Raw genomic sequence first — 57,671 nt, 5'->3', positions numbered from 1 at the left:
CTTGCCGCGCGTGGCTACGGCGATCGCCGGGGCGCAAACGAACGCCACGCCGAACGCGAGAAACAGCGACATCGCCTCGCCAAGCTCGCCGAATACGCCCGTGCGTGCCGTCAGCGCCACAACGACGCCAAGCGCCATGGCGCCAATGCCCACGGGATTGACGTCGTAAAGATGCGCGCGCTTGAATTCGATATGGCGCGGGCTATAGCCGAGCGGCTTGTTGATCACGAGATCCGCACACAAGGCGCCGACCCACGCGACGGCAACGTTCGCGTACAGCGAAAGCACCTTGCCGATGACTTCGAAGACACCGATCTCGACGAGCAGCAACGCGATCATCACATTGAAGACGAGCCACACCACGCGTCCCGGATGGCTGTGCGTAAGTCGCGCGAAGAAGTTCGACCACGCGAGCGAACCCGCGTACGCGTTCGTCACATTGATCTTGAGCTGCGAGACGATGACGAACAACGTCATGGCCGGCAACGCCCAACTCGCCAGTCCGATCGGATCGAGCAGGATGTGATACGCGACGAGGTACATCTGCGTGGGTTGCGCAGCCTGTGCAACATCGACTTCGTTCTGAATGGCGACGAACGCGAGCAATGCGCCGCCGAGCATCTTCAGCGCGCCGGGCACGATCCAGCCGGGCCCCGCAGATAACAGCGCCAGCCACCATCGCTTCCGGTTTTTTGCGGTGAGCGGCGGCAGAAACCGGAGATAGTCCACTTGTTCTCCGATCTGCACGATCAACGCGAAGACGACCGTGGACGCCTGCCCGAACGCAATCAGGCTGAACGCCCGCCCCTCGGGGGCGAATCCCGCGAAAGTCGTCCACTCGCGCACCACGCCGGGGTGATGCCACAGCACGGCGACGTAGGGCAGCACGAAGAGCACGATCCACAACGGCTGCGTCCAGCTTTGCAGACGATTGATGAGCGTGATGCCGAACATCACCAGCGGAATCACGACGAGCGAACTGATGACGTACGCGATCGCCAGCGACATGTGGAAATAGAGCTGTAGCGCGAGCGCCATGATGGCCGCTTCTAGCGCAAAGAACAGGAACGTGAAGATCGCGTAAAGGAACGACGTTACCGTCGAGCCGATGTAACCGAATCCTGCGCCGCGTGTGAGCAGGTCCATGTCCACACCGTAGCGCGCGGCGTAATAGCTGATCGGCAGGCTCGTGAGAAATATCAGGATCGAGACGACGGCGATGGCCCACACCGCGTTGGTGAAGCCATAGTTGATGACGAGGCTGCCGCCGATGGCCTCCAGCACGAGAAACGACACCCCACCGATGGCCGTGGTGGCGACGCGCCATTCCGACCACCGCCGAAACGAGCGCGGTGTGAAGCGCAGCGCATAGTCCTCGAGCGTTTCGTCGCCGACCCAGGCGTTGTAGTCGCGCCGCACCTTCACGATGCGCTGCGTGCTGTGCGCGCGGACTGAATTTTGGTGCATCTCGGCCATGACGACGGGGGGGCGATCCGGATTGGTGCAAGAAACGTCGGGTTCCAAGGCCTAAGCAAATTACATTCCACCGCCTGTACCGGGGAATACGTCAATCGACGTATTTCGAGCGCCAAATTGGCTCCCTACATTGCGTCCAACCCCTTGAAACCAGCCCGTCGCGATTTCGCAAAGGGCCTACGACCAGGAGAACGTGATGTCCGCAGACGATCGATTCGATGATGAACGCATGGCTTCCCCGTTGCGCAGACGACTGCTCGGTGGCCTTGCCGCCGCGCCGCTCATGGCCCTCGGCCTGCCGCGCACCTCGTTCGCGCAGGTGCCGCCCACGGCCAAGGTGAATACGACCGGGCTGGCCGTCACGGACACCACCGTCACGGTCGGTCAGCTGCACTCGGCAACCGGCACGATGGCCATTTCGGAGACGGGCTCGATTCAGGCGGAGCGCCTGGCGATCGAACAGATCAACGCGATGGGAGGCGTGCTCGGACGCAAGATCAACATCATTCAGGAAGACGGCGCCTCCGACTGGCCGACGTACGCCGAAAAGTCGAAGAAGCTGCTGGAGAACGATCACGTCGCGGCCGTCTTCGGCTGCTGGACGTCCGCCTCTCGCAAAGCCGTGCTGCCCGTCTTCGAGAAGGACAACGGCCTGCTGTACTACCCGACGTTCTATGAAGGTCTGGAGCAGTCCAAGAACGTCTTCTACACCGGTCAGGAAGCCACGCAGCAGATTCTCTGGGCGCTCGACTGGGCATCGAACACGAAGAAGGCCAAGACGTTCTTCCTGATCGGCTCCGACTACATCTGGCCGCGCACGTCGAACAAGATCGCACGACGTCACATCGAGCAGCATCTGAATGCGAAGGTGGTGGGCGAAGAGTATTACCCGCTCGGCACCACCGAATTCAATTCGCTGATGAACAAGATCAAGCTTGCGCGCCCCGACTGCATTTTCGCGACGGTGGTGGGCGGCTCGAATGTGGCGTTCTACAAGCAACTCAAGGCTGCCGGCATTACACCGCAGAAGCAGTTCCTGCTCACGCTCTCCGTTACGGAAGACGAAGTGCTCGGCATCGGCGGCGACAATTTCGCCGGCTTCTATTCGTCGATGAAGTATTTCCAGTCACTCGAGAACGACAACAACAAGAAGTTCGTCTCGGCCTTCAAGGCGCGTTACGGCGCGAAATCGGTGATCGGCGACGTGACGCAGGCCGCCTACCTCGGCCCCTGGATCTGGAAGGCGGCGTGCGAGCGTGCCGGCAGTTTCGACGTGAACAAGGTCGTGGCGGCGTCCAAGGACATCGAACTGGCCAATGCGCCGCAGGGCTACGCGAAGGTCGACACCAACCATCACCTGTGGAGCCGTTCGCTCATCGGTCAGGGACAGGCGGACGGTCAGTTCAAGGTCGTGGCGAGTTCGCCGGAACCGATCCATCCGGATCCGTTCCCGAAGGGCTACATGTAATCCGCCGCCCTCTCACCCCCTTCAACCCCATCAACTCGCACAGGCGCGACGCCCGCCAGGTCGTCGCGCGAGGAGCGTCAGATGTCCGCCAACGACATTTTCAATATCACGCTGATGCAGGGCTTCGCCGGACTCCGGCTGTTCAGCGTTCTGCTGCTCATGGGGCTCGGACTCGCCGTGATCTTCGGTCAGATGGGCGTCATCAACATGGCGCACGGCGAGTTCATGACGATCGGCGCGTACACCGTCTACATGTTCTCGTGGGTGACGCAGAACGTCTGGCCGGTGTTCACGCCGGTGTACTTCTTCTTTGCCATCGTGGCCGCCTTCGTGCTCGCCTTTGCGGCGGGATGGCTCGCCGAGTGGGCGTTGATCCGTCACCTGTACCGACGCCCGCTCGACACGCTGCTCGCGACCTGGGGGCTCAGTCTGGGCATGCAGCAGGTGTTTCGCTCGACGTTCGGCCCCAAGGAGGTCAGCCCTGCGCTGCCCGACTGGCTGATGGGATCGTGGGAGCCGACACCCGGGCTCGACATTCCTATCAGCGGCATGTTCGTGATGTTGCTCGCACTCGTCATGACGGGCGGCTTGTTGCTGGCGCTGTACCGCTCGCGCTGGGGATTGCGTGTGCGGGCAACGGTGGCAAACCGGCCGATGGCCAATGCGGCGGGGATCAACACGCGCCGTACCGACCGCATGACCTTCGCCATCGGGTGCGGCATCGCCGGCGTTGCGGGCGCCGCCTTCACGGCGATCGGATCGACGGGGCCGACCAGCGGTTCGCTCTACATCGTCGATTCGTTCCTCGTGGTGACGTTCGGCGGCGCGGCCAGCCTGCTCGGCACCGTGGCCTCGGCGTTCGGCATTGCGCAGATGCAGTCGATCAGCGAGTTCTTCCTGTCCGGCTCCATCGCTCGCGTGCTCACGTTGCTGACTGTCGTGGTCATTCTGATGTTGCGCCCGCAAGGCCTGTTCGCCTCCAAGGTTCGACGCGTCTGACACCGCTAACACCCCCTGACAACCCCTAACGCTCACCGCCAACGCTCGGTCCGCCGAAACCTCGACCCCAGCCGATGACCGGCCATGGCGTTGCCGGTCGTCTACCGAATTCTCTGCAAGGAGAGATGTACATGGAACCCATCCAAACCGCGGCGGGCGGCGTCCCCCTCCGGACTGACGCGGGCGAGGCGCAGGAAGCGCGCGTCCCGCCCCGTGGCTGGCGCGCGCTCGCGGCACGCTTCGACGCGTCCGGCTATGCAGGCATCGTGATCCTGGCGGTGCTGATCGTCGTCGTGTTTCCGATCGCACTCGACGCCTTTCGCCTGAACCTCATGGGCAAGTACCTCACGTACGCGTTCGTCGCCATCGGGCTGGTGATCGCCTGGGGTTATGGCGGTGTGCTGAGTCTCGGGCAGGGGGTCTTCTTCGGCCTCGGCGGTTACGCCATGGCGATGTTCCTCAAACTCGAAGCCTCGAGTGCGGCGGCCACGAGCACACAGACCACGCCCGGCATACCGGACTTCATGGACTGGAACCAGCTCACGGCGCTGCCCGACTGGTGGAAGCCGTTTCACTCTCTGCCCGTATCGATTCTCGCCGTGATCGTCGTGCCGACGGCGCTCGCCTTCGTGATCGGGTACGCGATGTTCAAGCGGCGTGTCGGCGGGGTGTACTTCGCGATCATCACGCAAGCCGTCGCGCTGATTCTGTCGGTGCTGATCATCGGTCAGCAGGGCTATACCGGCGGCGTGAACGGCATCACCGACCTGCGCACGCTGCTCGGCTGGGACATTCGAACCGACCACGCGAAGCTCATTCTCTACTTCGTGAACGCCGCGCTGCTCATCGTCGCACTGCTCGTATGCCGCTGGGTGCAGCGCGGCAAGCTCGGCACGCTGCTGCTGGCCATGCGCGACAAGGAAGACCGCGTGCGCTTCTCGGGCTACGACGTATCGATGTTCAAGGTGTTCTCATTTTGCATCGCGGCGGCGCTTGCCGCCGTGGGGGGCGCGATGTTCACGCTCCAGGTCGGCTTCATGTCGCCGTCGTTCGTCGGCATCGTGCCCTCCATCGAGATGGTGATTTACGCCGCGGTCGGCGGGCGGATGTCGCTGGTCGGGGCGGTGTACGGCGCAATCCTCGTCAATCTCGGCAAAAGCTGGTTTTCCGAGAGTTTCCCGAATCTGTGGCTGTACCTGATGGCGGCGATGTTCATCGGCGTGGTGATGGCTTTCCCCAACGGTCTGGCAGGACTTTACGAGGCGCACGTGCGCCCGCGTATTCGCCGGTTCCTCGGCGTCGAGAACAAGGGAGCGTGACGCATGAGCAACACCGACTTTCTTCTGGCCATTGAAGACCTTAGCGTGTCGTTCGACGGGTTCAAGGCCATCGATTCGCTCAATCTGTATCTGGAGCGTGGCGAGTTGCGCGTTGTCATCGGCCCGAATGGTGCGGGCAAGACGACCCGCGCGTCATCGATGTTTATCTCGGTCACTGATCGGAGGACACATCATGTTGGAAGTCGATGATCTTGTCGTCAGCTATGGTCAGAGCGAGGTGCTGCACGGCATCGGCTTTTCCGTGGCCAGCGGCGAAAGCGTTGCGGTGATGGGCCGCAACGGTATGGGTAAGACGACGCTGTTCAAATCGCTGATCGGCATGCTGCCCGCCAATCGCGGCACGGTGCGTGTGGGCGGTGTCGATGTCTCCAGGGCGGAGAGTTACCGACGTGTGGCCAGCGGCATCGGTTATGTGCCTCAGGGTCGTCAGGTCTTCGCCTCGCTCACTGTCGAAGAGAACATTCAGACGGGTCTCGAAAACGCGAAAAGCCAGTCCGTTCCCGACGATCTCTACGCGCTGTTCCCCGTGCTTTTCGATATGCGCCGTCGCAAGGGCGGCAATCTCTCTGGCGGACAGCAACAACAACTCGCCATTGCGCGCGCGCTCGCGACCGACCCCAAGGTGCTGCTGCTCGACGAGCCGACCGAGGGCATTCAGCCGTCGGTCATCAAGGACATCGCCCGCGCGCTCAACCAGATTCGCGCTTCGCGCAACATCGCCATCGTGGTGTCGGAACAGGTGCTGAGCTTCGCGATGGATGTTGCGGATCGGTTGTTCGTGATCGAGGGCGGTCGCTTCGTGCATCAGAGCACGCGCGACGCCGGCGACGGCGACCGCATCCGCGAATACCTCTCTGTGTAATCCGGCGCCAGGTGGCGTCATTTCGATCGCCGGTGTGTGTCGCATCGGCACTTCAAACGAGGAGCGAGTGCAATGGCCGAAACTCTCATCAAGGTCGACCTGAACCAATCCGCCTACGAAAACGAGCAGGTGCATAACCGCTGGCACCCTGACATTCCGATGGCGTGCTGGGTCAATCCCGGTGACGACTTCATTCTCGAGACGTACGACTGGACCGGCGGTTTCATCAAGAACGATGACAGTGCCGACGACGTGCGCGACATCGATCTGTCCATCGTTCACTTTTTGTCGGGCCCGGTTGGCGTGCACGGCGCCGAGCCGGGTGACCTGCTGGTCGTCGACCTGCTCGACATCGGCGCGAAGGCGGACAGTCAGTGGGGCTTTAACGGCTTCTTCTCGAAGACGAATGGCGGCGGGTTCCTGACCGATCACTTTCCGCACGCACAGAAGTCGATCTGGGATTTCCACGGCCTCTACACGAGTTCCCGGCACATCCCGGGGGTCAATTTTGCGGGGCTGATTCACCCGGGGCTGATCGGTTGCCTGCCCGATCCGAAGTTGTTGCAGACGTGGAACGAGCGCGAAGTCGGTCTCATCGCGACGGCGCCGGATCGTGTGCCGCCGCTGGCCAATCCGCCGTTCGCCGCGACGGCGCACATGGGCAAGCTCACGGGCGACGCGCGCAACAAGGCGGCGGCAGAGGGCGCACGGACGGTGCCGCCGCGCGAGCATGGCGGCAACTGCGACATCAAGGATCTGTCGCGTGGCTCGAAGGTGTTTTTTCCGGTGTATGTCGACGGCGCGGGCCTTTCCGTGGGCGATCTGCACTTCAGTCAGGGCGACGGCGAGATCACGTTCTGCGGCGCGATCGAAATGGCGGGCTGGGTGCACATGCGCGTGAATGTCATCAAGGGCGGCATGGCGAAGTACGGCATTCGCAACCCTGTCTTCCAGCCGAGCCCGATCACGCCGGCGTACAACGACTACCTCATTTTCGAAGGCATCTCGGTCGACGAACAGGGCGGCCAGCACTATCTGGATGTGACGGTGGCTTACCGTCAGGCCTGCCTGAACGCCATCGAGTACCTGAAGAAGTTCGGCTATTCGGGCGCGCAGGCCTATTCGTTGCTCGGGTGTGCGCCGGTGCAGGGGCATATCAGCGGCGTCGTCGACATTCCGAATGCCTGTGCAACGTTGTGGCTGCCGACACAGATCTTCGACTTCGACATTCGTCCGAATGCCGACGGGCCGATTCGTCATGTGACGGGTGGCGTTGACATGCCGTGTTCGCCCGATCTGGTGAAGGGCTGATGTGTCGCGCGTAGCAAGCGTGGCAGGGCATTACCGCAGACGACTATCGCAAACAAGATAAGACATAAGGAGGCAGACATGCCGATTTACGACTTCGAATGTGCGACGTGTGGACCGTTCGCTGTCATGCGACGCATGGCCGAGCGCGACACGCCGTGCCATTGCCCGGATTGCGGTCGTGAGGGCTCGCGCCTGATCACGGCGCCGTCGCTGGCGCTGATGGGGAGTGCGAGTCGCACGGCACACGCGACGAACGAGCGGGCTGCGCACGCGCCGCGCCATTCCGGCGACGGCCCATCGGGGCGTCACCGTCCGGGATGCAGTTGCTGCTCGGGCGGCAAGGTGTCGCTGGCGGGAGGGTCAGGAATGTCGGGGATGTCGGGCGGGATGGGCGCGGCAAGTGGCGCGAGTGGTGCAGGTGGTGCAGGTGGTGCAAGCGGGCTGAAACGTCCGGCGGGACGGCCGTGGATGATCAGTCATTGATGCGTTGATGCGATTCGCTGCGGCCCGGGGGGCCGGGCCGCGCGAATGGAACGACGAGACTTGAGGGAGAAGGGATCCATGCGACATGGGGATATTTCGAGCAGCCGCGATGGCGTAGGCGTTGCGGTCGTCAACTACAAGATGCCGCGACTTCATACGAAGGCCGAGGTATTGGAGAACGCGCGCAAGATTGCCGACATGGTGGTCGGCATGAAGCAGGGCTTGCCCGGCATGGATCTCGTGATTTTTCCCGAGTACTCCACGCACGGCATCATGTACGACCGGCAGGAGATGTTCGATACGGCGGCGACGGTGCCGGGTGAGGAGACTGACATCTTTTCTGCGGCGTGTCGCAAGGCGAATGTCTGGGGTGTTTTTTCGCTCACGGGCGAGCGACACGAGGACCATCCGAACAAGGTGCCGTACAACACGTTGGTGCTGATCGACAATCGCGGGGAGATCGTGCAGAAGTACCGCAAGATCATGCCGTGGACGCCGATCGAAGGGTGGTACCCCGGCGACCGGACGTATGTGACGGAAGGGCCGAAGGGGCTGAAGATCAGTCTGATCATTTGCGACGACGGCAACTATCCCGAGATCTGGCGCGACTGCACGATGAACGGCGCCGAGCTGGTGGTGCGATGTCAGGGGTATATGTATCCGGCGAAGGATCAGCAGGTGCTGGTCGCGAAGGCGATGGCGTGGATGAACAACACGTATGTGGCCGTGGCGAACGCCACCGGGTGGGACGGCGTGTATTCCTACTTCGGCCATTCGGCCATCGTAGGCTTCGACGGCCGGACACTGGGCGAGTGTGGCGAAGAGGAGATGGGCGTGCAATACGCGGAGTTGTCCGTGAGCGCGATCCGCGATGCGCGCAAGAACATGCAGTCGCAGAACCATCTGTACAAGCTGCTCCACCGTGGCTACACGGGGACGATCAACTCGGGCGAAAGCGTGAACGGCGTGGCGGACTGTCCGTTCGGGTTTTATCGCGATTGGGTGACGGACCCCGAAGGCACGCAACGCAAGGTCGAAGCCATCACCCGCTCGACACCCGGCACGGAGGAATGCCCGATTGACGGGATTCCTTTTGAGGGGAGGTAGTGGGGGATGCGTGGGGTGGTGGGTAACGCTTCACTGACTTGCCCCCTGCAAGCCATGGCGCTCTCTTCAGGGCAGCGTCCTGGGCTGATTGCACGTCGGCAAGTGGAGGGCGTGCGCCGTCGGCCGGATAGCGCATCCGTAATGCCTCTCACAAAAGAGTACGCAGTTGCTCGAACCCCAAGGCCTCCTGGGGAATCCAGTTCCCAGCGTGCCACAGCCGAGCAACCTTCTTGCCCAAGGTCTCTCCGAGCCAATCGACGGCAGGTTGCGGGGGGGCGCTGGTGCACACGACCTTCTCGCGCCGTAGTCCGTGCGACAAGAGCCATTCATACCACTCCGTAGCCGGTCCAACCTTGGGCTCATAACTCGCGGATGATCGGTTGAAATCAAGTGGGATACCGATACCTTTGGGGTCCAGATCTCCTAGGTATAGTACGTTGGAGCCCCTCACTTCAAGCAGCACCTGCCCCAAGGCAGCGCCGGTGCTGCGAAACGCCTCGCCTGCGCCATAGACCACCGCCGAATATCTGCGCGCGAGTTGATTCCACTCGCCGAAGCTCCAGTAGCTGTTGTGGTTCTCGACGACAAGCAGCGGCTTACCAGGCGCAGACGCGGGTCGGTATGGGAGGGGTAGAGGCACAGCGAACGCGCCCAGCGTATCGAGCGATAGGCGCCCCGAGAACAGCGTATTCCCGAGCCTCATGGCGTCGAGCCGCTTCTCATCCCCAAAGATTTCGAGGGACCGTTCTTTAATGGGGACGCGCAGGAGACCCCCGCGGCGCCGAAGCAAGAACTCGTTGATGGTTTTTGCCGCGATCAACTGAGCGGGCTTCAGCTCGGTCCAGAAACCAAGCTCTGGCACCCAAGGAACCTTGGAAAAATCATCCGTCGGAGTCTCATATTGCTCGCGTACGAGCTTGATCCACTTCGGCAACGCTGGCTGTCCGATCTTCTCCCAACTTGCACGAGCCGGTAGCACTATGGCGCCACCGTCGGCTAGCGCTTGAAGGGCCTGCAGTAGCAGGGAACCACGCTCTGGGTGGTTTTGAACCTCTGGATACAGCTCGAAGTACATCTGCTTGATCTGCTCGAGCTCCACCCTCTTGCGCGGGGAGGCCGCCAGCCGAACCAAAAATGGCGCTAGCATCAAGCCACCTCGATCGTGCTGGGTGCCGCGAGCCTGGCGGTGGCCGCTTCATCGTTGAGGCGATAGCGCACCGACTCCAGGTGCCAGCGCCCGGTTTTGCTGTTCTGGCCGGCGCGGCGCAGCCGCACGAAGGCGGAGAACTCCGCTAGGGCGTTGTAGTCCTGAATGGCGGTGGCAAACACCAACTGCACCCCCATGGATTGAGCGAGAAGGCGCTGCGCCTTCCACATGGTCGGCGAGGTGGCCTTGGCGAAAGGGTTGTCCAGGATCAGCGGGCCGCCGGCGAGCTTGTGCAGCTTAGCCTGCGTTTCTGCGCGCAGCTGCGTGATGATCACGTAAAGGAACAACGCCATCACCACACCTTCGCCGCCGGAGTTGGAAATCTTTTCCACCGGCACGTACTGCTGGCTTTCGTCGATGACCATGCGTAGCACCTGCAGGCCCAACGGGCGACCACCGTACATCCGAAGCACAGCTTCGGCCACTAGGTCCGAGCCCTTTGCCGGAGGCACGTTGGCCTGAATCAGGCTGTCCAGGTAATATGTGAGCGCCTGGCGACGTGTCTCAATATTGATGGCGGTGAAATTCGCGCGCATTTTCAGGACTGACTTTCCTGCTACGTACGGTGCGCTCGCAGGCACGCGCTTGTCGATGGCTGAATTCAGCAGCCCCAGGGCCATGCGAGATAGCGCGAGCATCTCCTCGACGCAGGCGTCGAAGTCCGCCTGCATGTTGTCCAGGTTGTCCTGAGTGGCGTGGATGCGATCCTCCAGTCCTTCGAACAGCCGTGCGGCGTCGCTGCACGCGGCCGTGAACTCGTTGGCAAGCATTGCAATGGCCAGCTCCGGTTCGACTTTCTTGAGCTCAGGTTCTGCAGCGGCGCTCTTGACCACATCGAACGCTGTGCGCGCACTGTTCTGGGCTTGTTCGCATAGGTCCGACTTGGCGCGGTAGTTCCTGACCGCTCGTGTGACCTGGTCGCTCGCGTTCTCTTCGAGCACGAGCTCGGGCATCTCCGTCAGGAGCGCCGGTTGTTGGCCGGTGAGACTGGCCATCTCCAATGCGAGCAGCTCTGGGTTCGGCTTGTCCTCCAGCTTCATCGTGCTCTTGACCACTTCTGCAAGGCGGTCGTCCTGGTCGGCGGCCGCACTAAGGTGCTTGGCGTTGTCGCGTGCCCGGTCAGCTTCGTCGGAAGCGCTCTTCTGGCGCGCGCCGGCTTCTTCGCTCAGGCGTTGCGCCTCGTCCTTCTGAGATTCGAGAGCAGCAGCATCCAGCGCTTCCATGTCCGGAGTGGCGGGTGGCACTTCGCGGTTCTTCTTGTGCCAGTCTTCTGATGCACGCTCTGCCGCGCCTTTGGCCGAAACAGAATCCAAGTGCTCCTTGTCCACCAGGGAGCGCTTGGTTTCCAGCTCCGACAACATGGCGCTGTGATCCTTGCCCTCGAAGGGAGCTACGTGGGTACGCGTGACGCCGGGATAGTCGCGCGTATATTCCTGCTTCTTCTCGTCGCGCCGCGTGCGCGCCGCCTGCATCTGTACTTCGAGAACGCCCAATTGGTCCTGTGCCTTTGCCTTGTAGACCGTTAGTGCATCGGAGTATGTGCCGCGCAACACCCCCAGCTCTCGGGGATTGCTCTTCAGATGCTCTTCCGCGCGCAGTGTCTTGTCATAGAACTCAATTTGGGAGCGCTCGTTGGCCAGGTTGTCTGCGATGCCCTCTGTCTTGATGGCGGCCTTGCTCTGTTCGCGCGTTATCTCTTCAAGTCGCAGGATTTCAGCCTCTGTCGCCAGGCGCCGCGCCTCGAAGTCCTCAAGCAAGGCTTCGAGTTCGGCCAGGCGGGCCAAGCGCATCTCGCGGTTAACCTCATACTCTGCGATGAAGTGTTGCAGCGCCTGTTGGTGAGAGTGTGCTTCGCGCGCCAAGCGATCCCGGTCGACTGCGGCTTCACGGCTGTTCTTGGCCGCTGTCGCTGCCGCTGTGGCCTTTTCGCGGGCCTCCTCCTTGTGCTCCAATGTGAGACGTAGCTGGCCCTGGAGCTCGCTTCGCCGGATGTTCGCCGTTGCCAGCTTGCCATCTCCGAAGCGCTGGATGTATGCCTTAAGTGACTGCAGCGCGGCGAGCGCGTCGGTCTGGCGCTGATAGTAGTCCGCTCGCCGTTTTTCCTCGAGGCGAATGGTTTCGGTCAGAGTGCTGGCCAACGCCTCGGCCGCAGCCCGGTTGTAGGCGGCGTCGCTACCGGCAGGCACTACCAGGCGATTGGTGTCGGCAGCTGCAACTTCTAGCGCGAGCGGCGAAACTACCACGGGACGAACCGGCTTCTGACCATGCCAGTCGATGGCGCGCGCTTTGTCCATCTCGCTCTGTGCAACGGACACACCCTGGAAACGAGCCGGGTCGCTAAGTACCAATGAACGTGCGCGTTCCGCGTCCGGTAGTGCGTCAGCCAGGTATTCGTTAAAAGGGCGGGCCGATCGCACTCCGGCTTCGCGAAGCCGCGTCACCACCCGCACCACATCCGGGCTGTTGCCAGCCACACCGGTTTCATGAATGGCTTGCATTGTTGCACGCAGTTCGGCGAGGCGCACATCGCCCAGCGAAACCTCTAGCGCCGAGGCGGCTACCACGCGCTCAAGCACGGGCGGCAGAGCAGGAGAATCGGGGGCTGCGGTGTCAGATTCGACGGCCTGCAGAATTGCCGGCAGTTGCGATAGCCGCTCGCGCTCAGCGTCGCCCTCGCCGATGAAATTTGTAGCGGACTGGATATCGCTTTCGAATCGCCCCACATCGCTACCCAGGCGCACTTCTTCGCTGCGCCAGTGCTGCTCTTGGTGCTCATGCTGGCCCTGGTCGACCTTGTAGGCTGCTTCCTCTCGGCGCATCTGCTGTTCGGTCGCGCTCCAGCGTGCCAGGGCTGCCTGGGACACTTCGCTTGCATCTGCCAGGCGTCCCGAGGAGATCATTCGGTCGCGCTCGCGTCCCCATGCATTCTCCTGTTGCTCAAGCTGGGCCTGTTCGTTGACTGCTGTACGTCGGCGCTTCTCGTCTTCGGCCAGCGCCGTGCGGTGCCCCGCCACCGTCTCGTTGCGATCTCCGGATTCCTTCTCAAGCTTGCGCTGAGTCTCGCGCAGTGCTCGTTCGTGCTGGAACAGGGCTGTACGAAGCAGTGCGCCTTCGGCCTCCAGTTGATCGCGGAAGGGCTGCAAACCTACCTTGGCGAGGTCGGCCTGGGCTTCGAGTGCCTGCAAGCGCTGCTCTTCGGCGACCACCTCAGCCAGCACCCGCGCGGCCTTCACATGCTTGATGCCATCTTGTACTGTTGCGAGGCTCGACGCGGCTTCCTTGGCACGCTCCTGCGCAGCGCGCACGGCGCGCACGTGCATCAGGGAGGTCAGGCTGGCCGCATTGCGGCCATAGCTCAGCACCTCGGACGCGGCCGTTTCCGCCACCGAGCGCTGGACGCGCTCATAAGACAACTCGCGCTGCTGTCTGTCGCGGCGCGTGGCCGCGCGTTCGTGCAGTGCCAGGGTCAAGCGTGCGCCGTTGACCAGCACATCGATCTGGTCTGCCATGGCCAGTCGGTAGCTGTGTGCCGCATCTTCGAAGGAGCGAAGCACCACTCGGAACTTGGTTAGCTCGACGAGCTTGCGCTGATAGTCGGGCTTGCGACGCAGTTTATCGCAAGCTGCAGCCACCGCGTCCCGCACCGCTGCTGCCCTTTGCGCATCCAGTGTCAGATGGAAGAACTTCTGCAGAAAGGCGGCTTCGCTGGAGAAGTTCAGAAAACCGCTGTCGAAACCTCCTTCCTGCACCGAGAAATTAACCTGCATCTGCAACATCTCAAGGTCGATGAGACGTTCCTCGCGCAGGTGACGTTGCCAGTCGGCTTGCTTGCGAGTGACGTAGACGTCGGGGTGTCTCTTCTGTTCGTCGTGCACCCAACGGGAGAACTCCGCCAATGAAGTCACCGGGGCAGTGCCAAGCTTCGGCGCAGGAATGCTCTCAAGCATCAGGCCATTCGCGGCCTCGAAGGCAAAGAACATTCGGTCGCTCTCGGGTACATCATTGCCCGCCTTTATGGACACCACCTGACCGACAATTAGTCGGTAGGGTTCACCCCCAGCCGTGCGCGAGGGCATCTCCCACTCGACCAGGATGAAACCTGGCAGGCCATCTTGTGAGAAGTACTGCGAAAAATGATTGTTCTTGCTTTGCAGATGCTTCAGAAAACGGTCCTGGCTCGTGTCGAAGCACGAGAAGATAAGGCTGAGCAGCGATGTCTTCCCACCACCGTTTTCCAGGTTGATAATGGTGTCGGTCGGCAGGTGTGTTTCTGGGTCAGTCAGGTCGAGCAGTAACCCGTCATACCAGGCCATCGAGTAGCCGCAGTTGCCTAAGTAGATGCGTGAAATCTTCTGCATATTAAGCCTTCGCGGACGTCGCCGAGACGCGAGCCGCTTCCTGGGCGATGTCGAAGAGGCGACGCAGCGCGAGCTCGCGGAGCTGCACGCGCAGGCGATACGTGGCCGTGTAGGTAACCGACGCATCGTCTTCAGCGTCCCGATCCAAGCGCACTAGGCCATTGGCCTGCATGTGGCCCAGTGCCAGCTTGACGATGCCCACCAGCGAATTGGCTGAGGCACGCTGGCCTGCCGGTAGCACCAGCGGCATGGCCGATACCGATTCCCAACCCGGAGCAAGCTCAGGTGGAACGTCTACCGGCAGATTGGACGACTCCCTGAGACGGCGAGCTAGGGCATGCAGCGTGTCGCGGCAGGTGGACACAAACGCCGGCGGTGGGGTGTAGTTGTCGTCATCCAGACCGTCGGTAGTTGGAAAAAAGACAGCGGCGATGGCCACGTGCGCCAGAAGCAGGCTGGCTTTCTGGGTGACATCCAGTCCAGTTCGAATGTCAGTCATCCGGATGGCGAATCGGCTCTCGCGTGAGGATGGCACAACGATGAGCCCGCGTTCGCTGACGTCCAAAATGATGAGCTCCATGCCCGTAGCCACGTCTTGCACCTGGGTGGCAAAGGCGGGGTTGGCCCGGTACTGTGCAAGAAGCTCCCGGTACTCTTGGTCGTTGACCGGGGATAGCGTGGTGTGCAGGGCCTTGTAGACGAGGCGTGCGGCCTGACGTATGCCGAGTTGGATGTCGCTCATGAACGCCTCTCTTTGGGGGTAAAACGCAGGTTGGTTCCGCGCGCCACGTCGGAGATAAATTCATCCAGTGCGTCCGCCCGCATGTTCTTGAACTCCGTCTCCGAGTGGGAGTAGGCCCGAAACAGCATCAGCACCAGGCAGCGGCGCATGGTCCAGTCGAACCCTGCTTCCTCAGCTTGGTCCAATAGTTCGTCCAGTCGCCAGGTTTGCCCCAGCGAGAATTTCCTAGCCAACCAGTCTGTCACTTGGCGGACGATCATTTCGTCGAACTGAAGGGGCGGTGGCACGAACGGGGTGATTTCACCGTCGTCTTCCTCAGGCTCGCTGTCTTCGGCACGCTGCTCAAGCAGTAGCGAAAACACCGAATTGAGGTCGTACACGCGTGGTAGTGTCGGCGGATACAGCGCGCTAAGCGCGTTTTCCGCCTGTTTGGCCAGGACATTTGCAGGCAACTCCACGAGCTGCGGCAGCAGTCGCGACTCCAGGTCAGGTAACCCCGTGGCACGTCGCGCCCGGAACATCGCGCGCTGCGATTCCAGGAAGCGATCGTTTGCGCCGCTGATGTCACCCACAAGTTGTGAACGCAGCATGCTGGCACCTTGCAGCGTCTTGAGCAGGAGCGCTAGGTTAGCTCGCGCCTTGGGCTCCTCGGCTTGGCGCAGGGCATGCAGAACAGACTCCTCCATCCGCTGATCCTCTGCCTGACGCAGTCGCACGTGATCACGTGCCCGGTCCAGCCCGGCGCTGATGTCGCGCTTCCAGTTGACCGTGCCTGGCGCGCGGTAGGCCTGGTATAGCCTGTCGCGGATGAGCTGGCGATACTCAATGGACAACGTGCGAGCGCGTCGGGCGATCTCCAACGCAGCGTCGAAACGGCCACGCTGCACCAGTAAGTCCAGCATCTTCTCCATCAACTCCTGGGCGTCCTCCGGAGAGAGGTCAAGCATGCCCAGGTAGACCAGGTATCCCTCTGTGGTGGGCTTGTAGCGGTAGACGTCCTCGATATCGGGCTCGTAGGCCACTAACCGAAAGCGAATAGTGCGCGTCGACTTGCGGATTGCATCGAAGTGGTCGAAGGAGAACTCTTTGTAGCTGTTTGCCTTGTTGTCCAGCGCGGCGAGTACAGTGTCAGCGATCTTGGCCAACTGCATGTTGGATAGCGAGGGTTTTATGGCTGCGGCCGTGTCCGCTATGTGAGTGAGGATCTCATCGCTCGTGCAGCCCGTCGAAACCGTGGTTCCTTCCATCATGAGGTCGAGCGCGCTCAACAGCAGGTAGTGCGTGTCTATGCCATCGAAGAGGGTGCCGTCCTCACCGATACGCTGCTTATTTAGCTCAAGCTGGAAGAGGGGTCGCAGCAGCAGCAGGTTGCGCTGTTGGCGGGAAAGGTCAAGCAGCCCCGATGAAGGAGCAAGCGCGCCCGCTTCAAGCGTATCGGGTGCTGCCGATTCGTCCAGTTCGCTTATGGGTCCCAGTGCGCCGTCTTCCGTCGAGACCACTTGGCGGGAGACGGTACCTGCGCTGCGATACGTAGCCAGAGTGTCGTCTGGTGGAGTCACACTTGCCGTTCCTCATCGTGGGCTGCCGCCGGTTACGCGGACAGCAAGTTAAGCTTTTTGGACTTCTGCCGGAATTAAGACACATTCCGACGTCTCCCCATTTTCAGTAGCACCAGGCTTTAGAGTCCTAGGGTTAATGTAACTGCTTTTCTGCCAGTTTTCGGGCGTAGGTTGCTGGCGTTAGTCCGCCCAGCGATTTCTTCGGTCGCTCCTCGTTGTATTCCCGTCGCCACGCCTCGATCACCACCTCGGCATGATGCAGGCTCGTGAACCAATGTTCGTTCAGGCATTCATCACGAAAGCGCCCGTTGAACGTTCGCTCCGGCACAATAGCCACGGCTTCATGCGTGGCGCCGTCGACCACCGTCAGGTTTTTGATGACCCGGCCTTCCACTGTTCGGTCAAACACGAAATCCATCGACCAGACTTGATTCGCCGTCGCCGGTCGCCCCAGCGGCTGACGGTCCGATACCGGCACCTTCTTGCGCTTGCGGCGGCGCACCTGCAACTTCTCTTCGGCATACAGCCGCTCAACCCGCTTGTGGTTGACTGTCATGCCTGACTGGCGCAGCTTCAGGTAGATCATGCCCGAGCCGTAGCGACGATTTCGCTGCGCCAAGGCTACGATCTGCGCTCGTAAGGCTTGATTGCGATCCGGTGCCGGTTGATAACGATAGGCGCTGGCGCTCATGCCGCCGTAGGGCTCTGCGTTCGCTCAAGCCACTATCGGTCATATGGCGCGCCAGTTCTCGGCGGGATGGTGCGCTCACCACTTTTTTCGCAACGCCTCGCGCGTCACCTCATTTTCCAGCAGCGATTCCGCCAGCAGTTTCTTCAACCGGGCGTTTTCGGCCTCCAGATCCTTCAGCCGCTTCACGTCGGATACATTCATACCACCGAACTTACTGCGCCATAGGTAGTAACTGGCCTCCGAGAAGCCGTGCTGGCGGCATAGTTCCTTGACCGGCATACCCGTCTCAGCTTCCCGCAGGAAGCCGATGATTTGCTCGTCGGTGAATCTCTTCTTCATGTCCAATCTCGTGACTACGTGATTGGACTCTAAATCGCCGCGCTACTCAAATCGGGGGAGACGTCGCATGAACCCCGGGCCGATAAGCTTCTGGACTAGCGATTGCGTCGCCATGCTCACCGCATCCAAAGCACCGCCAGGTATTCTTCGCCTTGTTGACGGTGAAACTTGGACTCGCTGCATCGTGTCCGTTGAAGCACATTGCCTTGTTGCCGCGCAGGCTGATCCCTACGGCCGATGCAACCTCAGCTATTGGCAATTCACGCAGCCGTGCAAGCGTCTGATCGCTCAATAGCTTCGATTTAGCTGTGTGAGCGGGCTTGCCGCAAGATTGTCCCCCTTTGCGCCAGTTTCTGCATTCTTACGAGAATTATCCCATGGAGACGGGGGAGATTGGGCTGCAAACCTGCTGGCATCTGAGCAGTACTAAGTGCGCCGAGGCAAGCGGCGACGGATCGCAAATACTAGACAGGTGATGTGTTCAGGTTAACGCCCGTGTCTCAAACAAAAAGAGGGCCTTGAAATTCAAGGCCCTCTACGCATGTCTTGTGACGGTCGACGTGCCGTTATCTCGGCTCAAACCCGGCAGTGCAAATGCCACCACAATTCGAGTCCAGATAATCTCAGCAAGTGCGTTATTTCAGTCTCACAATCTAGTGTCTAATCTCACGAATTCGGTTTCCCTACACTGCCAACTCTGTAGGATCCGATTTCAACTTAAATATACAACTTTCAAAATCAATGCAGTAGAAACCTAAAATCAGACAGCTTTGGTCATTTTGTCCCATTTTTTTGGATTTTCCTACTGTGACAAAACGACTCCGTATCTTTCCTGAGGGTCATGCCTCAGGCCAACTCGATCACATACGCCGCTGCGTCAGCAACGGACTGAGCAGTGTGCAAGTCAACATCGTACTTCTCAGCTTCGCGAGTAAGATCACCGATGTTGGTAACAAAACGAGCACGAACACGATCACTCAGCGTCACACTGTCAAGTGGTGGCATCCCCACCACCATCGACGCGGAAAGATTGGCATCCCTATCGCGAGCGAGCGACAACTTCCACATCTTGGCGCGTGCATCTTCCATCCCCTGGCTTTGTGAGTTCTCTTTCAAAAGACCAAACTGAGCGACCAATCGTGGTGTGAGAATCGGAAACTTCACCGGAGCGCTACCATCCACAAGAACGAGCTCCCGGTTGAAGCACACCTGGAGATCTGGACGCTGCACCTGAATGGCCTCTTTGATCTTCGTGGTCCACTGCTGATTAACCTCGCGCTCGGGAGTAGGTGAGTCGTCAGCAGACGCCCCAGGCTCTTCTGCGATCACACTAAGGCTGAAATGCATAAGCACGATCTGTCTTAGCAGATCATGCTCATTGTCTGCCCGTGTCTCACGAGCCTCTGTGAATTTGAACGAAGCGAGCGGCACAGACTCACGAGCCGCCGCAAAACCGAATTGCTTCGCCACCCCCTCAACAGCTTTAAGCGTAGTGAGAATCATCTGGAATGCGCCCTCACCAGCTGATCCGTACATACAGCGTAGTACTTCCTCACGGATCAGCGGCCGGGCCAACACAGCTCCATCGTATTGGACGAGAGCTCCTACATTCAATCGCTCACCAGATCCCCCTACTGGTTCCCACGCCAAGACGGAATAGCACGCATTTGCCTGACAAGCCGAAACAACTAGCGTGTTCATGGATGGGCTCCTTGCAGCAGAGGAGACATAGCGTTGGCCGCATGGCTCGGTAAAGAAGTTATGAGCCGCTTTGCAAGCGACTCACACGCGCCATGATGTTGCCCGATGACATGAGGTATCGCATGGAATTCGCTGCGAATCATGTCCCACACGGCTTGGTCAGCAGCGAGGAAAGCCTGTTGAGCCATCGCAGACCCTGTCGCGGCGCTGCATATGCTAGCAACCAGCGGCGGATGGAAATTGGCGGTGGCAAACAGTGCCAACCGGTTAGATGACTTTGGTTTATTGCCTAGAGAGCGCTCGTGATCAATGATGGTGAATGCAGCACCATTCCACAACACGTTACCTGGATTTCTATCGCCATTGGCGACAAGTTCATCGAACGAAATAACATGACCAACCTGCGCCCAAGTCGCCAGTATCTGGGCGAGCACAGCCAGCTGATATTGGTTCACTTCTGCACCAATCCCCAACCTAGCCGATAGGCTCGGGTAAGCTGCATCTCGTGAGCCAAACCACAAGCTGTTATCGTCAGGGTGCGTGATGATGACGGGTGACAAAGTGGGCAAGGACAGCGCATCGCCCAACAACGCGCAAAAACACTCTGCTGCGATTTCTCGGTCGCCTACCATTTTCACCACACACCGCTGAGACAATCCCCCAATGTTCACAACCGCGTATTGTGCAGAGTTGATCCCCGTACCTACAGGGCTAAGTGTGAACGGATTCAGGACCCCTTGCTCAATCTTCATCTCACTCCCTCACGCCGACATGCTTTATTTTTATCTGGATTACAAATCTGGCTGATTGCATTCAATCCAAGACCGCCCCCCAGCTTCATTCTTATGTTGACAGCTCCCCGACAGAACAGTCCCCAAGCATAAGAGCGAAAGACTGGTCGACAGTCACTGGGAGACGGGATCAATTACAGGGAATGTCTGCACTTGGCAGAAAGACATTTAAAGTTGTCAAAAAGGTCATTAATGTTTTGCTACGGGCATAGAAGATTTTCCCACACTTCTCCAGTCCCTGGCCAGATGCTGGAACAATTCCCTGCTCTGACAACAACGAGCTAACTTTCCTGGAAGTGGTCTTGAGTGCTTCCGCTATTTCCGAGGCAAACACGTACGACTCCTTGAATCGTTCAAACTCCACGCGACTGACTCGGGCCCCGCAGCCCCGAAGGGTACGAAGCTTTTCTGCTGGAATAAACTCATTCCTGACGAGCCAGTATGCCACCTCCTGTTTTAGGCCCAGCAACTTGGCTACCTGCGGCACGCTCAGCCAGTTCGACAGCTCAGGATTGCGGCGTTGTCGCCAAATCTTGAGCGACTGGCTGTCAAAGATCCATCGTGCCAGCCCGATAGCACCATCGAGCAGGCCTTCAAGCACGATCTCTCCATCTCGTACAGCCTCGATCAGGTCAATGATTTCGTTCTCGTTCCAAGCCCAATACTTCAAGACATGAAACAGCGGCACCTGGGACTCTTCGGGAATCGACAAGATAGGTAGGCCTTCACCAATTGCCAGGTAGCGCTCGACATCCTGTCGACTGATTCGCCATGGCGGAAAGCCATGCTCGCTTAAAGGTCGATACGCGGAAGGGAACAACAGCCGCAGTAATTCCCTCATGCGGACCTTGCCCAGTCCGAGGTATTCCATCGCGGTGGTCAAATCGACTTCAGATAGATTGGCATGCGTAAGTTCATCAACTTGTTCTTTACGGATCAGCAGAAAGCGCCGGCCTGTGGAGCTGTAGGATTCATGACCATCGATCACACCCTCTGCGACAAGCCGTCGAATACGCTCCATCCGTACGCCTAGCCGCTCGGCTGCAACGTTAGCCGGAATCCAGTGAACACGATGCAGTAACTGCCCTGCCAGTCTTCGGTTCCGAAGCGCCAAACCTCCACGCCAGTTTTCCACTAACCACTGCTCGAAAGCATACCGCACCGCATCGAACGCGGGCTCTTTTAATCCCTTGTACAGATAGCTGTAGGCTCTCTGGAACAGCTTTGGGAGCCCAATTTTTTTGCCGCCTGACCGCTCCTGGATTTCTGAAAACCGCACATGAAAAGCCGCCGGCCAGCCAGACAAGATCGCTGCCGCAACCGACGTCACGGGCCACGAGACTTCCATGCGCCCCACGTTGCTCAATTTCAAAGACTTGGACACCCCAGCAGGATCCAGATGCATACCAAGATATCGAATCAACCGCTGGGTCTGGTCCACATTGAGATCACGCAGTGGCTCCGGCATGTCGGCCGCACCGCGCCCTGTCAGTTTCCGCGACAAGACCTGGGACAACTGCGTGACTTCATCTGGTGCCGGGTGGGATGGCTCCGCACGTAGATCTGCACCACAGCCACATCGAACGACCTGTGACCGGCGCCAGGACACTGGCTCATGGCATGACGAACAGCGATCAACCATCCACACCCCATGCTGGGCACATGCATCGTAAAAACACAACTCCCACTCTGCACGCCAGGAGGACTCTTCCGTAAGACATAGAGGACAGAAGCGCGAGTAGCGCATATTCCATACTCGCGATGTCTTCTGCCTCAATGTGGCAATGTTCTGCACCCAGGCCAGCAACGCTGGATCCAGGCCACGCTCTGGCAGCAAGTGACTGCGCAGCAGTGCATCGGCATCGTACGTCACACCAAGATCCGGCAGATCGAAATACTCCAGCTTGTTCGCCTCTGCCAAGCGCAATAAGTATCCGTTGGGCCCTTCGGTGCGATAGGGCGCCAGCTTGATCAACAACCCGCCTGTCATTTTGCCACGTTGACGGCGTTCAGGCTGATCCGCCTGGCTAGAGCCGAGCCCACCGGATCATGACGGGTGTGCAAGTAAAACACCTCGCCGCTGCGGTCCAACGACCTGAGATAGGATTCCGGATGAAAAGGATTGAGCCTGTCCGGAACTTCACGCCATACACGGTCGCGGAACCCTGCGGCCAATACATCAAGGTCAACTTCTTTGAGCCCAAGGTTGGCCGCAACACTGATGGCACCTTCCAGTATCTTGCGAACGTAATCCATCAGGCCATGGCTGGCTATGAGCATTCTCCGCGCCATATTGGCCTCGTAAATCGGCGTTTCGAACGGTACCGGAAGATATTCCTGAAGCAACTTCAGAATGCCGCGAAACTCGGTGAAATCCTCAGTAGTCGCGCCATCGAACGGAGACAGCGCAAACCTGGCGGAAAAGCGCCTGGCCAACTGCTCGTTCGCATCCACTACGGACTGCGCTTCCGGCAAGCCGCAGGCCACTACCGCGATGTTCGTCAGGCTGATCAAGTTCTTGAGCCAATCAGTGACATCCCGAAAATGTGTAATGGTGGGGGCATAAAACAAGTGATGAAATTCGTCCAGGATCAGGAGCTCCACACCACAGCGCTCGAAGAGCTCGTGAATCAAAACGGTCTTTTGCGGGCCGCTTCCCCGATAGGCTTTCGGATAGCCGAGTGCGATTAGAATCGCTTCCCCTAAACTTTTGGCGGTAGGCGATGAAGGAACCGTCACGACCAGCACTGGAATTTTGGTGCTCCCCAGCGTTGATTCGCGTTGAAAGCGGCTGGCGTACGAAGAGACGAGCACCGTCTTGCCAGCGCCTGCTGGCCCCGTAATCAAAACGCCACCTCCGCTGCCCTTGACCTGCCGGGCATGGTGAAGCTCAGCCATCTTGTACAAGCCGGTATTGAAACGTCGGTGCTGAATCGGGTCGGAAATCAGCCGAAACCCATGTAATACCTCGTGTTCGCTACCGGCCCGAGGAGCGATCATATGGATCAGATCAATGGGCTTCATGCTGCGCTCCTCTTGTGAACACGCTCAATGTCGGCAGCACGTCATCGAGACCCGCCGGAAGATTCTCGGGTAGCTCAGGCGCCAGTTCTTTGACGGGTTTGCGTGCCTTAGCCAACGGATCCTCGTTGTTCAGCACAGCCTCGCTGTCATGCATGAGCAAGCCGCCGGCATTTTTGCGCACAGCCATTTTCTTATTCTTGATCGCTTGCTCGATGATTTCTTCCAGTTCCGCACGGACCTCGAGCATTTGAGCGGAAGAAGCGTTGTCGCCAAATTGCTGTTTTGCCCGCTCCCTTATCAGGCGATGTATCTCCCTGGGAAGATTGTTTGCGTAGGCCGGATCAACACAAGGAACCTCCAGATATTCCTTGGCCATTGGATCGAAGACATGGATGAAGTTGATCGAATGCTCATAGAACTTCAGATCAACCACCATGTTCTGGCCAGATTGGCGTCGCAGCTCCTGCAATTGACGGCTGTTGTAATGCTGCCCTTCAAGCTCAATACCGTAATGAAAAAGTGTGCGTTTGGCCGGAATGCCACTGATCACTTCAAGCTGTTTAGGATAAAGCGGCAACTCGATGGAACGCCGTCCGGCCAGTTCGGACCACTTGGCGAGCGGGGTTGCGCCAATTCCGCGATGTGGGCGCATCAGGTAGATGTCGACGATCCATTTGGTGATCAAGTGGACAAGGTCTGTGAGCGTGATCGCGGCAAGGTTCTCAGCAGGATAGTCCCCGCGCTCACCGACATTGGAAAACGTAGTGCCAGGCAGCCGATGGATAAGGCCTTGATTCATTGTCCTGAAAAACCGTTCAATACTGCCTTTGTGTTCCGGCGTACGGGCACCACAAAAAAGCATCTGAATACCCATCTCTTCACAGGCTTTCTGCAACCCAGAGGCATGAAGGTCCATGCCGTTGTCGATCGCAATCAGATCAGGAATCCCTTGAGCAGGCCATGCCCCTTTGATATCAGGGAAACGGGCAAGCCATTCCGTTTTGGGCAGAATCGCGCGTCGCAAGCATTGGAGTACCGAGTGAGCACTAGGAGTATTGAAGCTCAGGTAGAAACCCATGATCATCCTGGATGCCTTGTCGGTTGCTATCGACAGCCAAGGTCTGCCCATCTGTAATCCCGTCACTGCATCGATTACGATCAGGTCGATCGGGGTATGGTCGATTTCGATGCGCTCAAGGATCCCGCTGACCTTGAGCCCACCTACTGCGATGCGATATTTTGCCCGGGCAACCTCGGCACCCAGACGAGCACCGTCCACAATATCTTGGCGAAGACCATCGAGCCAACGATAGACGGTTGAACGGGCGGGGCACCGTATATGCAAATCTGGCGGCAAGGACGCATTCAAGGAATTGGTGTGATGCAGCACACGTTCATAAACCGCGGACTTGGGTTGTTTTTGCAGGGTGAGGTAAACGTCGGCGACCGCCTCTTCGAAGAGGGCGTAGCGATCCCCATGGTACGGTTTTGCACGACCTTTCTTTTGAGGGATCAGCGCATGGACCGATTTTGTTGTGCGATACCTGCGCCACCAGTTCTGTACGGACGACGGACAAGGTGGCTTTGTATCTCCGGTTTCCGCTGCATGTGCGTCAATGAGCTTTTTCCATAGAACCGGGTTGTAGCGATTCTTTTCAGGATCGACGGCTCGCAGATAGCTTTGCTTGCGCAGCGCCACCTTTTGCTGATTGTCCGTATACGTAGATAAGTCTCGTGGTGTCGCTAGATAGGTTGCATTGGCCAAAGTGCCCAGGCAAGTCTCATCAATCACTAACTCCCCTTTGAGCCACCGGGCGTTTAATTCGTCCGGAAAAAAATTCTGAATCTCGCGCGCATCGGAGATCAACTGATATTTGCCGGTGACCAGCAGACGCTCCAGCGTCCAGCGCATCTGGCCCTCGATGAAGACGAGACCGCGTTTATAGGTAAAGCGAATCATGTGCGACCTCCTGTGCGTTGAAGACCATGAGATCACCCTGTAGCGGGCTGGCGAGGTCGCACACCAGGTTGCCTAGGGCGATTTGCTTCAATAGGACGTCGCGACCTACCGATGCTTCCAAGGCGTGCCACGGTTTACCTGGAAGATACATGGACAGGCCATGGGGTGAGGCTGCCGGTTTTGCGCGCAATGGGCTGAGCGTTTTCAGGTTGGAACGAAGCGGCTCCTTGCGGGCATCAAGTTCAGTAATGACACGAAAATGCTCTTCGCGGTGCTGGGCGTAATGCGCCGCGATCTGCTGAAGTTTCTTGGTGATTTTTGGAGAGTCGAGTTTTGCGCTGGGCTTGACCTCAATGTGTACCCGCGGGCCTGAAGCCAGCTTTGCCTCGAAATCCGGGTAGTACTCCCGCATGGTTTGTCCGTCGCTGTAGACAATTCGCTCCGGTTGCTCCTGGTAGCTTTGAACTCCTCGGGAGAACTCCAGCAACAGGATGACATCGCGCTCGATCAGCGACTCAAACGCCACCATCCTGCCCAACTTTCTAGATGGGTACCTGCCCCTGAAGTGCCGGCCACTTCTCGTGATTACTCGTCTGGATAACATGATTGCTTTCTCCTGGCGGCAGGCAATAGGGAGCCCTGCGCCTGTCCGCGCATAGTCATAATTCGGGAATCCACGCTGAAAATTCGGGCAAAAGTGAACCCTCGCAGAGTTCAAAACTCGCGAAAAATCAGTATGGAAAGGGAATCAGGCCTTGACGCCTTGGAGAGAGCAACCGATACTTCAGGTGCGAGTTGAAGAATGATTGCTGTACCGGAAGGCGGGCCTTAAGGGCTCGCTTTTTTCGTTTACGTCATCGCCGCCTCCGTTTCACAAGAGGAATTTGTGGCGATGCCCCCCTTGGGTACAGTCATGAAAAAAACTTGGGGAAGCGCCAGGACTTGGCGAATCATTTTGATTTGTACTGGATGGAGCCGCCCGAGTTGAGGCTCCAATTCACGAAGCAATTCGTATTCTTCGACGGGAGCCGTACAGGGAAGAGAAACCTGGCGCTTGGATTTGCGTAGCGCCTCGTCAAGCTCTGTCTGCTCAGCATCGTTTAGTGCCAAGACACGAATCAGACGAGCAATAAAATCCCGCTTAGGTGGGCCTTTCGCGCCACGCTCAAGCGCAGAGAGATAGCTCTGCTCGTAACCGAGCAGATCCGCAGCGTCCCTTTGTTTCAGGCCACGCTGACGGCGCAGTTCGCGAAGGTACACGGCAAAAGGACTCATTGGCAACCGACCATACCAATGCTCAAATTGTGCGCACGGTCGCGTCAGGTCCCATTTTAATCCTTGTCTCCATATCCTTTCCCACTAGGTAATAATGGACAAAAGAATACCGCTATTCGCATTGGAAATCAAGGAAAATTTCCCTTATAAATCAAAGACTTAAGTAGTATAGCAAGCAAATCGATATTCGCAACCGTCGCGTGATTTATCGCAGCATTTGCATCTATCAACGATAGCGAATTTCGAAGAAGTCATCATTCCACGTTAATCAGGCAAAATTCAGACAAAGCCGGCTGTAATAAGGCATTTTTCAGACATTCTTGCCAAATTTGGGGAGGCAATCGAATAGAAATCAGACATCCGAGGTTGACCTGAGCTGTAAAAACCTAAGCGGCACCGCTGCTTAGGCCTTTCACTTTTTCGTTTTGCGAGCTCTGGGCTGCATGAGCACCTTCACTATTGAGGGGTTCGCTTGCGCTAGCTCTGACAGATCCACTTCGTAGCCGTAAAGCTTATGAAGGCACAGTACGACGGCACATGACCGTGAAAACCCGCCCTCACAGTGCACGACGACTGACAAAACATGCCCTGGCAACTGATCAATAAAGCAGCGTATCTGCTCCGCGTGCGTAGATTTGAATGCGTGAGGGAGCTTGTCTTTCGCTCTTGCCGAGAGATCGGGATTGAGAAAATCGACGTCTGCAAAGCTCAGCCGCAAAAGATGCTCGAATCCATCGAGGGCCGCTGGAGGGCGATCCGGGGCAGTGATTGAAATAGCTGCCACAGAGGGTAATCGGGGGCAGCTGCTCAGCATCCATTCGTGATAAGGCGAATGCCTGTTTGGATCCTGGAAGTGGCTTGAACAGACTGCCAATCACATCTTTTAGTCGCTTCTTCATTCAGCCTTTGCCATTAATGGATAAGCTAGTACAAGCCTCACAGGGTCATCATCATATGCAATCGACTTATTGATTCCTCAGACAATTTGGTGCAGCATCGCCCCACATCTCACCCACCGATCCTCGCGGAAATTCACCAGGGCCGGTCAAACCAACGATATCACTGGACTATCAACCCGGAGTCAGGGATAGTCCACTATAACTCATTCTGGTAGACTGATAACGATTTTGAACGACTTTGAGGCTTTAACCAGAGAGCCAATGCCATGAATTCCGAACCGTGGGTCACAGCAATTGATGTCGCTAAGCATCTGGGCGTCGTAAAAGACACCGTTTATCGATGGCGGGAGCGCAAGGGTTTGCCAGCGCACAAGATAGGTCGGCTGTGGAAGTTTCAGCTCTCCGAGGTTGATGAATGGGTGCGAGCGGGAGGAGCTGACGAAGAGGATGCGCACGACAGGCTAGATACCGACCGCCACACATCAGGGGGATGAATGGACAAGTACCAGCTCAGTGAGCGCGATATCTGCACCAAGTTCATCACGCCTGCTATTGTGCGGGCGGGCTGGCAGCAGCATCAGTTTCGCGAGGAAGTAAATCTCACGGACGGGCGCGTCATGGTGCGCGGCAAACTTGCGGCACGCATTAAAAATCCCGATGCCAAAGGTGGCCCTAAGCGCGCGGACTTCGTTTTGTACGCCCGGCCCAACATACCGATTGCAGTAGTCGAGGCCAAGCAAGCGCGCTTCTCGGTCGGCCACGGCATGCAGCAGGCACTGGCCTACGCCGAGATGGTAGATGCCCCCTTTGCCATCAGCAGTAATGGCGACGGCTTCCTGCTACACGACCGCACTGGCCTGACGCAGCCCAGCGAGCGCGAGCTCTCGCTCAGCGAGTTTCCATCACTGGACGATCTTTGGCCGCTTTATCAGCAATGGAAAGGCCTTGTTGAGCCTGCCGCCGTTAAGCTAATTGAGCAACCTTTCTACACCGACGGCAGCGGTAAGGAGCCACGCTATTACCAACGCGTCGCTATCAATCGTGCCATCGAAGCCATCGCCAAAGGACAGCAGCGCGTGCTGCTGGTCATGGCCACCGGCACCGGAAAAACCTACACCGCATTCCAGATCATCTGGCGTATGTGGAAAGCCAAGGCGAAAAAACGCATCTTGTTTTTGGCCGACCGCAACATCCTGGTCGATCAAACCATGCAGCAAGACTTCGCCCCCTTTGGCGAGGTCATGCACAAGGTCTCCAACCGCGAGATCAAGAAAAATTATGAGATCTATCTTGCCCTTTATCAGGCGGTCACCGGCAAGGAAGAATGGAAGCAAATTTACAAGCAGTTTCCGGCCGATTTCTTCGATCTCGTCGTTGTTGATGAATGCCACCGTGGCAGTGCCGCTGATGATTCAGCCTGGCGCGATGTGCTCGAATACTTCAGCAGCGCCACACACTTGGGCCTGACGGCTACGCCGAAGGAAACCAAGGAGGTCAGCAACATCACCTACTTTGGCGACCCAATCTACACTTACTCGCTGAAGCAAGGTATCGAAGACGGCTTCCTCGCACCCTACAAAGTGATCCGAATCGCCACTGATGTCGATGCCGTGGGTTACACCCCCGAAAAAAACAAGATCGACAAACTCGGCCAGGCAGTGGAACAGCGCCAATACAACACGAAAGATTTTGACCGCACACTGGTGCTGGAAAAACGCACCAAACTGGTAGCCAGCAAAGTATGGGAATACCTCAAGACCACCGACCCAATGGCCAAAACCATCGTGTTTTGTGATGACCAGGACCACGCCGAACGCATGCGGCAAGAGCTGGTCAAGCTCATCCCGGCCGCTGCCAGCAACCGCCGCTACGTCATGCGCATCACGGGCGACGACAACGAAGGCAAAGCGCAGCTTTCCTACTTCATCGACAACGACGAGCCTTACCCCGTCATCGCCACCACCTCCAAACTGCTGACCACCGGTGTGGATGCCAAGACCTGCAAACTCATCGTGCTGGACCAAAACATCAACTCGATGACTGAGTTCAAGCAAATCATTGGCCGTGGCACCCGTCTGCGCGAGGACTACCAAAAGCTGTACTTCACCATCATGGATTTCAAGGGTGCGACACGCCTGTTCGCGGACCCAGATTTCGACGGTGAACCGGTGGTGATATACGAGCCCAAGCCCGATGAACCCGTAGTGCCGCCTGACATCACCAACCCGCCTGGCATCAGCGAACCCGAGCCCCCACCCTATGGCCCTGGCCCGAATGGCGGTGATGACACGCCACCCGGCGACATTACGGGCGGAGGCGGTGGCGGCGAAGGCCGCGTCAAATACGTGATCGACGATGTCAACGTGCGCGTGGCGGTGGAGCGCTCGCAGTACCTCGATGCCGATGGCAAGCTCATCACCGAGGATTACCGCGTTCTTTTGAAGGACGACATCAAGAAAGCGCTTCAGGCCGAGTTCGGCAGCATGACTGACTTCCTGCGCCGGTGGAACAGTGCTGAACGCAAGCAGGCCGTATTAGAAGAGCTCGCCGATCAAGGTGTGCCGATCGAAATCCTGCAACAGGCTGTGGCCAACGGCAGCGAGCTGGATGTGTTTGATCTGGTCGCCCATGTTGCCTTCGACCAAAAACCGCTCACCCGCCGCGAGCGCGCCAACAACGTGAAGAAGCGCGATGTGTTTGGCAAATATGGCGAGCAGGCCCGTGCCGTGCTCGAAGCCCTGCTCGATAAGTTCGCCGACCACGGCGTGCAGGACATCGAAGACGCCAAGGTACTGGAACTGCCGCCGTTTGACCAGTTCGGCAGCAAAACCCAGATCCGGCGCGGAATCTTCGGCAGCGTCGAGCAATATACCCAGGCCGTGCAAGAGCTTGAACAAGCGCTCTACGACCAGAATGAACTGAAACAGGCCTGAGCCCGTAAATCGAGAACCACAAGATGAATCTTAGCAGCACCATCAAATCCATCCAGGACATCATGCGCAAGGACGACGGCGTCGACGGCGATGCCCAGCGCCTTGGCCAGCTCACCTGGATGCTCTTTCTTAAAGTGTTCGATCAGCGTGAGGAAGAATGGGAAGACGATAATCCTGCCTATCAATCGCCCTTGCCAGAGCGTTTCCGCTGGCGCAACTGGGCGGCTTACAAGGCCGATGCCGACGGCAAGAAAAAGCCGCAGATCGCAGGCAGCGAATTGATCAGCTTCGTCAATAACGAACTGTTTCCCACGCTCAAGGATCAGATCGACGCGGACCGCAGCCCCCAGCATAAGGTCATCCGCGAAATATTCCGCGATGCCAACAACTATATGAAATCCGGTCCGCAGATGCTGGCCGTGATAGAAAAGCTGGAAGAAGCCATCAACTTCCACGACTTCAAAACCCGCGCCAGTCTGGGCGATGTCTACGAGCAGATGCTCAATGACCTGCGCGGTGCAGGCAATGCTGGCGAGTTCTACACCCCACGCGCCATCACCGCCTTCATGGCCGACCGCGTGAACCCGCGGCTGGACAAACGCGAAACCGTGATGGACCCGGCCTGCGGCACCGGCGGCTTTTTGACCGCCGCCATTGACCACTTCCGCAACCAGCTCACCACGAAGTCCAGCGCCGAAGACAAGCGTGCCATCGAAGGGCTGATCCACGGCATCGAAAAGAAACAACTGCCCCACCTGCTGTGCACTACCAACATGCTGCTGCATGGAATCGACGTGCCCAGCCAGATCGAGCACCGTAACACACTGGGCATTGGCTGGAATGAATGGAGCGCCAACGACAAGGTCGATTGCATCATCACCAACCCGCCGTTTGGTGGTTATGAAGACGATGGTGTCGGCAGCGATTACCCGGCCGATTTGCGTACGCGCGAAACCGCCGACATGTTCATGGCGCTCATCATCAAAAAGCTGCTGAAAGAAAACGGCCGTGCTGCCGTGGTGCTGCCCGATGGTTTTCTGTTTGGCGATGGCATCAAAGGTACGCTGAAAAAATTGCTGCTGCGCGACTGCAAGCTCCACACCATCATTCGCCTGCCAAAAGGCGTGTTTGCGCCTTACACCACCATCAAGACCAACCTGCTTTTCTTCACCAAAGGCAGCATGGTCGATGACGGCACCGAACACTTCCACACCGACACTATCTGGTTTTACGAGCACCCCTATCCGCCGGGCTACAAGAGCTATTCCAAAACCAAACCCATTCGGCTGGAAGAGTTCAAACTCGAGCAAGAATGGTGGGGCAGCGAGGCCAACGACTTTGCCGATCGCGTGGAAAATGAATTCGCCTGGAAGGTGGATTTCAAAACCAAGCGTGAACAGGGCGAAGCCGCTGCGCATCCGCACTGGCAACGCGCCGAAGAACTGAACAATCAGGCTGCTGCACTGGAGGCCGAAGCTCGCGACCTGCGCACTAGCCTGGTCGGCAGCACCGACGCAGCCTACCGCGAAAAAATCGAAGCGCAGATTGCCGACCTGCGCGCCCAAGCCGAACCGCTACGCCTGCAAGCACGCGATGCGCAGGCGGCGGGAGATCGCCTGTACTGGCCCATCTTCAATCTCGATTTGAAAAACCCCAACGCGCCGGAAGAAGAAACCCACGACCCGGACCTGCTGCTGGAGAAGTACAAAAAGCTGCTGGGCGAGATTGAAGAAACCGAAAACCAGCTCAAAAGCGAACTGGCCGCCGCACTGGCGCATCACTTTGTCGGTGAGGATGCCTGATGGATGCGCAGCAGTTTTTGGCCGAATTTGGGCATATTGCGAATGCGTCAGGGGGTATTGGCAAACTCCGTGAGTTGATTCTTGAGTTGGCCATCAGAGGCGAGCTGCTCACCACACCCGATAGTGCTACGGACGCCCGAAACCTGCTTGCCGAAATCTCAAGCTTTCGGGCAGAGCTGGTTCACGCTGGCAAGCTTCGTAGACCTACGCCCCAGCCTGACATTGAAGCCACTGAGCTAAGCTTTACGCTCCCGACAAACTGGGCCTTTGAACGATTAGGTAACGTCTGTGAAATTGTTCGAGGCGTCACTTTCCCTTCGTCGAAGAAACAGACAAGTCGAGCATCCGGCGCAGTGGCTTGCCTACGCACCAGCAATGTTCAGGCAGAGGTTGATTGGGATGATTTAATTTTTGTCGATGAAGAATTCGTTGGCAGAGAAGATCAATGGGTCCAAAAGGGTGACACCATGATCTCAATGGCCAACAGCTATGAGCTCGTTGGAAAAGTGGCTCTAGTGAGAGAGGTCAAAGAGCGCGCAACGTTTGGCGGATTTATCGCTGCGGTGCGTCCTCATGTTCTTGAGCCTGATTACCTCTATCTCGTGTTGCGCAGTCCATACATGCAGGCGCGGATGCGCGGCACTGCAAGTCAGACCACCAATATTGCAAATATTTCACTTGGAGGCATGCGGCCAATACCAACGCCAATTCCACCGAAGGAAGAACAATCCCGCATCGTTGCCAAAGTCGATGAGCTGATGGCCTTGTGCGACAAGCTGGATATGCAACAACAAGAGCGGCGCAAACTGCAAAACAACCTGCGCCAATCCGCTTTGCAAGCCGTCGCTAGTGCCATCAGCCCGCACGAACTGCAAACCACCTGGGCGCGCCTGGCCGACAATTTCGGCTGTCTGTTTCATGCGCCGGAGGATGTGGCGGCATTCAAGGGCTTGGTTCTCGACTTGGCTGTTAGTGGCGAATTGCTGAACATTAAACATCGCCATGCTGCTACTGGTGCCGACTTGCTCGATGCTATTGCAGAGAAACGTATTGAATGGTCGCAGAGGTCGGAAGGGCAGGAGAAAAAAGAAGCCTTGGCGATGTTAAAGAAACTGCGTACTCAGCAAGTGCGCATTCCTGAAGGTTCTTTGCCCGAACACTGGGCATGGGCGTCACTGCTTCAGGTCTCACAAGCAGTTGTTGATTGCCACAATAAAACGGCGCCATATGTCAACGAAGGAATTCACCTCATTCGAACTACTGACATTCGTAACGGGCGGATGGATTTATCCAGCACACGGAAGATTTCAGAAGAGACGTATGCCTATTGGGCGAGGCGTATGCCCCCAAAGGGTGGCGACATCTTCTTCACACGTGAAGCTCCAATGGGTGAGGCAGCGATTGTCCCTGATGGAGAAAAGGTGTGCCTCGGACAGCGCTCAATGCTGATCCGACTTTTTCCTGAACTGTTCAGTAATCGTTTTCTTCTATATGTCATCCAGAGCCCGAGCTTTCAAACACGAATTATCGAAGCCGCGATTGGTATGACGGTCAAGCATCTGCGAGTAGGTGGCGTTGAGGATCTCGTTGTTCCGGTACCACCCAAGGCAGAGCAAGATCAAATTGTTGCCATCGTCGATGCGCTTTTCCGCATGTGCGACCGCTACGCAGATCAGCTTTCTCGAAAGCGGCGCATTGCAGCCAGTCTTGCTGCCAGTGCAGTGGCCAGCCTAACCGGCATCGACATCGAACAAGAAGAGGAACCTATGAAAGCCCCACAAACTGAATTGATCGCGCCGCTGCGGCTGGGCACCACGCCCGACATCAAAGCCCAGGCGCCGCTGGCCACTATCCTGGCTCGTCACAACGGCGAAATAAGCGCCAAGGATTTGTGGCAGCGCTTCGGCGGCGAGATCGATGCCTTTTACGCGCAACTGAAAGCCGAGGTAGCCCGCGGTTGGATTCTGGAACCGGCTCCCGCCGAAATGCGAGAAAAGCCGGCCGATACGGTGAGCGCCTGATATGCAACTGCTTCGTATCCGTATCCCGTCCTTTCGCAATCTGCGTGGTCTCGACATCGCTTTCGAGACGCACTTGCAAGGCCCGGCGAGTGCGCATGCTGATGCACAGCCCAGGCCCATCCGCAGTCATGCGCTAATCGGCCAGAACGGCACTGGAAAATCTAATCTGATCGAGGCGCTGATCACCATTTTTCGCGATGTGGATCTGGACCGCGAGGCGGCGTTCGACTACACGCTGGAATACAGTATTCGCGGACACGCTGTGCGCATTGAGGCGGATACCTCCAAGCAGAAGCGTCCTTATGTATGGGTGGATGGTGACCGTGTTAGCCAAGAGTACCTGACCAAAAACGACACGCCAGGCAAAGAATCGCCTGATCATCGTCGCGGCCCTCGCTTACTGCCAACACATATCTTTGCTTACTACTCCGGGCGCAATGAACGCATTGAGGTGTTGTTTCAGGAGCATCAGCGCCGTTTCAACCAGCGCCAGGAAATCACCACGGACGAAGTACTTTCCGAGCAGTTGCTGGAAAACTTTACCGGATCCGAGGCGGATATTCGTGCCGTCGAAGATGCCAAACGCCGCCGCGATGCGCGGCTGAAGCAAGCGGGCGACGACCGCCTGCGCCGACTGTTCTACTGCCGCGGCGGGCATAGCCAGTTAGTGCTGCTGGCATGTTTATTGTCCGACGACCCGGTATTCAAAAAGGTACTAAAAAACCTGCACATCGAGTCGCTGGAGTCGGCTTTGTTTGTGTTAAAAGAACCGCACCGTCTGCGTGAAAAGCGTCGTAACGGCAAGTTTGACGAACAAGAACTCAACGAAGGTGACCCACGTTTCTGGTATGCACGTGGCAACGTGGTGAGCGAGTTTCTCGACAAACTGTGGCAGGTGGCTTGGGCGCCGATTGAGCAAGAAGCCACAAAGCAAATCGACTTCCGTGGTCGCAGCGAAAAACAGAAGCAGCTTTACTTGTTCGTCCCCAGCCAGGAAAAACTCAAGGAGTTGGGCGGACTGGTCGGCGGCACCGATAGCTTCTTCCGCTACGCCGAGGGCGCCTACATTGGCGACCTGATCGACGAGGTGCGCATCACCGTTAAGAAGCGCGATGAGCATGGCGGCAAGGTGAGCTTCACCCAGCTCTCCGAAGGTGAGCTGCAAATGCTCACCGTGCTGGGCCTGATGCGCATCACCCGCGAAGACCATTGCCTGTTCCTGCTCGACGAACCGGACACCCACCTCAACCCGATTTGGAAGCTGCGCTACTTCGACGATATCGAAGGCGTATTGGGTGATAGTTATGTCGGTGGGTTCGACAGCGGTGCGTTTGATAGCAGTGCTTTTGATACATCCGCAGGGCAATCTCAAATCCTCATCACCACTCACGACCCGATGATGGTGGGCAGTCTCAAGCGAGAGCAAGTGCACATCCTTCGCCGCGATGGTGGCCGCACAGTGGTGGATGTACCCGACGAACATCCGCAGGGCATGGGCGTGACCGGGCTACTTAAAAGTGAGCTGTTTGGCCTCTCGTCCACACTCGACATCGAAACCGAGCGGCGCTTGTTCCGCCGAAATGAACTTTTTGTGAAATCACCGCGCACTCCGGAGGAGGATGCTGAGTTGAGCCGTCTGTCAGCCGAGTTGTCCGATCTCGGCTTTTCGACGGCTGACTTCCGCGACCCGGATTACGCGCTGTTCGTGCGAAAGATGGCGCAACACCGCCGCTTCCGCAAACCCGTGCTCACGCCCGAGGAGCAGGCCGAACAAGATGCGATTGCCGATTCCATCATCGACGAAATCTTGCGAGAGGAGGATGGCCAGTGATCTGGATCGACCTGGAGCACAAGCGGCCTACCGATACCGACATCCCGAATTGGGTGCCATGGACGCAAGCGCAGTGGGATGCCTGGCTGGCGAAGTCCGCCCAACTGGTCGCCAATTTGGCTGCCCTCGAAGCGGCGGGAAAACGTGATGAACGCAATGCACTGATTGACGCCAACAGCACTCACTGGGGTGCTTTGAAGGAATGGCTGTTGGCGTTGTCTGCGGGCAAATGCTGGTTCTCAGAAGTGCGCGAGCTGTACTCGCACTACGACGTGGAACACTTTCGTCCCAAGAAAGAAGCCAAGGCACTGGATGCCAGTCTGCGCGACGGCTACTGGTGGCTGGCTTTCGACTATATGAATTTCCGCGTGTGCGGCAATGTCGGAAACCGCAAGAAGGGGGGCTGGTTTCCACTCAAAGATGGCTCTCTGTGCTCCACCTACGCCGCGCCCTGTGAGGAATCCGAAACGCGCTATCTGCTTGACCCGATTGATGACGATGACGTTGCGCTGATCGCTTTTGACGAGGAAGGTAAGGTCATTCCCATGCCGGGTTCCTCCCCTTGGGAGCAGGAGCGTGTCATCGAGACGGTAAAGCGGCTCAAACTCAATGAGCACGCACCGTTGGCAGAAGCTCGCCGCAAGGTGTGGCAACAGGTGGACCGATTGATCGACGACTTTGCGATGGCCAAAGCCCGTTGTGGTGCAGGCAATAACCCGGCGGCCAAGGCGAAGTTGACTGAGGTCCGTGCGCGCGTACGCGAAATGACATGTCCAACGGCTGAACTATCGGCAGTCGCTCGTTGGTGCTTGTTGATGCGCAACGATCCACAGCTTTCCCGGTTGGTTGGGTGAGGCTCTGACATGACCGAACTACAATCTCGATGCCATCCTGGGCGCGCCGCCGCAAAGAAGCCAGTCGTCACATGGTCAACCATCTGCGATCAATAAACAAAACCCAACCGCTGTCGGCTGGGTTTTGTTTTATGAAATCTAAATTTTTTGGGAAAAATCTAAACTCCAATGGGATCCTACAAACTCAAACATCAATATTCCCAGCCCGCAACGCATTGCTCTCGATAAACGCGCGGCGCGGTTCGACGTCGTCGCCCATGAGCGTTGTGAAGATGCCGTCTGCGGCGATCGCGTCTTCGATCTGGACGCGCAGCAGGCGGCGCACCGTCGGGTCCATCGTCGTTTCCCAGAGCTGCTCGGCGTTCATCTCGCCCAGACCCTTATAGCGCTGCTTCGAGACCTTGCTCTCGGCATCGGCCATCAGCCACTTCATCGCCGACTTGAAGTTCGTCACCGATTGCGAGCGCTCGCCGCGCTTGATCGTCGCCCCTTCGCCAATTAGACCCTTGAACGTTTCCGCCGTCTTCTGCAACTGCGCATAGTCCGCCGTCTGCAGGAAGTCCGGATCGATCACGCTCACCTTCACGTTGCCGTGATGGCGTCGCTCGACACGCAGCGACACCACCGGATCGGCGTTCTCGACCTCTTCCGTCACCGCCCGGATCGTGATCTCCGGCGCCAGCGGGTCGTTGCTCAACGCCGCTTCCAACGCCTGCGCCGAGCGCTGCGCCGCTTCCTCGCTGCTCAGGTCGATGTCCACACCTTCGGTCACGGCCGTCAGCACCGACGCCTCGTACACGCGGCTCAGACGCTCGATCACACCGTCCGACAACTGATAGCTGCGCGTCAGCTCACCCAGCGCATCGCCCGAAATGGGCGCGGCACCGGTCGTCGGCGTCAGCTCGGCATTGTTCAGTGCAAGCTTGAGCATGTACTGCGCCAGCTCGCTCTCGTCCTTGATGTAACGCTCGTCCTTGTTGTGCTTGACCTTGTACAGCGGCGGTTGCGCAATGTACACATAGCCGCGCTCGATCAGTTCCGGCACCTGACGGTACAGGAACGTCAGCAGCAGCGTGCGGATGTGCGCGCCGTCCACGTCAGCATCGGTCATGATGATGATGCGGTGGTAACGCAGCTTGTCGATGTTGTAGTCGTCCTTGCCGATACCGCAACCCAGCGCAGTAATCAGCGTCACGATCTGCTCGCTCGAAATCAGCTTGTCGAAACGTGCCTTTTCAACGTTGAGCACCTTGCCGCGCAGCGGCAGGATCGCCTGGAACTTACGGTCACGACCCTGCTTCGCCGAACCGCCTGCCGAGTCGCCCTCGACCACGTAAATTTCGCACAGCGCCGGATCCTTCTCCTGGCAGTCCGCCAGCTTGCCCGGCAGACCAACGCCGTCGAGCACGCCCTTGCGACGCGTCATTTCACGTGCCTTGCGTGCCGCGTCGCGCGCGCGCGCCGCTTCCACGATCTTCGAGCAAATGATCTTCGCGTCGATCGGCGTCTCTTGCAGGAAGTCTTCAAGCGCCTTCGCCACGTACTCTTCCACCGGCGCACGCACTTCGGAGGACACCAGCTTGTCCTTCGTCTGCGACGAGAACTTCGGCTCGGGCACCTTCACCGACAACACGCAGGTCAATCCCTCGCGCATGTCGTCACCGGTCGTCTCGACCTTCGCCTTCTTGGCGATCTCGCTCTCGGAGATGTACTTGTTGATCACGCGCGTCATCGCCGCACGCAACCCGGTCAGGTGAGTGCCGCCGTCACGCTGCGGAATGTTGTTCGTGAAGCACAGCACCGACTCGTTGTAGCTGTCGTTCCACTGCATGGCGACTTCCACGCCGATGCCGTCACGCTCGCCCATCACGTGGAAAACGGTCGGGTGCAGCACCGTCTTCGACTTGTTGATGAACTCGACGAAGCCCTTCACGCCACCGCCGAACGCGAAATCGTCTTCCTTGCCAGTGCGCAGATCCGTCAGACGAATGCGAACGCCGTTGTTCAGGAAGGACAGCTCGCGCATACGCTTGGCGAGGATGTCGTAATGGAATTCGACCTTGCCGAAGATCGTTTCGTCGGCCAGGAAGTGCACTTCGGTGCCGCGCTTGTCCGTGTCGCCCACCACCTTGAGCGGCGACGTCTCGACGCCGTCGACCACATCGATCTCACGGTTTTGCGGCACGCCACGGTGGAATTCCATGAAGTGCTTCTTGCCGTCGCGACGCACGGTCAGTTTCAGATACGACGACAGCGCGTTCACGCACGAAACGCCCACGCCGTGCAGGCCGCCCGAAACCTTGTAGCTGTTCTGGTCGAACTTGCCGCCGGCGTGCAGTTCGGTCATCACGATTTCCGCAGCGCTGCGCTTCGGCTCGTGCTTGTCGTCGAACTTGATGCCCGTGGGAATGCCGCGACCGTTGTCCGTCACGGAGATGGAATTGTCCGCGTGAATGATCACGTGGATGTCGTCGCAGTAACCTGCCAGAGCCTCGTCGATCGAGTTGTCCAGCACCTCGAATACCAGGTGATGCAGACCCGTGCCGTCCGACGTGTCGCCAATGTACATGCCGGGACGCTTGCGCACAGCCTCCAGACCCTCGAGGATCTGAATGGAGGCTGCACCATAGCCGCTTTCGGCCTGCTTTTGCTGTTCGCTCATGACAATCTTCCGGTTACTGCGTCATTTCTGACGAATTACTGCTTCATGACTTGCCGCCCCCCGCGCGCTTTTGGCGCTCCGAAGGCCACTTATCCCGCAAAAGGATAATTCTCTAGAAACGCCAAAGGGGCGCTCGGCCCCTTCGCGCATGTGTGACGGCGCGTACGGCGGAATATCCGCTCAAATGCGCATCGGCATGACGACGTACTTGAACTCGTCGTTGTCCGGCAGGGTGATCAGGGCGCTCGAATTGGCGTCGCCCAGACTCACCTTCACTTGCTCGACCTTCAGGTTCGACAACACGTCGAGCAGATAGGTCACGTTAAAGCCGATATCCACCGACTCGCCCGTGTAATCGATCTCGATTTCTTCCTGCGCTTCTTCGTTTTCGGTGTTGTTCGCGCTGATCTTCAACTGGTTTTCGCTCACCAGGAAACGCACACCCTTGAACTTGTCCGACGTGACGATCGCCGCACGTTGCAGCGAGCGATGCAGCTCTTCACGGCTGATCACGAAGCTCTTGCTGTAACCCTTCGGGATCACACGGTTGAAGTCGGGGAATTTGCCCTCGACCAGCTTCGACACCAGTTCGACGTTCGCGAAACGGAACTTGACCTGGCTCGGCGCCACGTCGATCTGCACCGGATCGTCGATGTCTTCGAGCAGACGCTGCAACTCGAGAATCGTCTTGCGCGGAATGATGACTTCCTGACGCGCAAACTTCTCGCCGGCAATCGTGGTGTTGCAATACGCCAGTCGGTGACCGTCCGTGGCCACGGCTTCGATCTTCTCGCCCTCGACCACGAGCAGCATGCCGTTCAGGTAGTAACGGATGTCCTGCTGCGCCATCGCGAAGTGCACCATGCCCAGCAGTTGACGGAACGCACGCTGCGGCAACGCGAAGCTCGCAGCGTAGTCGTTGGCTTCCGCCACCGTCGGGAAATCTTCCGCAGCCAACGTCTGCAACTGGAAGCGGCTCTTGCCCGCCTGCACCGTCAGACGCTTGTCCGAGAGCGAAAGCGCCACTTCGGCGTCCGGCATGTTGCGCAGAATGTCGAGCAGCTTGCGAGCCGCCACGGTCGTCGCCACATCATCGGCGCCGGCACCGCAGTCAGCGGTGGTCGTGATCTGCAACTCGAGGTCGGTCGACAGGAAGGAAATGTCCTGTCCGTGCTTGCGAATGAGCAAATTGGCCAGAATCGGCAACGTGTGGCGACGCTCGACGATGCCACTCACAATTTGCAGCGGCCGCAGCAGATTGTCTCGTTGAGTTTTGACCAATTGCATATTTATCCTTCGTAGTAACTGTTAACGGGTGCCAGTTTCTGCTGAAAACCCGAATATTCCCTTATCAATCAATCGCTTGCAGTCGGGATAACAGGGCGGAAAACGCTGTGGACGAGCCGGGGACGCATTGTGCGCCGATCCGCTATTGTGCCCGAAAACACCGGTTTCCCCCAAACCGCACCCAGCTTATCCACAGGGACCCAGGCAACCCCGCCCGGCACCCCGCGTGTCCGCCCTGTGCATCAGGCGTTACCCCTTGAGCGTTTGCTCCAGCACGTGCAACTCGTGGTTGAGCTGCGCGTCCTTGCCTCGCTCTTCCGCAATCTTGCGTACCGCGTGCAGCACGGTCGTATGGTCGCGTCCGCCAAACAATTCGCCGATTTCCGGCAAGCTCTTCTGCGTCAGTTCCTTCGCCAGATACATCGCAATCTGCCGCGGCCGTGCAATATTGGCAGGCCGCTTTTTCGAATACATGTCGGCGACCTTGATATTGTAAAAATCGGCGACCGTCTTTTGAATGTTTTCGACGGAAATCTGACGATTCTGAACCGTCAACAGATCTTTCAGCGCTTCCTTCGTCAGTTCGATGGTGATCTCGCGACCATGGAACTTCGAGTACGCCAGGATCTTGCGCAGCGCCCCTTCCAGTTCGCGCACGTTCGAGCGAAGATGCTTGCCGACGAAGAACGCCACGTCCTCCGACAGCCCCACGCCTTCGGCCTGCGCCTTCTTGATCAGGATGGCCACGCGCATTTCGAGCTCGGGCGGCTCGATAGCCACCGTGAGCCCCGAATCGAAACGGGAAATCAGTCGGTCGTCGATGCCCGTGATTTCCTTCGGATACGTGTCGCTCGTGATGATCACCTGCGCCCGGTTGGCGATCAGCGCCTCGAACGCGTAGAAGAATTCTTCCTGCGTACGGCTCTTGCCCGAGAAGAACTGAATATCGTCGATCAGCAGCAGATCGAGCGAATGGTAGTAACGCTTGAATTCGTCGAATGCCTTGCGCTGGTAGGCCTTCACCACGTCGGACACGTACTGCTCGGCGTGGATGTACCGAATACGCGGATTCTGCTTCTCGGCGAGCAACTGGTTGCCGATGGCGTGAATCAAGTGCGTCTTGCCCAGGCCAACGCCGCCATACAGGAACAGCGGGTTATACGACGTACCCGGGTTGTTCGCGACCTGAATCGCCGCCGCGCGGGCCAACTGGTTCGATTTACCCGTCACGAAATTGTCGAAGGTCAGCACCGGGTTGAGCTTCGAGCGCTCGTAAATCGACTCGACTTCGCCGACCTGCACCGGCTCCTGCGGCGTGACACGCCAATTGCGGCGTACCGCCTCGGCTTCGCTCGCTTCCAGATCGGGACGCTCGCCATCGAGAGATGCCGCGTCTGCCGCATGGCCACCGGCGTTCGCACCGTTGGCACCATTAGCTCCGTTCGCCCCCCCAGCCACTGCGGCATGCGCGGCGGCAGCTGTCGGGTTCGTACGCGCGACACTCGTCGGCACGGGCGCGGGCGCAGCACTCGGTGCAGGCGCCGGGGTGGAAGAGGGCACGCGCAGACCGGCCTTCGGATCGAGAACGAACGTCACTTCGATCGGGGCATTCCAATAGTCGGCCGCCATACTCTGGATACGCCCGGAGAACTGGCTCTTCACCCAATCCAGCTTGAAGCGGTTGGGTGCGCCAATCTTGAGCGTGCGCGCCTGTTCGTCGAAGTCGAGCGGCGCCAGCGGTTTGATCCAGGTGCGGAATTGCTGGGGCGTCAGCTCTTGTTCGAGACGAGTCGCGCAGTGTTGCCAGAAGTCGTTCATGCAGCGTGTGTCCAGGTGGCGCGGGGCCCATCCGACGTCATCGTCCAACGCGTTCACCGTCCACTATCCGTTACATCAGATATGGGGGCAGAACGCGCCAAACCAAGCCGGCAGTCCCGTTCTCCCTTAGCACTGGGACGGGCTACCGGCCGCGACCTGGTCGGACCAGCGGCGCATTGCAGACGTCCGGCACCCGACGAACCACGGCGCAGCGCTCGGGCCTGGTCTCGCGCGTGCAGCCGGCTCCTCCGGCGCGCGCAGACGACAAGACCCGGCGCGCTATCCACATGGCGACGTCACCGGTACTCTGCTGGGAAAAAAATTGATGGGGGATTTTACCGCCAAAGCGTCGGCAAAGCGAGTTATCCACAGGAATGCCCACAGCACACGGATCTCCGGGCGGCCGCGCCGCGTTAACCCGCCTGACGTCGCGCGATGGCTGCGCAAATGCCCAGCAATTACGACGATTTGCCGCGACGGCGTGAATATCTTCACGTTGTCCCAATTATCCACTGGCAAAAAGTGAAGATTCCGCCAATTTCCGCCATTATCCACGGCCCCGGGGCACGCCAGTGGCGGATCCGCGACAACGGCGACACCGATCGCGCACGAGTGCATTGGACGCGATGGCTAACCTATTGACACACAACGGAAAAGCCGATTAAATAGCGGGTTCGTTAGAAAGATAACCGGATTCCTATCCAACTCCCGACGGCTGGGCCGCGCGTGAAAGTCCTTGAATTTGCAGGTTTTCACGGTGTCCTTGTGGCGTTTCACGATGCTGCTGCGCGGGAATTTTTTCACACAGTGAGTGCATCATGAAACGTACTTTTCAGCCTTCCGTGACGCGCCGCAAGCGCACCCATGGCTTCCTGGTTCGCATGAAGACCCGTGGCGGCCGCAAGGTCATCGCCGCTCGTCGCGCCAAGGGCCGTAAGCGCCTGGCCGTCTAAACGCGGTTCTCGGTCGTACCGCGGTTTGCGCGTTAAGTCCGCAAGGCGCGAAGTCCCGGCGCTGGGGTTTCCCAAAGCCGCACGACTTCTCAAAACGGATGAGTTTTCATCCGTTTTTAGTTTGCGCCCCCTGCGTCGTACCGCGCACTTCGTGCTGTATATGCGCTGGCGCGACAACGCGCCGGACACCCCTGCCGATGCCACGCCTCAAGAAGGCCGCATCGGCATTGTCGTCGGTAAGAAGCATGCACCGCGTGCGGTCACTCGCAATCTGATCAAGCGTCAGGCTCGCGAGACGTTCCGCCAGCGTCGTGCGGCGCTCGCCGGCTGGGACTTCGTACTGCGACTGACCCGGCGTTTCGACAAGGGGACGTATACGGCAGCGGCCGCGCCAGTGCTGAACACACTGTGCCAGACCGAGTTCGCGCAGCTCTTCGACGCAGCCGAGAAGGCCGCCCGCAAGCGCCGCGCGCACGACGCCAAGACGGAAGGTAGTTAGTCCCCATACGGTAGCGCCCGACCCCGGGCATGCGCCGCCCACCCGGCCACCTCGGCCGGACTGACAGGCGGAATCGAGATGCGAAGCGTGCTGTTGTTGCTCCTGCGCGGTTACAAGCTGGTGATCAGTCCCTGGCTGGGGAACCGTTGCCGCTTTCATCCGAGCTGCTCCGACTACGCACGCGAGGCCATCATCGAGCATGGTGCCGGTTACGGCACTTATCTCGCGGCCAGGCGTCTATGCCGCTGTCATCCGTTTCACCCCGGCGGTTTCGATCCCGTACCGCCGGCTCGACACGTCTGTAACGCTCCCGATCAAAACGCCGATGGCGCCGACAAGGCCGCCGGAAGCGACGCGTCGCGAGCCAAGCGGGCGGTCTCGTCCGGGCCCGCGGCCGCATCGGCAGTTACGCGCCGCGCGCCGGGCCATTCCTGAGTTTCGTCCACCACGAGTTACCGCATGGACATCAAACGCACCGTACTCTGGGTCATTTTCGCGCTGTCTGTCGTGATGCTTTTCGACAACTGGCAACGCGCCAATGGCCATTCGTCGCTGTTCTTCCCGACGCCCGAGGCTTCCGCCCCGGCCGCCACGGGCAACAACCAGACGCCGGCCAACGACCTGCCGCAATCCGCCAACGCCGCTGCGGCAGCGGGCAGCGCCCCGGGTAACGCGCCTGCCGCCGCCACCGCGCAGAAGGTCCGCATTACGACCGACGTCTACGAAGCCGACATCAGCACGCAAGGCGGCACGCTGTCGTTCCTCGCGCTCACGAAGTGGCCGGATGCCGAGGAAGCCGACAAGCACGTCGTGCTGTTCGACAACACGCCGAGCCATCAGTACTTCGCCCGTACGGGCCTGATCGGCGGGGATTTCCCGAACCACAACGACATCTTCACGCAAGTGCCGGGCCCGACCACGATGACGGGCGACACGCTGACCGTGAAGTTCGAATCGCCGGTCAAGGGCGGTCTGCAGTTGGTGCGTGCTTACACATTCCATCGCGGCAGCTACGTGATCGACGTGTCGAACACGATCGTCAACAAGACCGACGCCCCCATCAAGCCCACGCTGTACATGGAACTGGTGCGCGACGGTCGTGAAATCAGCGGCGCGAAGTTCTCGCACACGTTCACGGGTCCGACGGTCTACAGCAGCGACGAGAAGTTCCAGAAGATCACGTTCAGCGACATCGACAAGGACAAGGCGAAGTACGTCAAGCAGTCGAGCGACGGCTGGATCGGCATGGTGCAGCATTACTTCGCCACGGCCTGGATTCCGAAGGAAGGCGCCACGCGCGACAACTACATCGGCAAGCTGGACAACGGCCTGTACCGTGTCGGCGTGAAGGAACCGCTCGCGAGCATTCCCGCGAACGGCAGCGAGACGGTCGATGCGCGTCTGTTCGCCGGCCCGCAGGAAGAGCACGTGCTCGAACAGATCGCGCCGGGCCTGGAGCTGACGAAGGACTACGGTTACTTCACGATCCTGGCCAAGCCGCTGTTCTGGCTGCTCTCGAAGCTGCACGCGCTGATCGGCAACTGGGGCTGGGCGATCATCGCCGTGACCGTGATCATCAAGCTGGTGTTCTTCCCGCTGTCGGCCGCAAGCTACAAGTCGATGGCGCGCATGAAGGAAATCACGCCGCGCATGCAGGCGCTTCGCGAACGCTACAAGAGCGATCCGCAGAAGATGAACGCCGCGCTCATGGAGCTGTACAAGACCGAGAAGGTCAATCCGTTCGGTGGCTGTATCCCGATCGTGATTCAGATTCCGGTGTTCATTGCGCTGTACTGGGTGCTGCTCTCGTCGGTGGAAATGCGCGGTGCGCCGTGGCTGGGCTGGATTCATGACCTCTCGACGCAGGATCCGTATTACATCCTGCCGGTGCTCATGGCCGTGTCGATGTTCATCCAGACCAAGCTGAACCCGACGCCGCCGGATCCGATGCAGGCCAAGATGATGATGTTCATGCCGCTGATCTTCTCGGTCATGTTCCTCTTCCTGCCGTCCGGTCTGGTGCTGTACTACGTGGTCAACAACACGTTGTCGATCGCGCAGCAATGGTCCATCAACCGCATGCTCGGTACCAAAAAGAAGGAAAAGGCAGCCTGACGCATCCCGTCTAGCTGTCTGACAGACACAGCCGCCCGCGAGTCTCTCGCGGGCGGTTTTGTTTGGTGCATGTCAAAATAAGCCACTGTTTTTCAACGAATCGTTCCATGAGCGTCTCTGCCCCCACGACCGTCTCGACGGTCCCGATCGCCGCCATCGCCACCGCCCCCGGACGCGGCGGCATCGGCGTGGTGCGCGTGTCCTTCGGCAAGCATCGCGGCGACGCCGTGCAGCGCGTCATCGCGCGTCTGGTCGGGCAGCCCCTCAAGCCGCGTCACGCGTCGTATCTGCCGTTTCTCGACGGCACCGGCGAGGCGCTGGACCGCGGCATCGCGCTGTATTTCCCGGGTCCAAACTCGTACACCGGCGAAGACGTGCTGGAGCTCCAGGGCCACGGCGGCCCCATCGTTCTGCAATTGCTCTTGCAACGGTGTATCGACGAAGGCGCGGCGCTGGGGGTGCGGCTTGCCGAGCCGGGGGAATTCACGCATCGCGCGTTCCTCAACGACAAGCTGGATCTGGCGCAAGCCGAAGCGGTCGCCGACCTGATCGAGGCAAGCACCGAAGCTGCAGCTAGGTCGGCGAGCCGTTCGCTCGACGGTGCGTTCTCGCGCGAAATTCACTCGCTGGTGGATCTGGTGATCCATCTGCGCATGCTCGTCGAAGCGACGCTCGACTTCCCGGAAGAGGAAATCGACTTTCTGGAAGCCGCCGATGCTTTCGGGCAACTCGAACGCATTCGTGCGCAGTTGGCACAGGTGTTGTCGCAGGCGCGTCAGGGTGCGCTGCTGCGCGAGGGGATCAACGTGGTGCTGGCGGGGCAGCCGAACGTCGGCAAGTCGTCGTTGCTCAATGCGCTCGCGGGGGCCGAACTGGCCATCGTCACGCCGATTGCCGGCACCACGCGCGACAAGGTGCAGCAGACGATCCAGATCGACGGCATTCCGCTGCATATCATCGACACGGCGGGGTTGCGCGAGACGGAAGACGAGGTCGAACGCATCGGTATCGAGCGCAGCTGGAGCGAGATCGCGAAGGCGGACGCCGTGCTGCATCTGCTCGATACGCGCACCGGCATGACGCCGGAAGACGAGATCATCGCCAAGCAACTGCCGAAGCACGTGCCGATCGTGCGCGTGTACAACAAGACGGATCTTGCGGGCGAACCGGCAACTGTATTGCCCCGGGAAGGCAGCGCCCCGCTGGGCGTTCGCTTGTCGGCGAAGGGCGGTCAGGGCATCGATTTCCTGCGCGCCGAACTGTTGAAGATTGCGGGATGGCAGGCGGGCAACGAAGGCGTGTTTCTCGCGCGCGAGCGACACTTGTCGGCCCTGCGTGCGGCGCGCGAACACATCGAGATGGCGGATGCGCATGCGCGTCAGAACGCCGGTGCGCTCGATCTCTTCGCCGAAGAACTGCGTCTCGCGCAGGAACAACTCAGCACGATCACCGGCGAATTCACGTCGGACGATTTGCTTGGCGTGATTTTCAGTCGGTTCTGTATCGGGAAGTAACGCATCCCGCGAAGCCGCGAGCGCATGGGTCGCGCTCGCGGCTTCGTATGCCCCTCGGCGTTACAGATAGTTCGAATCGTCGTCGCTGAAGTCGCTGAAGTCACTCGCGTCAGTGTCGACGTAGTCGCCGTTGTCCCTCAGTGCATCGTCGATATTCGAGAAGTCCGAGTCCGATGCGTCGACCTGACGGTTTGCGTTGCCATTGCCATCCTCCCGGCGATTCCCGTCCTCGTAAATCGTGTTGTTGATGATGGTCTCGGAGGGCATCATGCCGCTGCCCAGGCCACTCATTCCACCGATGCCACCGACGCCACCGATTCCGCCCATCGCTGGCTGACCGAAGAAGCCGCCACCGCCGTTGCGGTGAAACAGGCTCTCGATGCCCTGGAACAGGAATGCGCCACCGGCCACGCCCGCCGCGGTCGTGGCGATGCTGCCGAGTGTGCTTCGCGCGCCATCGCCGAGCCACCCTGAGCGTTGCGCGGGGGTAGCTGGTGGTGCGGGTGGTGCGGACGGCTGTGCCGACGCAGGCGCTTGCGTTGGCGTCGGGTAAGACGCCTGGGCAGCCGCAGCGCCTGCATTGCCAGCGCCGCCGAGCCCATACCCCACACCGGCTGCGCTGCCTGCGTTACCTGCATTCCCCCACGTATTGCCGCCACCGAGAAATCCGTCGTGGCCGTGGAGAGCGCCGCCCTGCGCTGCCTGCAACTGCGCTTGCAACGTCGCGATTTGTGCACGCGCCGACACCAGCGCCTGATCGAGCAGCAACGCGCGTTGCACGAGCAGATACGCGGCGTCCGGCTGACGACGAATGGCATCGGCGATCAATGCTTCGGCCTGTTCGTCCTTGACGCCTGCCTGCGCTTGCGTGAGTTGCGTGAGAAAGCCCTGAAGTGTCTGCAATTCCTGCTGGTTCATGATCTGCCTCTGTGAGCGACACGAGTGTGGTGCGAATGCGATGACGTGTCCGATGTCTTGTCCTGACAGCGTCGCTGCTGCGGATGACGAACCCAGTATGCGAACCGAACCTTAAGCGGATCTTAAGACGCCCACGCCATAGGTCATCGCTTGTCGGGATGCGCTTGCGATGGGCCGCAATTGGTCGCGCTTGGCTTGCGAGCTGCAAACGACACGCGCGCCATCGAGAGAGAGGAAGTGCACGCGAAGTGCAACGGGAAGTCACGACACGAAGGTAATGCTTTGAAACACTTCTAACAGGGATCGTAATTGCCCGACTGCGGTGCGGGGCCTAGACTCTGATGCGTCAACTCCAGGGCGGTGTGGCGTCGGAGGTACATCGAGGCGCAAGTCACATCCGGTTGCATTCCGCTCATTTGCGACGCACGCCAGGCGGAATTCACAGCGCCCGGCGTTCGTTCTTCGAGGTCCGTGTCGTGAAACGTCTTCCTGTTGTCCTTGGCTTCGTCGCCGTGGCCGCTGCGATGGCCAGCAGCAGCGCCTTCGCCTGGCATGGCGGTGTGCGCGTCTGGGTCGGCCCCGGCTATTACCCGTATCCCTACGCCTATCCCTATGCTGCGCCCGCGCCGTACTACGCGCCGCCGCTCGTCGTTGTTCCCAGTCAGCCGCAGCAGTACATCGAGCAACCGCAGGCCGGCGCACAATACGACAGCCCGGGCGCAAACAGCGACACCTGGTACTACTGCGACAAGGCCGGCGCTTACTATCCTTACGTGAAAACGTGTCCTTCCGGATGGCGCGAGGTCCCCGCCCAACCGGTATCGAACTGATCGGGAGACACGTGATGTCATTCGAATCGCCTATCGTGCACGCACGCACCGCTTCCCGAACAGGCACCGCGGCACGCTCCCGCCGCATGCACCGCCTTCTGGCACCCCTCGTCATCGTCGGTGCGACCGCCATGCTCGCCGGTTGCGTGGTGGTCCCCACGGGCCCGAGTCTCATGGCGCTACCCGGTACGGGCAAATCCTTCGACCAGTTCCGTCAGGACGACTTCAACTGCCGCCAATATGCATCGGGACAAAACGGCGGCGTCGACGCCACCGCGGCGGCCAACAACAGCGCCATTGGCAGCGCCGTGCTCGGTACTGCGCTCGGCGCTGCCGCCGGTGCAGCGATCGGTGGTGGTTCGGGCGCGGCGATCGGCGCCGGGGCGGGGCTGCTTGCAGGGGGTGCCGTCGGCGCAGGCAATGCCCAGACGTCTGCATACCTGACTCAAAGCCGTTATGATCAGGCCTACATTCAGTGCATGTATGCCGCCGGTCATCGCGTTCCCGTTCGTGGCGATATGGTTTCGTCGCAGCCGGTCCAGCGCTATGCCCCACCCCCGCCACCGCCTCCGGGCTGGCGGCCGCCAGCCGGCAGCTACTGATCCCATTACACCATTCGCGATACGGCAGACGCAGCACAGTGCCAGTTTTGTGTCTGCCCGCATGAGCATTTCGATGACCCTCGATTCGACTGTCCGCCACACCTCCCACCCCCGTGACACATCCGCATCGCACGCATCGCGGGCCTTGAGTCATGCGCCGGGGATGATGCGTTCCGCTTCCGCCGCTTCCAGCGTTGCTGTCGCCGCAGTCGTTGCGATCGCAGCGCTCGTCGCCGCGCCACACGCGCGCGCGCAGAACACGTCGGCCCCCCTTAACAGTGGCGGGAGTGGCGCGAGTGGCGCGAGTGGCGCGAGTGGGGCGGGCAACGCGTCGACGTTCAACCCGTCGGCCGACATCTCGCGCGCCGTGTCCCGCGACACGACCGACGCTGCGATCCAGAACAACTGGAACACCATCACGCGACCGCCCGTACAAGCCAGGCCGGAAGAGAAGCCGGCCGATACCCCGCGCCGCAACCGTCGCGGTATCACGCCGGGCATTTCGACGAACTGACGCGATAACCTGAAGCGACGATCTGGCCCGACAGACCGGCTCAGGGTTGTCCGGCTGGCATTCGCCGGATCCCCCGTCTACTATGAGAATCATCAGCAGGATCCACTCCCTCTGGTGTTCTCATGCGACTCTTCCTTGCTCTGTGGCCCGGGCCGGGCGTGCGCGCGCAACTTCACGACTGGGCCAGATCGGCTCACGAAGAATGCGGCGGACGCGTGCTTCGCGCCCAGACCTTGCATCTGACGCTCGCATTTCTCGACGAAGTCGATCCTGCGCGTCTGCCCGTGTTGCTCGCGCTCATGCAGCGCACCCCGCTCGAAGCGTTCACCCTGACGTTCGATCATCTCGGCTACTGGTCCGATCGCAAGATCGTCTGGGCGGGCGCGCAAGGGGTGCCTGACAGCCTCGTGGCGACGCGCAATACGCTGCTCTCGCAATGGCGCGCAACCGGCGCACGGGTGGTGACGCAATCGTTCCGCCCCCACGTCTCGCTACTTCGTCATGCGCGCCGCGCGCCGACCGACCCTTATCCGCATCCGCTGGTCTGGCACTGCGACGGCTACGTGCTCGTGCATTCGGTGCGCACCCCGCGCGGGCCGCATTATCGTCTGCTCGCCGAGCATCACAGCGGACGCACCGAGGGTGGCGAAGGCTTTTTCGAAACGTCTTCCGAGAAATCGCCAATGCCCGCAACGCAATACGGTATAGTCGGATGACGATATGCCGGCCGTCCGGTCGGCGCGTCGGTTTCTCGTCATTCGCAGGAGGCTCAAGTGCAAGTCGGATCGATCGTCAAATCCAATCACATCGCAGTGCCGCGTGGTGCCGTTGGCATCGTGATCCGTGTGCTGGGTCACATGGCGATGGTTAAGTGGTATGCCGGGCAACCCGGCGCGTCGCGCGAACTCAACACTGAACCGTTCGATATCGTCGACCTGATCGAAACAGGCGACGTCATGCCCGTCGGGGGCAGCCCCATCCTGCACTGAACATCGTGCGGCGTCGCAAGGCGCCAGGAAAGTCAGGCAGCACTGGCAAGACAACAAAACGCCGGCCCGTCTTCCGATGGGCCGGCGTTTTGCATCAGGACCGTATCAGGACCGTGACGGGCGCTCGGACCGATCTCTCAGATGTGCCCCGCACGCTGACGCATCAGCGCTTCGAGCCTTGCAGCCATGCGCTCGCGACGTTTGCGCGACGTGCGATGCAGCAGCACCGCCATGGCGAGCAGCACGACACACGCGATGAAGAACACGCCGTAGGGCAGCGTATCGCCTTGCAGACGCAGACTGATCTGCGCACGCGTCTCGGCGGTACAGATGATCGTGCCGGCCCGCATACCGGTGTAGTGCATGCCGCACACGGCAACGGCCATCACCAGCGCCGCCAGCGCCCGTTGCAGACTCGTCTCTAGATGGAACGCCAGCCACAGCGCCACACTGGCCGCCACAATGGCGATCAGTACCGACAGGGCGATGATCGTCGTGTCCCACTCGAAATACGCCTGCGTGCGCATCGCGCTCATGCCGAGATAATGCATGCCCGCGACACCCAGACCGGCACCCACGCCCGCGATCGAGCACTGCAGGGCACTTCGGTACGGTGCGCGCGCAACAAACCACAGCGCAATGCCGGACACGATCACGGCGAGCACCAGGCTTCCGAGCGTCGGCCAGAGGGAATAGGAAACAGGGAACGGTAGGCGCTGCGCAGCCATTCCGATGAAGTGCATGCCCCAGATGCCAATGCCACCGAGTGCCAGCGCAGACACCACGACATAACCGGGACTGATCCGTCCGTCTTCGTCGCGAATGCGCGACGCGGCCACCAACGCGACATAGGCCCCCAACGCCGATATCACGAAAGACAGCAGGACAAGGAACTCGCTGTAGGAAAGAGGAACGACGCTACCTGGCTGCATGGGCTTATCCTGTGATTTCGCTGCCGCCCGAACGCCGATGAGCGAGGGGACGCGAGTGTTTTCTTTTTGTAGCCTGCGAGACATCGACGACGGCACGTCAGCGCCCCCGCGACAGCGACATTGCATCGCTGACATCTGGCGCTAACGGCGATTCAATCCCGCTGCCTCTACGGCGTCAAGGGGCAAAAATGACTGACGGTCGCCTTCGCGGGAGGAATCGTCGCAAGCTCGGCGGGTCACCGGAACTTCGCCGTCTGCAAACCCTTACGGGACGCGTGATTCACGAACAATGAGCCAGATTGCAAGACATCGACGGGCGTAAGCTGACAATTTAGAGAGCCGGTTCCAAACCTGCGTCGCACAGCGCGCACGATGTGCGGCACCATCCGGGGAAGACGTCGAGCGCTTTCGATGGCTTTCGACAGCTTTCGACCGGAAGTTTTGACCGCAAGGCATGCGGCCTCGTCCATCCGACACCGGCCCGTGCGAGGCGACGACCATTTCAGGGAGAGGCATTACATGGCAAACGCCGCTACCGGACCCGCCGCTGGCGCGCCGCAAAACGAACAGAATGCACGGGGCACACAGGGCGCACCGCTCACCGGCGGACGACTGGCCATCCTGACCATCGGACTGGCACTGGGCACGTTCATGGAGGTGCTCGACACGTCCATCGCGAACGTCGCCGTGCCGACCATCGCCGGCAGTCTGGGGGTGTCGAACAGTCAGGGGACGTGGGTCATCAGCTCATACGCCGTGGCCGCCGCCATTGCCGTTCCGCTCACCGGATGGCTCGCGCGGCGCGTGGGCGAAGCCAAGCTCTTCGTCATGTCGGTCACGGCTTTCACGATTGCCTCCATGCTCTGCGGACTGGCGCCCAACATGGAGTCGCTCGTCATCTTCCGCTTGCTGCAAGGACTGGTATCCGGCCCGATGGTGCCCCTCTCGCAAACCATTCTGTTACGCAGCTTTCCCGAGAAAAAACGCGGATTGGCGCTCGGGTTATGGGCGATGACCGTGATCGTCGCGCCCATTTTCGGCCCTGTGATCGGCGGATGGATCACCGACAACTACACCTGGCCGTGGATCTTCTACATCAATGTGCCGGTCGGCGTGTTCTCCGCGGTGTCATGCCTCATCCTCCTGCGCGGACATGAAACGAAGACGCAGAAGCTGCCCATCGACGTGATCGGTCTGGCGCTACTGGCCGTGGGCGTCGGTTCGTTGCAGATGATGCTCGACCTGGGCAAGGATCGCGACTGGTTCAACAACAGCCTGATCGTCACGCTCGCGATAACGGCGGCGGTTTGTCTGTCGTTCCTGATCCTGTGGGAGCTTACGTCGGACCGACCGGTCATCGACCTCTCGCTGTTCAAGGACCGCAATTTCGCGCTCGGCGTGGTGGTGATCTCGTTCGGCTTCATGACGTTCTTCGCCTCGGTGGTCATCTTCCCGCTGTGGCTCCAGACCGTGATGGATTACACGGCGGGCAAGGCGGGGCTCGCGACCGCGCCAGTCGGTCTGCTGGCGCTCGTGCTCTCGCCGATCATCGGGCAAAACATGAATCGGCTGAATCTTCGAGCCGTGGCATCGTTTGCGTTCCTTGTCTTCGCTGGCGTGTCGTTCTGGAATTCGCATTTCGCCCTGAATCTGTCGTTCGCCAAGGTCATCGAGCCGCGGCTCGTCCAGGGCATCGGCATCGCCTGTTTCTTCGTGCCGGTCACGACCATCACGCTGTCGAGCATTTCGGACGAACGGCTGGCGGCCGCCTCGGGATTGTCGAACTTCTTTCGCACGCTCTCGGGGGCCATCGGCACCGCCGTGAGCACGACGATGTGGGAAGACCGCGCCATCTACCATCACGCGCGGCTCGCGGAGCACGTCACACCGTATTCGGACGCCACCACCAGTTACCTCGATCAGCTACGCCAGGGCCTGGGCCTTGCGAACGGCGCCGACATCGGCATGCTCAACGACGTGGTGACGCGCCAATCCTTCATGCTGGCGACGAACGACATCTTTCATCTGTCGGGCTATGTCTTTCTCGCCATGGCGGTGCTGGTCTGGCTGACAAGACCGAAAAAGGGCGCGGCGCCATCGATGGGACACTGAAGCGCGCGGATCCGCCAGGTTACGACGTCGCGCCGCCAATAGGCGCGGAGTGGTCTGGCGCAACGGCAATCGTTCCAGAAAAGCAACAGTACTTTTCGGCTTCACGGCTTCTTGCCGTCATGGCGCGGCGCTAACATGCGGTATTGCGCGCATTGGTGTCAGATTCGTTCGTCTTCAGGCGACCGACGGCGCCTTCGCCCACCTCTTTCTGCCCAACAGGTACCCGGCATGTTGTTCGATATGATCGCCCGCTTCGGGCTCTGGCTCGTCTTCCTGAACATCTTCGGACAGGCGCTGGGATTACCGTTGCCGGCTTATCCCACGCTCATCGTCACGGCGTCGACCTCGCTTTTCCCGCCGTTGCTGATCGTGGCGCTGGCCGTCGTGGCCGCACTACTGGGCGATGCGCTCTGGTTCCTTGCCGGACGTCGCTACGGTCACCACATCCTGCGCCTCATGTGCCGTTTGTCGATCTCGCCCGACACGTGTGTGAGCCGCACGGAAGGGGCGATCGGCCGTCACGGCGTGCGCGTGCTGATGTTCGCTCGTTTCGTGCCGGGACTCTCGGCATTGTCGGTGCCAATGGCTGGCGCGCTTGGCGTGTCGTGGCGCACGTTCCTGTTGTATGACGCCATCGGCGCCGTGCTCTGGTCGGGGGTCGCCGTGGCGCTGGGCGTCGGCTTCGCATCGCACATCGTCGCAGTGCTCGACGCCTTCGACACCCTCGGTCGGGGTGTGCTGTGGCTCGTGGTCCTCGTCTTCGCGTTGTATTTGCTCAATCGCTGGCTGAACCGTTACCGGTTGCTGCGCTCGCTGCGCATGGCGCGAATCGGCGTGCAGACGCTCGAAGCCTGGATGAAGGACGACGTCACGCCGGTCGTGATCGACGTTCGCTCGGCCGCGCGCCGCGCCGTCGACCCTTTCACGATACCCGGCGCACTGGCCGTCGAACCCGATGAAATCGCCGAGAAATTGCGCGACGTGCCGCGCGAGCGCAGGATCGTCGTGTTTTGCGCGTGTCCCAATGAAGTGACGGCGGCCAAACTCGCACAGCAACTGCGTCAGCAAGGGTTCACGGAGGTGCGGCCGCTGCTCGGCGGACTGGATGCCTGGCGTGACGCCGGTTACACCGTCGAGAAAATCGACGGCATGGAAATGCTCGTGCCGGCGCACTAAGTTTCCAAGGCGTGCACGTTAGGTTGTGCACAACTGAATGACGCGCGTCTTTCCGCAAGGGGACGCGCGTTTTGTTTTTGTCAGGCGTCGTTGAGTGCGTCGCGCAGTTGTAGCAGGAGGTTTCGCAAGGTCTTTTGTGCGGTATCGGACTGCCCGGTCGCTGCCTGAATCTGGGCGGGAACCTGTCGCGCCTCGCGGCGCAGATTCACACCACGTGGCGTGAGGTCGATGAAGACCTGGCGCTCGTCTTCTTCCCCCCGCCGTCGCGTCAAAAGTCCCATCGTTTCCAGTCTTTTCAGCAACGGCGTCAACGTACCGGAGTCAAGCCCGAGACGCGCCCCCAGCTGATTGACCGCAATGTCGTCCTGCTCCCAGAGCACCACCATTGCAAGGTATTGCGAGTAGGTCAGACCGAGTCTGTCGAGCATCGGCTTGTGTGCTTTGGTCATCGCCAGTGAAGCCGCGTACAACGCGAAGCCCAATTGATCTTCCAGACGCACGGGCGTTTTTTGTGCGGCCTTTTTGCTAACTGCCATTCGGGTATTACGCTTCATTTCCAATTCGATTGCGCGCCATTCTATTTCACCGCGTGGAATGTGACCAGCGAAGTGACGTGTCTGGAAAAGTGCCGGGCAGCTTGTGTTTGGGAACGTTCGGTGCGCGAGCACGGCGCTCGTGCTCGTGCCATCTGCGCCGCGACATGAAGGATATGAACGGCCAGCGTGTGGCAGAACGCCGGTGCAAAAGGACCGGCTGCGTGCCGCGCAGCAATCCCCCCGGATGGCGACAGGGCGCGCTCTCTGTGCCCGCCGCTCGCCAGAACGCCTCCAAAAGAACGAGGCATTTACGCTTCACCGCCTCGAAATTTACCTTTATCTGAATACGGTTCAGAAACGGCGTGCAGCGCAGACGGTCGCGAAAATCCGGCGTGCGGACGTCTCCTGAAAAATGCCCGGAAAACGAGTAGCGCCGACGTCGATGAACGATGCGAGGCGGTTCGAACACGTTGCAGCGTGCCGTCGAATCCTCGCGTCAGGCCCTTTAGAAACACGTTATCTGAGCAATCCTCAGTTTCTAGGAGAAAATGCGCGCATCACGCTGCCGGCGGGATATCTGTGCAGGAGCCGATCGGCAGCCGCCATCGCCCGCCACGAAAACCGTCATAAATCCACCGCGCCGCACGCTCGGGCGTCCGGCTCAGCGCGACATCAAAATGCGAAGCGAAAATTACGTTACCTGAGCAAAACTCAGTTTTTGACGTCGACGTCGGGTGCCCGTGGGTCGCTTTCAAAAAAAGGCGTCGGTCGATACCATGAGGCCCACTACGACAACAACTCTGTCTCTTATCCGTGTCAGCAGTGTCCGCCTGGGCCAAATCGCCCGTCGTTGTGTGGGTGCGCCGTCAATTCGCCCCGAACACCCTGCAAATCACGCTGCTGCTTGCCGGCATCGTCGGGCTGCTGGGGGCGTTGGCCACTGTCGCGTTTCGTGAAGCGCTCTCGGGTCTGCAATTTCTCCTCGCGGGCCATCGCAGCGGCATGGTCGAGCTGGCGCAAAACTACGACTGGTGGCAGCGGCTCCTGCTGCCGAGCGCGGGGGGACTCGTCGCCGGACTGATCCTCCAGTACGCCACGCTCTGGGTGCCGAAAAAGGGCGCCGACGATTACATGGAAGCGATCGCGATCGGCACGGGCGTGCTCAGCCTTCGGCAAACGCT

At 59.5% G+C, this 57,671-nt stretch carries 46 protein-coding genes and 1 pseudogene (2 of these 47 cut by a window edge); 27 read left to right on the top strand and 20 right to left on the bottom strand.

The annotated features are described in order from the left end of the window. Positions 1-1,476, bottom strand: partial view of an ATP-binding protein gene (locus PCA31118_RS05840; protein ID WP_150623955.1) — the 5' end (the start) only. 1,980 nt of this gene lie to the left of the window's left edge; only the first 1,476 of its 3,456 coding nucleotides appear in the window; its start codon is at positions 1,474-1,476; its stop codon lies beyond the left edge, outside the window. A gap of 196 nt (positions 1,477-1,672) precedes the next feature. Here PCA31118_RS05840 and urtA point away from each other — a divergent pair, with 196 nt between their 5' ends. From urtA to PCA31118_RS05800, 8 genes are all read left to right on the top strand, one after another. After that, positions 1,673-2,944, top strand: a complete 1,272-nt coding sequence (urtA, locus tag PCA31118_RS05835) for an urea ABC transporter substrate-binding protein (RefSeq protein ID WP_150623953.1) — start codon at positions 1,673-1,675, stop codon at positions 2,942-2,944. Between the two features lie 81 nt (positions 2,945-3,025). Next, complete coding sequence (gene urtB, locus PCA31118_RS05830; protein WP_150623951.1) at positions 3,026-3,943, top strand: urea ABC transporter permease subunit UrtB; 918 nt, start codon at positions 3,026-3,028, stop codon at positions 3,941-3,943. A 131-nt stretch (positions 3,944-4,074) separates the two neighbouring features. Beyond that, positions 4,075-5,262 carry an urea ABC transporter permease subunit UrtC gene (gene urtC, locus PCA31118_RS05825; RefSeq protein ID WP_150623949.1) on the top strand — a complete coding sequence of 396 codons (1,188 nt, stop codon included), beginning with the start codon at positions 4,075-4,077 and terminating at the stop codon, positions 5,260-5,262. A 3-nt stretch (positions 5,263-5,265) separates the two neighbouring features. Then, positions 5,266-5,472: an ATP-binding cassette domain-containing protein gene (locus tag PCA31118_RS05820; protein WP_343043260.1), complete on the top strand. Its 207-nt coding sequence runs from the start codon at positions 5,266-5,268 to the stop codon at positions 5,470-5,472. After that, on the top strand, positions 5,456-6,145 hold the full coding sequence (gene urtE, locus PCA31118_RS05815; protein ID WP_150623947.1) for an urea ABC transporter ATP-binding subunit UrtE: 690 nt from the start codon (positions 5,456-5,458) through the stop codon (positions 6,143-6,145). The genes PCA31118_RS05820 and urtE overlap by 17 nt, the downstream gene beginning before the upstream one ends. 72 nt (positions 6,146-6,217) lie before the next feature. Beyond that, entirely contained in the window at positions 6,218-7,456 is a 1,239-nt protein-coding gene (gene fmdA / locus PCA31118_RS05810) for a formamidase (RefSeq protein WP_044453183.1), read from the top strand. Between the two features lie 78 nt (positions 7,457-7,534). Further along, complete coding sequence (locus PCA31118_RS05805; protein ID WP_150623946.1) at positions 7,535-7,939, top strand: FmdB family zinc ribbon protein; 405 nt, start codon at positions 7,535-7,537, stop codon at positions 7,937-7,939. Between the two features lie 78 nt (positions 7,940-8,017). Then, on the top strand, positions 8,018-9,046 hold the full coding sequence (locus tag PCA31118_RS05800; RefSeq protein ID WP_150623944.1) for an aliphatic amidase: 1,029 nt from the start codon (positions 8,018-8,020) through the stop codon (positions 9,044-9,046). A 148-nt stretch (positions 9,047-9,194) separates the two neighbouring features. Here PCA31118_RS05800 and PCA31118_RS05795 read toward each other — a convergent pair whose 3' ends face one another. The 13 genes and pseudogenes from PCA31118_RS05795 to PCA31118_RS05735 all read right to left on the bottom strand — a co-directional run bounded on the left by PCA31118_RS05795 (position 9,195) and on the right by PCA31118_RS05735 (position 26,693). Further along, on the bottom strand, positions 9,195-10,121 hold the full coding sequence (locus PCA31118_RS05795; RefSeq protein WP_246190096.1) for a Wadjet anti-phage system protein JetD domain-containing protein: 927 nt from the start codon (positions 10,119-10,121) through the stop codon (positions 9,195-9,197). A gap of 71 nt (positions 10,122-10,192) precedes the next feature. Further along, the gene (locus PCA31118_RS05790) at positions 10,193-14,611 is read right to left on the bottom strand and encodes a coiled-coil domain-containing protein (RefSeq protein ID WP_150623940.1); all 4,419 of its coding nucleotides are present in this window, start codon (positions 14,609-14,611) and stop codon (positions 10,193-10,195) included. Between the two features lies 1 nt (position 14,612). Then, the gene (locus PCA31118_RS05785) at positions 14,613-15,353 is read right to left on the bottom strand and encodes a hypothetical protein (protein ID WP_150623938.1); all 741 of its coding nucleotides are present in this window, start codon (positions 15,351-15,353) and stop codon (positions 14,613-14,615) included. Beyond that, positions 15,350-16,912, bottom strand: a complete 1,563-nt coding sequence (locus PCA31118_RS05780; protein WP_150623936.1) for a hypothetical protein — start codon at positions 16,910-16,912, stop codon at positions 15,350-15,352. Before PCA31118_RS05780 ends, PCA31118_RS05785 begins: the two co-directional genes overlap by 4 nt. Before the next feature lie 133 nt (positions 16,913-17,045). Continuing rightward, a pseudogene (locus PCA31118_RS05775) lies at positions 17,046-17,942 on the bottom strand (IS3 family transposase). A gap of 46 nt (positions 17,943-17,988) precedes the next feature. Further along, positions 17,989-18,144: a CHC2 zinc finger domain-containing protein gene (locus tag PCA31118_RS27590; RefSeq protein ID WP_425495334.1), complete on the bottom strand. Its 156-nt coding sequence runs from the start codon at positions 18,142-18,144 to the stop codon at positions 17,989-17,991. A 644-nt stretch (positions 18,145-18,788) separates the two neighbouring features. Next, positions 18,789-19,643 carry a hypothetical protein gene (locus tag PCA31118_RS05765; RefSeq protein ID WP_150623932.1) on the bottom strand — a complete coding sequence of 285 codons (855 nt, stop codon included), beginning with the start codon at positions 19,641-19,643 and terminating at the stop codon, positions 18,789-18,791. Further along, positions 19,640-20,395 (bottom strand): hypothetical protein, encoded by a 756-nt coding sequence (locus tag PCA31118_RS05760; protein WP_150623930.1) that lies wholly within the window; start codon positions 20,393-20,395, stop codon positions 19,640-19,642. The genes PCA31118_RS05765 and PCA31118_RS05760 overlap by 4 nt, the downstream gene beginning before the upstream one ends. 169 nt (positions 20,396-20,564) lie before the next feature. Continuing rightward, entirely contained in the window at positions 20,565-22,412 is a 1,848-nt protein-coding gene (locus PCA31118_RS05755) for a TniQ family protein (protein WP_174990354.1), read from the bottom strand. A gap of 8 nt (positions 22,413-22,420) precedes the next feature. Next, complete coding sequence (locus PCA31118_RS05750) at positions 22,421-23,458, bottom strand: TniB family NTP-binding protein (RefSeq protein ID WP_150623926.1); 1,038 nt, start codon at positions 23,456-23,458, stop codon at positions 22,421-22,423. Continuing rightward, positions 23,445-25,418 (bottom strand): DDE-type integrase/transposase/recombinase, encoded by a 1,974-nt coding sequence (locus PCA31118_RS05745; RefSeq protein ID WP_150623923.1) that lies wholly within the window; start codon positions 25,416-25,418, stop codon positions 23,445-23,447. Before PCA31118_RS05745 ends, PCA31118_RS05750 begins: the two co-directional genes overlap by 14 nt. Further along, entirely contained in the window at positions 25,399-25,947 is a 549-nt protein-coding gene (locus tag PCA31118_RS05740; protein ID WP_174990353.1) for a TnsA endonuclease N-terminal domain-containing protein, read from the bottom strand. Before PCA31118_RS05740 ends, PCA31118_RS05745 begins: the two co-directional genes overlap by 20 nt. Positions 25,948-26,267: 320 nt before the next feature. Further along, a complete protein-coding gene (locus tag PCA31118_RS05735; protein WP_150623919.1) occupies positions 26,268-26,693 on the bottom strand; it encodes a helix-turn-helix domain-containing protein in 426 nt (141 codons plus the stop codon). A 1,165-nt stretch (positions 26,694-27,858) separates the two neighbouring features. Here PCA31118_RS05735 and PCA31118_RS05725 point away from each other — a divergent pair. From PCA31118_RS05725 to PCA31118_RS05700, 6 genes are read left to right on the top strand one after another with little or no spacing between them, the layout of a single operon-like run. Beyond that, positions 27,859-28,086, top strand: a complete 228-nt coding sequence (locus PCA31118_RS05725) for a helix-turn-helix domain-containing protein (protein ID WP_150623917.1) — start codon at positions 27,859-27,861, stop codon at positions 28,084-28,086. Further along, entirely contained in the window at positions 28,087-30,525 is a 2,439-nt protein-coding gene (gene hsdR, locus PCA31118_RS05720; protein ID WP_150623915.1) for an EcoAI/FtnUII family type I restriction enzme subunit R, read from the top strand. It begins immediately after the preceding gene. A gap of 23 nt (positions 30,526-30,548) precedes the next feature. Beyond that, positions 30,549-32,327: a class I SAM-dependent DNA methyltransferase gene (locus tag PCA31118_RS05715; RefSeq protein WP_150623913.1), complete on the top strand. Its 1,779-nt coding sequence runs from the start codon at positions 30,549-30,551 to the stop codon at positions 32,325-32,327. Beyond that, positions 32,327-34,348, top strand: a complete 2,022-nt coding sequence (locus PCA31118_RS05710) for a restriction endonuclease subunit S (protein WP_150623911.1) — start codon at positions 32,327-32,329, stop codon at positions 34,346-34,348. Before PCA31118_RS05715 ends, PCA31118_RS05710 begins: the two co-directional genes overlap by 1 nt. A gap of 1 nt (position 34,349) precedes the next feature. Further along, on the top strand, positions 34,350-36,179 hold the full coding sequence (locus tag PCA31118_RS05705) for an AAA family ATPase (RefSeq protein ID WP_150623909.1): 1,830 nt from the start codon (positions 34,350-34,352) through the stop codon (positions 36,177-36,179). Then, positions 36,176-37,033 (top strand): HNH endonuclease family protein, encoded by an 858-nt coding sequence (locus PCA31118_RS05700; RefSeq protein WP_150623907.1) that lies wholly within the window; start codon positions 36,176-36,178, stop codon positions 37,031-37,033. Before PCA31118_RS05705 ends, PCA31118_RS05700 begins: the two co-directional genes overlap by 4 nt. A gap of 184 nt (positions 37,034-37,217) precedes the next feature. Here the strand turns inward: PCA31118_RS05700 and gyrB are convergent, their stop codons facing one another. The 3 genes from gyrB to dnaA form a co-directional block, all read right to left on the bottom strand. After that, positions 37,218-39,695: a DNA topoisomerase (ATP-hydrolyzing) subunit B gene (gene gyrB / locus PCA31118_RS05695; RefSeq protein ID WP_150623905.1), complete on the bottom strand. Its 2,478-nt coding sequence runs from the start codon at positions 39,693-39,695 to the stop codon at positions 37,218-37,220. 180 nt (positions 39,696-39,875) lie between these two features. Further along, positions 39,876-40,982, bottom strand: a complete 1,107-nt coding sequence (gene dnaN, locus PCA31118_RS05690; RefSeq protein WP_150623903.1) for a DNA polymerase III subunit beta — start codon at positions 40,980-40,982, stop codon at positions 39,876-39,878. 249 nt (positions 40,983-41,231) lie between these two features. Beyond that, positions 41,232-42,800 carry a chromosomal replication initiator protein DnaA gene (gene dnaA, locus PCA31118_RS05685; RefSeq protein WP_150623889.1) on the bottom strand — a complete coding sequence of 523 codons (1,569 nt, stop codon included), beginning with the start codon at positions 42,798-42,800 and terminating at the stop codon, positions 41,232-41,234. Positions 42,801-43,618: 818 nt separating this feature from the next. Here dnaA and rpmH point away from each other — a divergent pair. The 5 genes from rpmH to mnmE all read left to right on the top strand — a co-directional run bounded on the left by rpmH (position 43,619) and on the right by mnmE (position 47,881). Beyond that, a complete protein-coding gene (rpmH, locus tag PCA31118_RS05680) occupies positions 43,619-43,753 on the top strand; it encodes a 50S ribosomal protein L34 (RefSeq protein WP_010806664.1) in 135 nt (44 codons plus the stop codon). A 25-nt stretch (positions 43,754-43,778) separates the two neighbouring features. Beyond that, positions 43,779-44,252 carry a ribonuclease P protein component gene (rnpA, locus tag PCA31118_RS05675; protein ID WP_150623887.1) on the top strand — a complete coding sequence of 158 codons (474 nt, stop codon included), beginning with the start codon at positions 43,779-43,781 and terminating at the stop codon, positions 44,250-44,252. A gap of 78 nt (positions 44,253-44,330) precedes the next feature. Continuing rightward, positions 44,331-44,687: a membrane protein insertion efficiency factor YidD gene (gene yidD / locus PCA31118_RS05670; RefSeq protein WP_084070937.1), complete on the top strand. Its 357-nt coding sequence runs from the start codon at positions 44,331-44,333 to the stop codon at positions 44,685-44,687. A gap of 24 nt (positions 44,688-44,711) precedes the next feature. Beyond that, positions 44,712-46,367: a membrane protein insertase YidC gene (gene yidC / locus PCA31118_RS05665; RefSeq protein WP_150623885.1), complete on the top strand. Its 1,656-nt coding sequence runs from the start codon at positions 44,712-44,714 to the stop codon at positions 46,365-46,367. 107 nt (positions 46,368-46,474) lie between these two features. After that, the gene (mnmE, locus tag PCA31118_RS05660) at positions 46,475-47,881 is read left to right on the top strand and encodes a tRNA uridine-5-carboxymethylaminomethyl(34) synthesis GTPase MnmE (protein ID WP_150623884.1); all 1,407 of its coding nucleotides are present in this window, start codon (positions 46,475-46,477) and stop codon (positions 47,879-47,881) included. A 60-nt stretch (positions 47,882-47,941) separates the two neighbouring features. Here mnmE and PCA31118_RS05655 read toward each other — a convergent pair whose 3' ends face one another. Then, on the bottom strand, positions 47,942-48,799 hold the full coding sequence (locus tag PCA31118_RS05655) for a DUF2076 domain-containing protein (RefSeq protein ID WP_150623882.1): 858 nt from the start codon (positions 48,797-48,799) through the stop codon (positions 47,942-47,944). Positions 48,800-49,275: 476 nt separating this feature from the next. Here PCA31118_RS05655 and PCA31118_RS05650 point away from each other — a divergent pair, with 476 nt between their 5' ends. The 5 genes from PCA31118_RS05650 (at position 49,276) to PCA31118_RS05630 (ending at position 51,734) form a co-directional block, all read left to right on the top strand. Then, entirely contained in the window at positions 49,276-49,629 is a 354-nt protein-coding gene (locus PCA31118_RS05650; RefSeq protein ID WP_150623880.1) for a hypothetical protein, read from the top strand. Positions 49,630-49,715: 86 nt separating this feature from the next. Continuing rightward, positions 49,716-50,231 carry a hypothetical protein gene (locus tag PCA31118_RS05645; RefSeq protein ID WP_150623878.1) on the top strand — a complete coding sequence of 172 codons (516 nt, stop codon included), beginning with the start codon at positions 49,716-49,718 and terminating at the stop codon, positions 50,229-50,231. Between the two features lie 163 nt (positions 50,232-50,394). Next, positions 50,395-50,745: a hypothetical protein gene (locus PCA31118_RS05640; protein ID WP_150623876.1), complete on the top strand. Its 351-nt coding sequence runs from the start codon at positions 50,395-50,397 to the stop codon at positions 50,743-50,745. Positions 50,746-50,867: 122 nt separating this feature from the next. Then, positions 50,868-51,461 (top strand): RNA 2',3'-cyclic phosphodiesterase, encoded by a 594-nt coding sequence (thpR, locus tag PCA31118_RS05635; RefSeq protein WP_150623874.1) that lies wholly within the window; start codon positions 50,868-50,870, stop codon positions 51,459-51,461. 57 nt (positions 51,462-51,518) lie between these two features. Then, positions 51,519-51,734 carry a hypothetical protein gene (locus tag PCA31118_RS05630; protein ID WP_044457536.1) on the top strand — a complete coding sequence of 72 codons (216 nt, stop codon included), beginning with the start codon at positions 51,519-51,521 and terminating at the stop codon, positions 51,732-51,734. A gap of 137 nt (positions 51,735-51,871) precedes the next feature. Here PCA31118_RS05630 and PCA31118_RS05625 read toward each other — a convergent pair whose 3' ends face one another. Next, the gene (locus PCA31118_RS05625; RefSeq protein ID WP_150623872.1) at positions 51,872-52,666 is read right to left on the bottom strand and encodes an MHYT domain-containing protein; all 795 of its coding nucleotides are present in this window, start codon (positions 52,664-52,666) and stop codon (positions 51,872-51,874) included. A 519-nt stretch (positions 52,667-53,185) separates the two neighbouring features. Here PCA31118_RS05625 and PCA31118_RS05620 point away from each other — a divergent pair. Both PCA31118_RS05620 and PCA31118_RS05615 read left to right on the top strand, forming a co-directional pair. Then, a complete protein-coding gene (locus PCA31118_RS05620) occupies positions 53,186-54,778 on the top strand; it encodes a DHA2 family efflux MFS transporter permease subunit (RefSeq protein ID WP_246190095.1) in 1,593 nt (530 codons plus the stop codon). A 228-nt stretch (positions 54,779-55,006) separates the two neighbouring features. Then, positions 55,007-55,954, top strand: coding sequence for a DedA family protein/thiosulfate sulfurtransferase GlpE (locus tag PCA31118_RS05615; RefSeq protein ID WP_150623871.1), 948 nt, complete (start codon positions 55,007-55,009; stop codon positions 55,952-55,954). An 80-nt stretch (positions 55,955-56,034) separates the two neighbouring features. Here the strand turns inward: PCA31118_RS05615 and PCA31118_RS05610 are convergent, their stop codons facing one another. Beyond that, a complete protein-coding gene (locus PCA31118_RS05610) occupies positions 56,035-56,490 on the bottom strand; it encodes a MarR family winged helix-turn-helix transcriptional regulator (RefSeq protein ID WP_150623869.1) in 456 nt (151 codons plus the stop codon). An 852-nt stretch (positions 56,491-57,342) separates the two neighbouring features. On the opposite strand from PCA31118_RS05610, the gene PCA31118_RS05605 reads away from it, so the two are divergent. Continuing rightward, positions 57,343-57,671: the 5' end (the start) of a ClcB-like voltage-gated chloride channel protein gene (locus PCA31118_RS05605; RefSeq protein WP_150625130.1), read on the top strand. 1,372 nt of this gene lie beyond the right edge of the window; 329 of the gene's 1,701 nt are visible here — the first part of the coding sequence; it begins with the start codon at positions 57,343-57,345; the stop codon falls past the right edge of the window.

It is taken from the genome of Pandoraea captiosa (genome assembly GCF_902459775.1).
Lineage (GTDB): Bacteria > Pseudomonadota > Gammaproteobacteria > Burkholderiales > Burkholderiaceae > Pandoraea > Pandoraea captiosa.
This window is presented reverse-complemented; position numbering and strand designations above follow the sequence as displayed.

Coding starts and splice junctions, on each gene's coding strand:
- urtA (WP_150623953.1), top strand. CDS start 1,673: ATGTCCGCAGACGATCGATTCGATGATGAACGCATGGCTTCCCCGTTG.
- urtB (WP_150623951.1), top strand. CDS start 3,026: ATGTCCGCCAACGACATTTTCAATATCACGCTGATGCAGGGCTTCGCC.
- urtC (WP_150623949.1), top strand. CDS start 4,075: ATGGAACCCATCCAAACCGCGGCGGGCGGCGTCCCCCTCCGGACTGAC.
- PCA31118_RS05820 (WP_343043260.1), top strand. CDS start 5,266: ATGAGCAACACCGACTTTCTTCTGGCCATTGAAGACCTTAGCGTGTCG.
- urtE (WP_150623947.1), top strand. CDS start 5,456: ATGTTGGAAGTCGATGATCTTGTCGTCAGCTATGGTCAGAGCGAGGTG.
- fmdA (WP_044453183.1), top strand. CDS start 6,218: ATGGCCGAAACTCTCATCAAGGTCGACCTGAACCAATCCGCCTACGAA.
- PCA31118_RS05805 (WP_150623946.1), top strand. CDS start 7,535: ATGCCGATTTACGACTTCGAATGTGCGACGTGTGGACCGTTCGCTGTC.
- PCA31118_RS05800 (WP_150623944.1), top strand. CDS start 8,018: ATGCGACATGGGGATATTTCGAGCAGCCGCGATGGCGTAGGCGTTGCG.
- PCA31118_RS05795 (WP_246190096.1), bottom strand. CDS start 10,121: ATGTACTTCGAGCTGTATCCAGAGGTTCAAAACCACCCAGAGCGTGGT.
- PCA31118_RS05790 (WP_150623940.1), bottom strand. CDS start 14,611: ATGCAGAAGATTTCACGCATCTACTTAGGCAACTGCGGCTACTCGATG.
- PCA31118_RS05785 (WP_150623938.1), bottom strand. CDS start 15,353: ATGAGCGACATCCAACTCGGCATACGTCAGGCCGCACGCCTCGTCTAC.
- PCA31118_RS27590 (WP_425495334.1), bottom strand. CDS start 18,144: ATGTGCTTCAACGGACACGATGCAGCGAGTCCAAGTTTCACCGTCAAC.
- PCA31118_RS05765 (WP_150623932.1), bottom strand. CDS start 19,643: ATGAACACGCTAGTTGTTTCGGCTTGTCAGGCAAATGCGTGCTATTCC.
- PCA31118_RS05760 (WP_150623930.1), bottom strand. CDS start 20,395: ATGAAGATTGAGCAAGGGGTCCTGAATCCGTTCACACTTAGCCCTGTA.
- PCA31118_RS05750 (WP_150623926.1), bottom strand. CDS start 23,458: ATGAAGCCCATTGATCTGATCCATATGATCGCTCCTCGGGCCGGTAGC.
- PCA31118_RS05745 (WP_150623923.1), bottom strand. CDS start 25,418: ATGATTCGCTTTACCTATAAACGCGGTCTCGTCTTCATCGAGGGCCAG.
- PCA31118_RS05740 (WP_174990353.1), bottom strand. CDS start 25,947: ATGGTGGCGTTTGAGTCGCTGATCGAGCGCGATGTCATCCTGTTGCTG.
- PCA31118_RS05735 (WP_150623919.1), bottom strand. CDS start 26,693: ATGAGTCCTTTTGCCGTGTACCTTCGCGAACTGCGCCGTCAGCGTGGC.
- PCA31118_RS05725 (WP_150623917.1), top strand. CDS start 27,859: ATGAATTCCGAACCGTGGGTCACAGCAATTGATGTCGCTAAGCATCTG.
- hsdR (WP_150623915.1), top strand. CDS start 28,087: ATGGACAAGTACCAGCTCAGTGAGCGCGATATCTGCACCAAGTTCATC.
- PCA31118_RS05715 (WP_150623913.1), top strand. CDS start 30,549: ATGAATCTTAGCAGCACCATCAAATCCATCCAGGACATCATGCGCAAG.
- PCA31118_RS05710 (WP_150623911.1), top strand. CDS start 32,327: ATGGATGCGCAGCAGTTTTTGGCCGAATTTGGGCATATTGCGAATGCG.
- PCA31118_RS05705 (WP_150623909.1), top strand. CDS start 34,350: ATGCAACTGCTTCGTATCCGTATCCCGTCCTTTCGCAATCTGCGTGGT.
- gyrB (WP_150623905.1), bottom strand. CDS start 39,695: ATGAGCGAACAGCAAAAGCAGGCCGAAAGCGGCTATGGTGCAGCCTCC.
- dnaN (WP_150623903.1), bottom strand. CDS start 40,982: ATGCAATTGGTCAAAACTCAACGAGACAATCTGCTGCGGCCGCTGCAA.
- dnaA (WP_150623889.1), bottom strand. CDS start 42,800: ATGAACGACTTCTGGCAACACTGCGCGACTCGTCTCGAACAAGAGCTG.
- rpmH (WP_010806664.1), top strand. CDS start 43,619: ATGAAACGTACTTTTCAGCCTTCCGTGACGCGCCGCAAGCGCACCCAT.
- yidD (WP_084070937.1), top strand. CDS start 44,331: ATGCGAAGCGTGCTGTTGTTGCTCCTGCGCGGTTACAAGCTGGTGATC.
- yidC (WP_150623885.1), top strand. CDS start 44,712: ATGGACATCAAACGCACCGTACTCTGGGTCATTTTCGCGCTGTCTGTC.
- mnmE (WP_150623884.1), top strand. CDS start 46,475: ATGAGCGTCTCTGCCCCCACGACCGTCTCGACGGTCCCGATCGCCGCC.
- PCA31118_RS05655 (WP_150623882.1), bottom strand. CDS start 48,799: ATGAACCAGCAGGAATTGCAGACACTTCAGGGCTTTCTCACGCAACTC.
- PCA31118_RS05645 (WP_150623878.1), top strand. CDS start 49,716: ATGCACCGCCTTCTGGCACCCCTCGTCATCGTCGGTGCGACCGCCATG.
- PCA31118_RS05640 (WP_150623876.1), top strand. CDS start 50,395: ATGATGCGTTCCGCTTCCGCCGCTTCCAGCGTTGCTGTCGCCGCAGTC.
- thpR (WP_150623874.1), top strand. CDS start 50,868: ATGCGACTCTTCCTTGCTCTGTGGCCCGGGCCGGGCGTGCGCGCGCAA.
- PCA31118_RS05625 (WP_150623872.1), bottom strand. CDS start 52,666: ATGCAGCCAGGTAGCGTCGTTCCTCTTTCCTACAGCGAGTTCCTTGTC.
- PCA31118_RS05620 (WP_246190095.1), top strand. CDS start 53,186: ATGGCAAACGCCGCTACCGGACCCGCCGCTGGCGCGCCGCAAAACGAA.
- PCA31118_RS05615 (WP_150623871.1), top strand. CDS start 55,007: ATGTTGTTCGATATGATCGCCCGCTTCGGGCTCTGGCTCGTCTTCCTG.
- PCA31118_RS05610 (WP_150623869.1), bottom strand. CDS start 56,490: ATGGCAGTTAGCAAAAAGGCCGCACAAAAAACGCCCGTGCGTCTGGAA.